Annotated in this window: 57 protein-coding genes, 6 pseudogenes and 1 riboswitch; of the genes and pseudogenes, 43 read left to right on the forward strand and 20 right to left on the reverse strand. The window is 37.1% G+C overall.

The features are described from left to right. Window positions 1-123 (forward strand): annotated as a pseudogene (locus BN999_RS20865) (AAA family ATPase); the annotation flags it as partial. Window positions 124-220: 97 nt separating this feature from the next. On the opposite strand, the pseudogene BN999_RS09565 reads toward BN999_RS20865, so the two are convergent. After that, window positions 221-715 (reverse strand): annotated as a pseudogene (locus tag BN999_RS09565) (threonine ammonia-lyase); the annotation flags it as partial. A 207-nt stretch (window positions 716-922) separates the two neighbouring features. Here BN999_RS09565 and BN999_RS09570 point away from each other — a divergent pair. Next, window positions 923-2974: a S9 family peptidase gene (locus tag BN999_RS09570; protein WP_096271162.1), complete on the forward strand. Its 2052-nt coding sequence runs from the start codon at window positions 923-925 to the stop codon at window positions 2972-2974. A gap of 658 nt (window positions 2975-3632) precedes the next feature. Here the strand turns inward: BN999_RS09570 and BN999_RS09575 are convergent. Further along, complete coding sequence (locus BN999_RS09575; RefSeq protein ID WP_255247433.1) at window positions 3633-4808, reverse strand: MFS transporter; 1176 nt, start codon at window positions 4806-4808, stop codon at window positions 3633-3635. Between the two features lie 280 nt (window positions 4809-5088). Continuing rightward, entirely contained in the window at window positions 5089-5793 is a 705-nt protein-coding gene (locus BN999_RS09580) for a CPBP family intramembrane glutamic endopeptidase (RefSeq protein ID WP_096271163.1), read from the reverse strand. A gap of 89 nt (window positions 5794-5882) precedes the next feature. On the opposite strand from BN999_RS09580, the gene BN999_RS09585 reads away from it, so the two are divergent. The 7 genes from BN999_RS09585 to BN999_RS09615 all read left to right on the forward strand — a co-directional run bounded on the left by BN999_RS09585 (window position 5883) and on the right by BN999_RS09615 (window position 10109). Next, window positions 5883-6611, forward strand: coding sequence for a MerR family transcriptional regulator (locus BN999_RS09585; protein WP_096271164.1), 729 nt, complete (start codon window positions 5883-5885; stop codon window positions 6609-6611). A 55-nt stretch (window positions 6612-6666) separates the two neighbouring features. Next, window positions 6667-7197: a helicase gene (locus BN999_RS09590; protein WP_096271165.1), complete on the forward strand. Its 531-nt coding sequence runs from the start codon at window positions 6667-6669 to the stop codon at window positions 7195-7197. A gap of 99 nt (window positions 7198-7296) precedes the next feature. Next, window positions 7297-7722, forward strand: a complete 426-nt coding sequence (locus BN999_RS09595; RefSeq protein WP_096271166.1) for a lipoprotein — start codon at window positions 7297-7299, stop codon at window positions 7720-7722. Window positions 7723-7755: 33 nt separating this feature from the next. After that, entirely contained in the window at window positions 7756-8241 is a 486-nt protein-coding gene (locus BN999_RS09600) for a GNAT family N-acetyltransferase (protein WP_096271167.1), read from the forward strand. Between the two features lie 49 nt (window positions 8242-8290). Then, window positions 8291-8728, forward strand: coding sequence for an SRPBCC domain-containing protein (locus tag BN999_RS09605; protein WP_096271168.1), 438 nt, complete (start codon window positions 8291-8293; stop codon window positions 8726-8728). Window positions 8729-8898: 170 nt separating this feature from the next. Next, a complete protein-coding gene (locus BN999_RS09610; RefSeq protein ID WP_096271169.1) occupies window positions 8899-9297 on the forward strand; it encodes a DUF4304 domain-containing protein in 399 nt (132 codons plus the stop codon). An 89-nt stretch (window positions 9298-9386) separates the two neighbouring features. Next, window positions 9387-10109: a cytochrome c biogenesis CcdA family protein gene (locus BN999_RS09615; protein WP_096271170.1), complete on the forward strand. Its 723-nt coding sequence runs from the start codon at window positions 9387-9389 to the stop codon at window positions 10107-10109. 522 nt (window positions 10110-10631) lie between these two features. Here the strand turns inward: BN999_RS09615 and BN999_RS09620 are convergent. After that, on the reverse strand, window positions 10632-10934 hold the full coding sequence (locus BN999_RS09620) for a hypothetical protein (RefSeq protein ID WP_096271171.1): 303 nt from the start codon (window positions 10932-10934) through the stop codon (window positions 10632-10634). A 494-nt stretch (window positions 10935-11428) separates the two neighbouring features. Between BN999_RS09620 and BN999_RS09625 the strand changes: the two genes are divergently transcribed. From BN999_RS09625 to BN999_RS09635, 3 genes are all read left to right on the forward strand, one after another. Next, the gene (locus tag BN999_RS09625) at window positions 11429-11632 is read left to right on the forward strand and encodes a hypothetical protein (protein ID WP_096271172.1); all 204 of its coding nucleotides are present in this window, start codon (window positions 11429-11431) and stop codon (window positions 11630-11632) included. An 86-nt stretch (window positions 11633-11718) separates the two neighbouring features. After that, complete coding sequence (locus tag BN999_RS09630) at window positions 11719-12288, forward strand: C39 family peptidase (RefSeq protein ID WP_255247447.1); 570 nt, start codon at window positions 11719-11721, stop codon at window positions 12286-12288. A gap of 61 nt (window positions 12289-12349) precedes the next feature. Further along, window positions 12350-13378 carry a hypothetical protein gene (locus tag BN999_RS09635; RefSeq protein ID WP_096271174.1) on the forward strand — a complete coding sequence of 343 codons (1029 nt, stop codon included), beginning with the start codon at window positions 12350-12352 and terminating at the stop codon, window positions 13376-13378. Between the two features lie 359 nt (window positions 13379-13737). On the opposite strand, the gene BN999_RS09640 is transcribed toward BN999_RS09635, so the two are convergent. Then, window positions 13738-14583, reverse strand: a complete 846-nt coding sequence (locus BN999_RS09640) for an AraC family transcriptional regulator (protein ID WP_096271175.1) — start codon at window positions 14581-14583, stop codon at window positions 13738-13740. Between the two features lie 435 nt (window positions 14584-15018). Between BN999_RS09640 and BN999_RS21305 the strand changes: the two are divergent. Together BN999_RS21305 and BN999_RS21210 are read left to right on the forward strand one after the other, a co-directional pair. Then, window positions 15019-15204 (forward strand): annotated as a pseudogene (locus BN999_RS21305) (IS110 family transposase); the annotation flags it as partial. Next, window positions 15205-15327 (forward strand): annotated as a pseudogene (locus tag BN999_RS21210) (IS110 family transposase); the annotation flags it as partial. Window positions 15328-15517: 190 nt separating this feature from the next. Here BN999_RS21210 and BN999_RS09650 read toward each other — a convergent pair. Further along, window positions 15518-15856, reverse strand: a complete 339-nt coding sequence (locus BN999_RS09650) for a hypothetical protein (RefSeq protein WP_096271176.1) — start codon at window positions 15854-15856, stop codon at window positions 15518-15520. Window positions 15857-15977: 121 nt separating this feature from the next. Then, on the reverse strand, window positions 15978-16175 hold the full coding sequence (locus tag BN999_RS09655; protein WP_096271177.1) for a hypothetical protein: 198 nt from the start codon (window positions 16173-16175) through the stop codon (window positions 15978-15980). A gap of 186 nt (window positions 16176-16361) precedes the next feature. Here BN999_RS09655 and BN999_RS09660 point away from each other — a divergent pair, with 186 nt between their 5' ends. Next, the gene (locus BN999_RS09660; RefSeq protein WP_096271178.1) at window positions 16362-17201 is read left to right on the forward strand and encodes a tyrosine-type recombinase/integrase; all 840 of its coding nucleotides are present in this window, start codon (window positions 16362-16364) and stop codon (window positions 17199-17201) included. Between the two features lie 381 nt (window positions 17202-17582). Here the strand turns inward: BN999_RS09660 and BN999_RS09665 are convergent, their stop codons facing one another. The 6 genes from BN999_RS09665 to ltrA form a co-directional block, all read right to left on the reverse strand. Continuing rightward, on the reverse strand, window positions 17583-18290 hold the full coding sequence (locus tag BN999_RS09665) for a Crp/Fnr family transcriptional regulator (protein ID WP_066189347.1): 708 nt from the start codon (window positions 18288-18290) through the stop codon (window positions 17583-17585). Between the two features lie 64 nt (window positions 18291-18354). Continuing rightward, window positions 18355-18588, reverse strand: a complete 234-nt coding sequence (locus tag BN999_RS09670) for a heavy-metal-associated domain-containing protein (RefSeq protein ID WP_066189344.1) — start codon at window positions 18586-18588, stop codon at window positions 18355-18357. 66 nt (window positions 18589-18654) lie between these two features. Next, the gene (locus BN999_RS09675; protein WP_066189342.1) at window positions 18655-18954 is read right to left on the reverse strand and encodes an iron-sulfur cluster repair di-iron protein, ric; all 300 of its coding nucleotides are present in this window, start codon (window positions 18952-18954) and stop codon (window positions 18655-18657) included. A 47-nt stretch (window positions 18955-19001) separates the two neighbouring features. After that, on the reverse strand, window positions 19002-19235 hold the full coding sequence (locus BN999_RS09680) for a heavy-metal-associated domain-containing protein (RefSeq protein ID WP_066189340.1): 234 nt from the start codon (window positions 19233-19235) through the stop codon (window positions 19002-19004). A 193-nt stretch (window positions 19236-19428) separates the two neighbouring features. Continuing rightward, window positions 19429-21282 carry a heavy metal translocating P-type ATPase gene (locus BN999_RS09685; RefSeq protein WP_096271179.1) on the reverse strand — a complete coding sequence of 618 codons (1854 nt, stop codon included), beginning with the start codon at window positions 21280-21282 and terminating at the stop codon, window positions 19429-19431. A gap of 333 nt (window positions 21283-21615) precedes the next feature. Beyond that, a complete protein-coding gene (gene ltrA, locus BN999_RS09690) occupies window positions 21616-22878 on the reverse strand; it encodes a group II intron reverse transcriptase/maturase (protein ID WP_094887488.1) in 1263 nt (420 codons plus the stop codon). Between the two features lie 881 nt (window positions 22879-23759). On the opposite strand from ltrA, the gene BN999_RS09695 reads away from it, so the two are divergent. The 6 genes from BN999_RS09695 (at window position 23760) to BN999_RS09715 (ending at window position 27825) form a co-directional block, all read left to right on the forward strand. Beyond that, the gene (locus BN999_RS09695) at window positions 23760-24983 is read left to right on the forward strand and encodes an IS110 family transposase (protein ID WP_096271180.1); all 1224 of its coding nucleotides are present in this window, start codon (window positions 23760-23762) and stop codon (window positions 24981-24983) included. 571 nt (window positions 24984-25554) lie between these two features. Beyond that, a complete protein-coding gene (locus tag BN999_RS09700) occupies window positions 25555-26091 on the forward strand; it encodes a GNAT family N-acetyltransferase (protein ID WP_096271181.1) in 537 nt (178 codons plus the stop codon). Next, complete coding sequence (locus tag BN999_RS09705) at window positions 26088-26507, forward strand: hypothetical protein (protein WP_096271182.1); 420 nt, start codon at window positions 26088-26090, stop codon at window positions 26505-26507. Before BN999_RS09700 ends, BN999_RS09705 begins: the two co-directional genes overlap by 4 nt. Before the next feature lie 12 nt (window positions 26508-26519). After that, complete coding sequence (locus BN999_RS20605) at window positions 26520-26675, forward strand: hypothetical protein (RefSeq protein ID WP_217988472.1); 156 nt, start codon at window positions 26520-26522, stop codon at window positions 26673-26675. Between the two features lie 115 nt (window positions 26676-26790). After that, a complete protein-coding gene (locus BN999_RS09710) occupies window positions 26791-27414 on the forward strand; it encodes a hypothetical protein (RefSeq protein WP_141249053.1) in 624 nt (207 codons plus the stop codon). A gap of 195 nt (window positions 27415-27609) precedes the next feature. Continuing rightward, complete coding sequence (locus tag BN999_RS09715; protein ID WP_096271184.1) at window positions 27610-27825, forward strand: hypothetical protein; 216 nt, start codon at window positions 27610-27612, stop codon at window positions 27823-27825. A 188-nt stretch (window positions 27826-28013) separates the two neighbouring features. On the opposite strand, the gene BN999_RS09720 is transcribed toward BN999_RS09715, so the two are convergent. After that, window positions 28014-28748, reverse strand: a complete 735-nt coding sequence (locus BN999_RS09720; RefSeq protein WP_096271185.1) for a hypothetical protein — start codon at window positions 28746-28748, stop codon at window positions 28014-28016. 13 nt (window positions 28749-28761) lie between these two features. Then, window positions 28762-28890: pseudogene (locus tag BN999_RS20870) on the reverse strand (chloramphenicol acetyltransferase); the annotation flags it as partial. Between the two features lie 159 nt (window positions 28891-29049). Here BN999_RS20870 and BN999_RS09730 point away from each other — a divergent pair. The 4 genes from BN999_RS09730 to BN999_RS09745 all read left to right on the forward strand — a co-directional run bounded on the left by BN999_RS09730 (window position 29050) and on the right by BN999_RS09745 (window position 32758). Further along, the gene (locus BN999_RS09730) at window positions 29050-29871 is read left to right on the forward strand and encodes a VLRF1 family aeRF1-type release factor (protein WP_306419001.1); all 822 of its coding nucleotides are present in this window, start codon (window positions 29050-29052) and stop codon (window positions 29869-29871) included. Window positions 29872-30067: 196 nt separating this feature from the next. Next, window positions 30068-31021 (forward strand): zinc-binding dehydrogenase, encoded by a 954-nt coding sequence (locus BN999_RS09735; RefSeq protein WP_096271187.1) that lies wholly within the window; start codon window positions 30068-30070, stop codon window positions 31019-31021. Between the two features lie 178 nt (window positions 31022-31199). Continuing rightward, window positions 31200-32036, forward strand: a complete 837-nt coding sequence (locus tag BN999_RS09740; RefSeq protein ID WP_255247434.1) for a CAP domain-containing protein — start codon at window positions 31200-31202, stop codon at window positions 32034-32036. A gap of 143 nt (window positions 32037-32179) precedes the next feature. After that, a complete protein-coding gene (locus BN999_RS09745) occupies window positions 32180-32758 on the forward strand; it encodes a PepSY domain-containing protein (RefSeq protein WP_096271188.1) in 579 nt (192 codons plus the stop codon). Between the two features lie 55 nt (window positions 32759-32813). Here the strand turns inward: BN999_RS09745 and BN999_RS09750 are convergent, their stop codons facing one another. Then, a complete protein-coding gene (locus BN999_RS09750; protein WP_096271189.1) occupies window positions 32814-33302 on the reverse strand; it encodes a pyridoxamine 5'-phosphate oxidase family protein in 489 nt (162 codons plus the stop codon). Window positions 33303-33375: 73 nt separating this feature from the next. Continuing rightward, window positions 33376-34395 carry a low-specificity L-threonine aldolase gene (gene ltaE / locus BN999_RS09755; RefSeq protein ID WP_096271190.1) on the reverse strand — a complete coding sequence of 340 codons (1020 nt, stop codon included), beginning with the start codon at window positions 34393-34395 and terminating at the stop codon, window positions 33376-33378. Between the two features lie 189 nt (window positions 34396-34584). Here ltaE and BN999_RS09760 point away from each other — a divergent pair, with 189 nt between their 5' ends. The 9 genes and pseudogenes from BN999_RS09760 to BN999_RS09800 form a co-directional block, all read left to right on the forward strand. Next, window positions 34585-35451, forward strand: coding sequence for a CPBP family glutamic-type intramembrane protease (locus BN999_RS09760; protein WP_096271191.1), 867 nt, complete (start codon window positions 34585-34587; stop codon window positions 35449-35451). A gap of 166 nt (window positions 35452-35617) precedes the next feature. Next, a complete protein-coding gene (locus tag BN999_RS09765; RefSeq protein WP_096271192.1) occupies window positions 35618-36190 on the forward strand; it encodes a bifunctional transcriptional activator/DNA repair enzyme AdaA in 573 nt (190 codons plus the stop codon). Further along, complete coding sequence (locus BN999_RS09770; RefSeq protein ID WP_096271193.1) at window positions 36187-37095, forward strand: DNA-3-methyladenine glycosylase family protein; 909 nt, start codon at window positions 36187-36189, stop codon at window positions 37093-37095. The genes BN999_RS09765 and BN999_RS09770 overlap by 4 nt, the downstream gene beginning before the upstream one ends. After that, window positions 37088-37582 (forward strand): methylated-DNA--[protein]-cysteine S-methyltransferase, encoded by a 495-nt coding sequence (locus tag BN999_RS09775; RefSeq protein ID WP_096271194.1) that lies wholly within the window; start codon window positions 37088-37090, stop codon window positions 37580-37582. Before BN999_RS09770 ends, BN999_RS09775 begins: the two co-directional genes overlap by 8 nt. A 228-nt stretch (window positions 37583-37810) precedes the next feature. Further along, window positions 37811-38827 carry a Wadjet anti-phage system protein JetD domain-containing protein gene (locus tag BN999_RS09780; RefSeq protein ID WP_096271195.1) on the forward strand — a complete coding sequence of 339 codons (1017 nt, stop codon included), beginning with the start codon at window positions 37811-37813 and terminating at the stop codon, window positions 38825-38827. Further along, window positions 38815-40332, forward strand: coding sequence for a replicative DNA helicase (locus BN999_RS09785; RefSeq protein ID WP_096271196.1), 1518 nt, complete (start codon window positions 38815-38817; stop codon window positions 40330-40332). The genes BN999_RS09780 and BN999_RS09785 overlap by 13 nt, the downstream gene beginning before the upstream one ends. Beyond that, the gene (locus BN999_RS09790) at window positions 40319-41059 is read left to right on the forward strand and encodes a DUF6063 family protein (RefSeq protein ID WP_096271335.1); all 741 of its coding nucleotides are present in this window, start codon (window positions 40319-40321) and stop codon (window positions 41057-41059) included. The genes BN999_RS09785 and BN999_RS09790 overlap by 14 nt, the downstream gene beginning before the upstream one ends. Then, the gene (locus tag BN999_RS09795) at window positions 41046-45458 is read left to right on the forward strand and encodes a hypothetical protein (RefSeq protein WP_096271197.1); all 4413 of its coding nucleotides are present in this window, start codon (window positions 41046-41048) and stop codon (window positions 45456-45458) included. The genes BN999_RS09790 and BN999_RS09795 overlap by 14 nt, the downstream gene beginning before the upstream one ends. A 369-nt stretch (window positions 45459-45827) precedes the next feature. Next, window positions 45828-45917: pseudogene (locus tag BN999_RS09800) on the forward strand (methylated-DNA--[protein]-cysteine S-methyltransferase); the annotation flags it as partial. Between the two features lie 181 nt (window positions 45918-46098). Here BN999_RS09800 and BN999_RS21000 read toward each other — a convergent pair. Next, window positions 46099-46206 carry a putative holin-like toxin gene (locus tag BN999_RS21000; protein ID WP_255247435.1) on the reverse strand — a complete coding sequence of 36 codons (108 nt, stop codon included), beginning with the start codon at window positions 46204-46206 and terminating at the stop codon, window positions 46099-46101. A gap of 238 nt (window positions 46207-46444) precedes the next feature. Continuing rightward, window positions 46445-47632, reverse strand: coding sequence for an MFS transporter (locus tag BN999_RS09805; protein ID WP_096271198.1), 1188 nt, complete (start codon window positions 47630-47632; stop codon window positions 46445-46447). Window positions 47633-47710: 78 nt separating this feature from the next. Next, a riboswitch (purine riboswitch) is annotated at window positions 47711-47810 on the reverse strand. A gap of 206 nt (window positions 47811-48016) precedes the next feature. On the opposite strand from BN999_RS09805, the gene truA reads away from it, so the two are divergent. After that, the gene (truA, locus tag BN999_RS09810) at window positions 48017-48754 is read left to right on the forward strand and encodes a tRNA pseudouridine(38-40) synthase TruA (protein WP_096271199.1); all 738 of its coding nucleotides are present in this window, start codon (window positions 48017-48019) and stop codon (window positions 48752-48754) included. 80 nt (window positions 48755-48834) lie between these two features. Here the strand turns inward: truA and BN999_RS09815 are convergent, their stop codons facing one another. Beyond that, window positions 48835-49395 carry a hypothetical protein gene (locus BN999_RS09815; protein WP_096271200.1) on the reverse strand — a complete coding sequence of 187 codons (561 nt, stop codon included), beginning with the start codon at window positions 49393-49395 and terminating at the stop codon, window positions 48835-48837. Window positions 49396-49581: 186 nt separating this feature from the next. Here BN999_RS09815 and BN999_RS09820 point away from each other — a divergent pair, with 186 nt between their 5' ends. The 8 genes from BN999_RS09820 (at window position 49582) to BN999_RS09855 (ending at window position 57481) form a co-directional block, all read left to right on the forward strand. Beyond that, a complete protein-coding gene (locus BN999_RS09820) occupies window positions 49582-51240 on the forward strand; it encodes a DUF2207 domain-containing protein (protein ID WP_176481936.1) in 1659 nt (552 codons plus the stop codon). Window positions 51241-51480: 240 nt separating this feature from the next. Continuing rightward, window positions 51481-52167 carry a 7-cyano-7-deazaguanine synthase QueC gene (queC, locus tag BN999_RS09825; RefSeq protein WP_255247448.1) on the forward strand — a complete coding sequence of 229 codons (687 nt, stop codon included), beginning with the start codon at window positions 51481-51483 and terminating at the stop codon, window positions 52165-52167. After that, a complete protein-coding gene (locus BN999_RS09830; protein WP_096271203.1) occupies window positions 52160-52735 on the forward strand; it encodes a VUT family protein in 576 nt (191 codons plus the stop codon). The genes queC and BN999_RS09830 overlap by 8 nt, the downstream gene beginning before the upstream one ends. A 38-nt stretch (window positions 52736-52773) precedes the next feature. Then, window positions 52774-53262: a preQ(1) synthase gene (gene queF / locus BN999_RS09835; protein WP_096271204.1), complete on the forward strand. Its 489-nt coding sequence runs from the start codon at window positions 52774-52776 to the stop codon at window positions 53260-53262. 775 nt (window positions 53263-54037) lie between these two features. Next, window positions 54038-55261, forward strand: coding sequence for a DEAD/DEAH box helicase (locus BN999_RS09840; RefSeq protein ID WP_255247436.1), 1224 nt, complete (start codon window positions 54038-54040; stop codon window positions 55259-55261). Window positions 55262-55412: 151 nt separating this feature from the next. Continuing rightward, the gene (locus BN999_RS09845) at window positions 55413-56024 is read left to right on the forward strand and encodes a branched-chain amino acid aminotransferase (RefSeq protein ID WP_176481937.1); all 612 of its coding nucleotides are present in this window, start codon (window positions 55413-55415) and stop codon (window positions 56022-56024) included. Between the two features lie 6 nt (window positions 56025-56030). Then, window positions 56031-56396: a nucleotide excision repair endonuclease gene (locus BN999_RS09850; RefSeq protein ID WP_096271205.1), complete on the forward strand. Its 366-nt coding sequence runs from the start codon at window positions 56031-56033 to the stop codon at window positions 56394-56396. A gap of 482 nt (window positions 56397-56878) precedes the next feature. Then, a complete protein-coding gene (locus BN999_RS09855; protein WP_096271206.1) occupies window positions 56879-57481 on the forward strand; it encodes a Na/Pi symporter in 603 nt (200 codons plus the stop codon). Window positions 57482-57671 lie beyond the last annotated feature (190 nt).

Below are 57671 nucleotides of genomic sequence, written 5' to 3' on the forward strand. Positions count from 1 at the left end.
TTCAGGCTTATACAAAGACTCTTCACCCAGATTGAAAGGATACTTGAAATTAATAATCTTGAAACCATTACAACAGAAGTTGTTGAAGCTGCACGAGACAGTTTAGTTATCGGAATCAAGTAATTATAAAAATCTATCTTTTACATGAAGATAGATTTTTATATTTCATCTCGTGCAAAATAGTATTTAAAATATGCGCAAAATACCGTTCAAAGTGACATAATTGCTCCAATATTTCTAATCCAATGGTACCTTGTCCTGCCATGACAAATGGATCATCATATGGGGGAATAAAGACACCGTCTTGTTCAGCTGCTAGCTCTTTTGCTCTTGGTAGTCTTTCTGCTGAAGTGGTACCACATTTTTCAATCCACCCACCATAAGCTTTTATCGCATTTAGCTTGCTTTCATTGGCATCAACGGGAACAACGATAGTTGCTGGGATACCTAATTTATTTGCAATATAAGCAACAGCCTGTCCATGATTTCCACTGGATGCAGCTGTGATAAAGGTCGCCTTCTCGATGGCGGCACGCTTCACTCGATTGGTTGCTCCACGAATTTTGAAGGAACCGGTCTTCTGTAAATGTTCTGCTTTAAAGTACATCTGATTTCCGCAAATGTCACTAAGCTGGGAAGAGTATAGGATTGGCGTTTCATGGATGATATCGGAAATATTCTCTCTCGCTTGAATTACATCATGAATAATGATCATGGATAAAACACGCCCCTTATGATTTCATCTATATCTAATTATATCCTCTGATACTAGATGATAGAAGTAATGATGTAGTAGTTTATTGTGAAAATTATGCAGATTATATTCTCTTCCTGTCTAAAATTGCCATTATTTTCAATTGAAAAGAAGGATTTACCGATTTGTATCACGAAATGATTACATAGAACGAAAGGAGTGGAACTAATGAAACCACCTATTGCAAAGCGCATTCCACATCCACATGAAATACATGGTGATGTGCGTAAGGATGACTATTATTGGCTAAGGGACCGTGAAAACCCGGAGGTCATTGAGTACTTAGAAGATGAAAATCGATATTACGAGGATGTCATGCGTCCACTAGAAGAGAAAACAGAAAACATTTATCAAAGCATGGTTGACCGTGTTCCAGATTCGGAAATGCAAGTGCCAGTACAGCATGGATCATACTTCTACTATTCTCGTATGGAAAAAGACAAACAATATCCGATTTATGCACGAAAGCAAGCAGAAAGTCGCGAACTCTTACCCGAAGTACAAGAAGAAGTAGTACTAGATCTGAATGAATTGGCCGTAGATGGTGATTACTTAAGTGTAACAGTAAGGCGTATGAGTACCGATCACAATCGTCTTGCCTATTTGGAAAATCGAGATGGCACAGACCGGTACACTGCTTATGTAAAAGACTTGACTACAGGAGAACTCTTACCCGACCAGATTCCCAATGTATATTTATATGGTAGCTTGGAATGGAGTCGTTGTGGCGAGTATATTTTTTATATTACGATTGATGAGAGTCAGCGACCATATCAGTTATGGCGCCATCGTTTAGGGACTGACGTAAGTAGTGATGAACTTATTTTAGAAGAAAAAGATACAACCTTTACGTTATTCGTGACGAAATCACAAAGTGGAAAGTTTATTTTGGTACATTCAAGATCGACTACGACAAGTGAAGTTCACTTAATCGATGCGGATTCACCATTAGCCCCTATACGGCTAGTAGATGAACGACGGGTGGGGATTGAATATGATGTGGAAGATTGGGGAGATGACCTTCTGATTTTAACCAATGAAGGGGCATTGAACTTTCAACTTCTACGTTGCCCACTAGATGATTTACAATCACGTGTGAACGTCATTGAGTACAGGGAAGTGCGCTATCTTCAGGGTATATACCCATTTCGTGATGCTCTTTTTATATTTGGTCGAGAAGAAGGATTGACGCAAATCTGGAAACTTCGTGATGGCGAGTTAGAGAAGATAAGTTGGAGTGAACCACTATACACAGTTTCTATCGCAGCTAATCAAAGCTATGACACATCAGAAGTACTAATTCAATATGAATCCTTACTCACTCCAAAAACAACATATGGACTGAATCTGGAGACTGGAGAAAAGCAAGTATTACAAGTTGCACCCGTCAGTGGAGAATATGAACGTTCTAATTATCGTCAAGAACATTTATGGGCGACAGCTGAGGATGGAACTAAGGTCCCAATGGCTGTTGTTTATCGAGCAGGGGCACTTGAAAAGGGACCAGCACCGTTAATTCTAACTGGCTATGGATCGTATGGAGCAAACAGTGATCCACATTTTGATCCATATCGACTTCCACTCTTGGATAAAGGAATTATTTTTGTCACTGCACAAGTTCGTGGTGGCTCGGAAATGGGACGTCATTGGTATGAAAAAGGTAAAATGCAGAATAAACGAAATACGTTTACAGATTTCATTGATGCTGCGAAGTATCTTATTGAACATGGTTATACAACACCAAGCCAAATGGCAGCACGTGGTGGAAGTGCAGGAGGCTTACTTGTGGGAGCAGTTGCCAATATGGCTGGAGAGCTTTTTAAGGTTATCGTTCCAGCAGTACCGTTTGTAGATGTAGTGACGACAATGTTGGATACCACGATTCCCCTCACCACCCTAGAATGGGATGAATGGGGTAATCCTCAAAAAAGCGAGGACTATTTTTATATGAAGTCTTATAGTCCATATGACAATGTAGAAGAAAAAGAATATCCACATATGTATGTGACAACAGGCCTGAATGATCCACGAGTTGCATATTGGGAACCAGCCAAGTGGGTCGCGCGCTTACGAGCAATGAAAACAGATCATAATATCCTAGTATTGAAAACGAATATGGGTGCAGGGCACTTCGGAGCATCGGGTCGCTTTAATCATTTGAAGGAAGCCGCTGCTTGCTATGCGTTTATCTTGGATAAGCTAGGTGTTACTACGGATTAAATGATGTAACCTCTAAAGGAGAATTCCTTTGGGGGTTTTTTATTTCGAAGTACTTGTAGTATGGTGAAAGATAAATGTGATTTTTCATTTAGAGAGGGGGAGCGGAATTAAAAGGAAGAATGGGAGGTTCTCGTGTATCAATTGGTCTGTGAAATTGGGTTGAAATGAAGAATAGGAGGTTCTCGTGTATCAATTGGTCTGTGAAATTGGGTTGAAATGAAGAATAGGAGGTTCTTGTGTATCAATTGGTCTAGTAATTAGGGTTGAAATGAAGAATAAGGGTTTCTTGTGCATCATTAGGTCTGTGAAATTGGGTTGAAATGAAGAATGAGAGGTTCTCGTATATCATTAGGTCTGGTAATTAGGTTTGAAATGAAGAATAAGAGTTTCTCGTGCATCATTAGGTCTGTGAAATGGGTTTGAAATGAAGAATAAGAGACCCCCATGCATCATTTGATTTATGAAATAGAATTGAAAAGAAGAATAAAAGTTCATCATTAACCTGTCCCCCTGATTATTCCCACTAGATTTCTTCCGAATGGAAGAAATCCTTTCTCATTAATATAATCGAATCCAATTTGTGTTAGGTGGCAAGATTATAGTTGAATTTTTTTAGTAAGGGTAGAACCAAGGAGAAGTTCTACCCATACATCAAAAATTAAGAATAGTGATAAGGTGCCTTTGAAACTGTAGTTGTTCTATTTTGAAGTCTAGCATAGCCAATCAAGGTAAGTGTAAGCATCCCGATAAGAAAAGCAATAAAGTAAGGAGAAACAACATCTCGAACCACACCAGTAATAAATGAACTAGCAATCATACCAACTGAATAAACAGCAGACATAACACCAAAAGCACGACCGTGCCCTTCACTTGAAATAGCATCAGTAATAGCAGTTGCCATTGCAGGCATCATAATTCCAAAGAAGAAACCTAAAAAGAATAATAGGAATGGTAAGGCTACTAGTCCACTAAATATGGCGAACAAACTGATACACATTCCAAATAAACCAAGAATAAGCCTTTTAATCGGATTGAATCGGTTAATGAAAAATAACGATAAGGAGAAAAACGTCCCGATGCCAAAGAAACTGAATAATAGGCCGGTAGTAGCCGTGGATAGCCCCTGTTCTACAGCAAGATAAGGAACTTCATAAATAATAACACCATGAATATACATCAAGGCAAATCCAGTTAAAAATACAATCTTTAGATGAGGATTTTGAATAACCTGCATAAAGTCCAGCGGTTTTGTGTGCTTCTGAACCACAATTGTATTCTCTTTTTCGTTCAAAAAGTATGTGGTATACATGCCAATCAATAGTAAAGAAGTTCCAATGACATAATATGTATTGGCATAACCGATGGCTGTTCCGAGGAGTCCCCCAACTATTGGTGCAACAATACTAGCAATCGTTCCGAGTATGCCATTGATGGCCATGTTCTTACCCTGCTGATGACTATTTTTCGCATAACCAGAAAGTAACGCTAATGCAGCCGGAATGAGAAAAGCTAGGGAAAATCCATTTAGAGCACGTAGCACTAGTAAACTAGTCGAACTCGTAGCGAGCGCATGAGCGATAAACAGGATTCCTGAAACAAAGATTGGTAGTGTTATAAAAACTTTCTTTCCAAATCGATCAACCAATGGCCCAGCAATTAAATTCCCTGTCAAGTTTGTGAAGGATGCCAAGCTAAGCATGATACCAATTAAAACACTTGATGCTCCTAACTTTGCTGCATAGGGTGCAAAAATAGGTGCTTGAATACTCATTACCAGACTCATGAAGAACATCACAAGAAAAATATGCATTTTGTCTATCGTTGTTTGTCTCATTTTTTCACCTCAAGAAAAATGTATGCACGAGGTTGGAATTTAAGACAAGCTAGATTAAAAAAATTAGAAATCTGGAAGTAAAATACAACTAGCGCTGAGATTGAAAGAATGCTATACTTATCAAGCGATGAGCTAAAGTTGTGTAAGACGAAGGACAATGCAATACATGTGCATGTGAACCACATGGTCCTGCGCCACAATTATATACGCAAAAACGTCTATCTTGGATAGACGTTTTTCTATTTAGATAAACAATCTGCCTTAAGGGAGCTCCTATACACTACCCTAAACTTGTTAACAGTACCATAACTCCATTAGTTAACCCGTGAATAATAACGGATGGCCAAATCGAATTAGTTCGTTCATATGCTAAAGCAAAGATGATTCCACTAAAGAAATTAACTGGCATGACATTGTACGTTGGGATATGAATAATAGTAAAGATGGAAGAGCTAAGTAATAAAGCTCCTATGAATCCTACGCGAGTGCGAAACCAACGATATAAAAACCCACGATAAAAAATTTCTTCGTATATGGGGGAGATAACAGCTGCAGAAATGAAGGCAATAAAAACAGTTAAGAAAGTTACGTTTTTCTGCATCGCTTCTGTTTTACTATTCTCCCAAGAATTCCCTATAAAGCTAGTAAGCACCACAATGACCACTGCGCCAATCAGTAACCCAATAGAAAATAAAATAATGGTCTTCCAATCCTTCATTGCAAATGTTCTTATTCCCACTTCAGACCAAGAAAGTTTTTTTGGACCGAGAGCAATAAAGTAAACACCTAGAATTAGCACAATTGCTATTGTCAGTCCCATTAATGTCCCAGCATATAGTTCATTATCAAGCCATTGGGAATACAATGGTTGAATTATAAATTTTATACAGCCTATTACTATTCCAAATTCTAGTAACAGTAATAAGATGAATTCTTTGATCCCCCAATGATCTTGCTCTTTCCATTTCATTTGATTCATTTTCATTCGTCATCCCTCTTCCACAATATGGTATAATCCAACTATATTAGATAACGTTACGTCACCTGCAAGTACTTTTTTTAGGAGGTAATGAAATGAAACGGTGGACAACCGGGGAAGTAGCGAAACAGCGAGATATTTCCATTCGCACTCTTCGTTATTATGATCAAATCAACCTACTTACACCAAGCTATCGAGATGATAAAGGAAAGCGATATTATTCAGAAGAAGATTTATTTACATTAGAAAAAATAATAATTCTAAAATCCCTTTCACTTCCATTGGAGAATATTCGCATTATCCTAGATAAACTATCCTATAAACAAATCCTAATTTCCCACTACAATTACCTACAAGAACAACACTCAAAACTAGAAACAAGTATCTTAAATACGGCTTCATTAATTAATATGATAGATTTGGAGGATACCTTATCCTGGGAAAGTGTCTCTAAGCTAGCTAAGCGGCCAAAAGATGAATCTAAAAAATGGCTTGATTATTTTCAAGAGGAAGAAAAAAATATCTTACTAAGCACCATCCCTAACATCAGCAACAATGATGAAACAACCCAGCAGTATATATCATTGTTGCGTAAAATAGAGTGGTGTATAAAACATAAAATTAGTCCTGAATCGGAAGAAGGCTCTCAAATTGGAACTAGTTTAATAGAAATAACTAATAGTCATTTTCAAGGAGATTCCGACTTAATGGAGAAATTCTGGGAAGTCAGGAAGTTACCAGCCGAGGAAACAGGACTATATCCGATTTCTGAAGAAGTTCTGGAGTTTGCAGAGCGGTGTATGGCATATGTAACAACCGAATAGCTTAGAAAATATTAGCTACTTAGGTAGTAAATCCCCAGTTATAGGAGTGGATAAAATGAGGATATTTCCAGATTGCCCTGTTGTTATTAGATACGTAGAATTGGGCGGGTTAACTAAAGGTGAGCTTATTCAAAAGCTTCAACAAAACTCTATCATGATGAATGAGTATGGAGAGAAGTTATTATCTGATGATAGATTTACAACTTCAGAAACCATCTACACACTGAAAACCGTTGAACTGACCATTAGAGATCTTGGTTTTCCTGAAGGAGCGACATTGTCCCGTATCTTTAAACGGTCCAGTGAACTTGGGTTAGAATTGTGCCCGCTTGAACTTGCACCTTACCTAAGACTTGAGTATCTGGACCAACCTGAAGGAAATCTTGGAAAACAATCACGACAACATCAAGCTCCAACTGGGTCGATAACCATCGCATCAGAGATAGTCAGTAAAGACGATGAATTTCCAAAGGGCTTTTACCTGAGGAATATTAATGGCGTGCTCTGGTTACGTGGATATATTGCGGATGACCAGCATGTTTGGAGTCCAAATGATCGCTTCATCTTTTGCCAAACCAAGGAATAGCTCCTTGTATCAAATCTGTACTATTGAAAGAAAAGGAATGATTGGAAGTACGCTGAATAGGTTGGTAATAATACTCAATTAATTTTAGGGGGAATTAATTTGAAGAGAATAATTACTCTGTTACTTTCAATCTTGCTCTTAGCAGCTTGTTCAGAAACGACGAATAATAATTACATTTTTACTGGAGAAAGTGAACATTGGGAAGCTGAATACGTATATGAAGGAATAGAAAAATGGGGAGAAAAAGATGGACAGAGAACGTATTCGAACAATGATAGCTATAAATTTGTATTAACATATAAAGGTTCATTAGAGGAGTTGTCTTCTATAAAAAAACTTGAGTACTCATTTGAAACTAGAAGCGGTAGTAGTGATAGCACTATGGAGTTTACCGAGCCACCGTCTACGGTAATGTTCTCGTCTTCAGGTGGTTCAACTGGTGCGAAGGTAAGTGAAAATGAAATTATAAAAGTTAATGTAAAATGGGATGACTTTGAAGAGACATTTGAACTTCAGACTAAGTAATAACAATTATAGAATATATACAGGGGGATCCATATGACTGCAAACATTCGTAAAGCGCGTTATGAAGATATTGAACAAATCCAAGATGTTGCAAAAACATCTTGGAACGCTACATATGATGGAATTATTCCTTTGGTTGTACAAGAAAATTTCTTGAAATCGGCTTACAATGATGAAAGGATGAAGCAACGAATAGACCATTCTTTTATTTTTGTAGCTGAATACAACGATAGAGTTGTTGGGTTCGCTAATTTTTCACCAGTTAGAGAGGATGGACAAGTTGAATTAGGTGCCATTTACCTTTATCCAGAGTACCAAGGTAAAGGGATTGGTTCCGCCCTATTACAACAAGGAATTAAGGATTTAGACGGAATAAAAGAGATTTATATTAATGTTGAAAAGAATAATAGGATAGGCAAGACGTTTTATGATGCAAAAGGCTTTAAAATAGTGAAAGAGTTCGATGATGATTTCGATGGACATATCTTAAAAACAGTCCGAATGGTTTTGAAATTATAGCTAAGCGGATGCTAAACTAAGCACATGGTTATTCTAGGAGGATAGTATCATGGCAGAAAAATTAATAGTAAAAGATGAAGTACTAATAGAAGCAACCCCTTCAAAAGTATGGGAGGTTCTTACAAACCCGAAATATGTAGCTCAATGGGATGAGCTTCCAGAGAATTACCCAAGTGAGCATATGGGAAAGGGAAGTAAAGTAGTTTGGGAGCTCCCTAACGGTGGACAGACTGTTACAACCATCATTAAAGCTGAAGAAATGAAGGAACTGAAGATTGCATTATACTCATCAAATTGGGATGAACAGGTTGATGAAGGAGATATTGCGTACCTGTATCAATTAGAAGAATCAAATGGAAATACGATATTAGCGATTCAAATTGGTGATTTTTCACTTCTGAAAAATGGACAAGACTATTATGATGCCTCGGTCGAATTTGCATCTGAATCGAAGAAAGTAATGAAAGAATTAGCGGAAAGTCTATAAGATATGAAATAGAAGGTGTTCTATGTTTGAACGCCTTTTTCTGTGGGGTAATTCTGAATTGTATTTTACAATCTTTATGCTAGTATCCGTAGGGAAAGTATCGTAACATCGAGGTAGCTAGGTTCACAATAGTGAGATACATTAGTTGGAAAAATTTAAGAGGTGTTAAGATGTCATCATCTGAAAGAGATAACATGATCATAGAATTAAAGAATATGGTTGTTCCAGAACTTAGGAATAAACGATTTAAAGGGTCTTTTCCCCATTTCCGAAGAATTAGCGAGGATAAAATCGATTTAATAACTTTTCAATTTGACAGGTATGGCGGAGGATTTGTTGTGGAGGTTGGGGTATGTCCCCCTGAAGGATTCACTCAGTCTTGGGGTGAGAAAGTACCACCATATAAAGTGACAGTACACGACATAGATGATAGGTTGAGATTGAAACAGAATGATGGGCAATGGTTTCGGTACGATGTTGATGTTGAAAATATATATGAACATGTAGCAAAAGATGTATTGAACCATCTCTATGAGGCTGAAGAATATTGGGATAAGAAGGGTAAATGAGAATGTCTCTATTGAACGGAAGGGTCAACAATCCGTTAGCTTTCCATTACTACATACGCTTTTAAGTTTTGGTCGAGGGAGGACTAACTATGCATACAGATATTTCTATTTTACTAGCTTTTGGTGCAGGGGTATTATCCTTTGTTTCACCTTGTGTATTTCCGCTTTATCCAGCATTTTTGTCATATATTACGGGAATGAGTGTATCAGAAATACAAGAAGGTAAATGGAAAGGGCAACGAAAAGCCATTTTTCATACCATTTCATTTTTGGTAGGGTTTTCCATTATCTATCTAGTGCTGGGATTAGGAACAGCTGGTAGTGCAACATTAATTGAGACTTGGTATTTCCAATATGGTGATTTGATTCGACAAATAGGAGCTATTTTAATCGTGTTCTTTGGTTTAGTTACAATTGGAGTATTCCAGCCAAAGTTTCTAATGCAGGATCATAAACTTAACATTCGAAATAAATCTTCTGGTTATATAGGAACAGGGGTTATCGGTTTAGCCTTTGCAGTTGGTTGGACACCTTGTATGGGGCCAATTTTAGCAGCAACATTAGCTCTTGTTGGTGCAAACCCGTCACAAGGGTTATGGTATATGTCTGCCTATATATTAGGATTCAGTATACCTTTCTTCTTATTAGCTATATTCATCACTAAATTCACGTGGTTAAAAAAATACAGTGGTAAGTTTATGAAAATTGGTGGCGGCATTATGATAGTAATGGGAGTTATTTTGTTCTTTGATAAATTCACACTCATCAATTCTTTATTAGCACCAATTTTTGGAGATTTTCAAGGGTTTTAGTAGTATTCTTTTTTTGTATGAATGAAGCAGAAATGTATAGGAATTTATTATTTACTATTTCAGTAGTTTACTTTGTAATGTTGAAACTGATAACTCTAAAAATAAACGGTTCCGTTATGGAGTCCAAAAATGAAAATATCATCACATTTAGCAAGTAAATTAGCAACACAATTCGCATGCTATTTTTTACTGTAATATTAATGTTTTTACACTTTTGGCATTATGTAGTAATTAGCTAGGTTTTAGCAAGATGACAACGGATATTGTCAATGCTACAAAACTCATACCAATTGACGCTCGAATTGCAGTGTTAAATGATATGATAAATCTAGTGCTAAAACTCCAATCGACTTAATAACAGTATCCAATAAAAATTGCCTAAGGAAGAGAATTTCCTTAAGCAATTTTGGTTATATATATTTTATTTTTCTTATACTAATGTACCCGTTAGTGCAATAAGAACCGAGTTTCTAGCTAAAAATAAATCTATTTAATTGTTATTCTGTATGATGTGCGGGTTTATTAAAAAAAAGCGTCGTATAGGAATGATATGCCTAGTTCCAGGTATAAGTAAGCAATGGCGACGAACAGGACAGTTCCAGCTATTGGTAGAAACCATTTTCTTTTCTTGACTTGGTGCCAGTAATTGACTGCCCACATTACTGTTAGGAAAACAACAGTAACGAATGCAACCATGTTTGAGGTGGGGTTTTGGTTTGGGCTAATATTAAACACAGAGAAAAACGCGATTAAACCAATAGCTCCCAATAGAATTAAATTGACAGTATGCACGACAATATAATAAATAGTACCCTTATTTTTCATTAAATATCCACCCCGATCATTTATAGTTTACAATCACATTTTATTATTCTCTTTCCCGTCCCACTAATCTTCGACTGCCATCCCTTAACAAAATAGTCATAGTTGAGTATAGCACCCGTTAATGCAATAGGAATTGAACTTCTATTAGCTAGTTTAGTTCAATATCTAATAGTTAAATATTAACACAACATTTCAATTATTTATCTCAAGTGCAAAGACCACCAGCATGATGAACTATCCCTCCCTATTGTTAATGGGTAAGTTTTTTTACTTATTTATTATCTAACTTCTGAATCCACGAGAAATCTTGGTCGTGAAAACTAGAAATCAATCCATAACAGTTTCATTTCAGTAGAAAAGATGCCAAACAGCTGGTATCAATTTTTGAATATTTCTATCGATTTTTTCCGACCAAAGAACCATATCCCGATTTTACCAATTACTGTAAAATTTAAAAAGTACAGGTACAAAGGATTAAATAAGGGAGGAAAACAATGAGGCTAGTAACATGTAGTTTTAAAGTCAGTCTATTAGTATTCACACTTTCTTTAATGGTATTTGCTATCCCCACTCTTTCAAGTGCGAATGAGGGAGAAAAAACAGGTGTAGAAGTAGATGCAGATGTTATGACACACACAGGAGCTTTGTTTAATGATCCAGGGCTTACGGTAGAACAAAAAGTCATTGGGAAGAGCTAGCAAAAGAAAAAGATGAATGGCTGGAGAAAACATTAAAGGAAACAGATAATGCGATTAATGCTGAAATTGAGGGAGAGCATTATAGTATTACTGTCACAAACTATAAACAAGAAAGAGATTATTGGTGTGGTCCTGCTTCAGCCAAGCAATCATTGAGTTTCCATAAAAGAAAAAGTGGCTCTAGCACCAGTTTGCCAACACAAACTAAATTATCTAGTCTTATAGGTACGGAAACCAATGGAGCAAGTGCCACAACAGGAATTGTGACGGCATTAAACAACTACAAAAACACATTTGGATTTAGTGCGAACCCTTATGTCGCAGCGGATCTTACCAATACGTCAAATCCTGAGTACGTTTTTAATACTAGGATTAAAGGAGTTTTGAAAAACAGAACGAATGCACCAATCGTTCTTGTTGAAACCAAATATTTACCTCGATATTCCGGTAAGGTTTTAAGACACTATTTCACAATTTCTGGATATTCGCATGAATATGCCACAGGGAAAAAGCTAATGAAAACAGTCGATCCAAACTATATGACCGCATACTTAGGAAGCTATTGGGATCCAATTGGTTCTAAAACTACAAATGGGGTATTTAGAGCCGTTTATCAAGCAGACGTAAGTGCGGGTAATATGGCGATGGCTTATTAAAAAATTATCGACTAGAGATGGAAACATCTCTAGTTCCACTTTAAGGATACGAGGTATAAACATGCAAAAGAAATGGTATGTACTTATATTACTTTGGGTGTTGTTTTTAGTTGGTTGCAGCTCTCACGAAACCAAAGAAATCATGCTTGAAATCCCATATGAGAATTATTTGCACCCCTCAATGAATGATGAGGTATTATATGTTACAGTTGGTCAAAGAATGAGTAGCGATGCAGTAGACACCCTGATTCGTTTTGAACCAGATACCGGCAAAGCGGAAGAACTATACTCATCCGAATTTCCTGATTCGTACATGCAAGATACTCAAGCGAACGATAGTTGGCTCATTTGGGTAGATCAAACGTCAGACGGAACAATATCGAAACTCTTAGGGATGAACTTGTCCAATCAGAGTGTCAAAGAGATAACAACAACAGATCCAAACTATCCAATCATTCTCTCCCCGAAGTTGTTTGAAGATTTTGTAGCATGGACGGAACTAGGAAATGAGCAACAATTCGAAGTTAAACTTCATAACCTAAAGAAAAACGAAACGGTCACAATTGCTACTTTACAAGAACCGTCTATCTATAATTCGTTCGTCTCTATTGGTGAAGATAAGCTACTTTGGGCTGACACCAAAGAGGGGAAAGGGTATTATATGCTGTACGACCTTAAAGAAAAAACAACAGAAACATATGAGGCACCAACCTCTCATCCAGGGTATCCGAAGTATACCAACGGTAAGATATTTGCTATAAACTTCGTGAATGACGGGAATTGGACCAATCAAGATTTTGGATATTTAGATATAAAGGAAAACCAATATTATTCGATAAACAAGAAAGAATATTACATCAACTATTTCGACACATATGATGACCGTCTAGCTATTTTAGATAGCGAAAACAACCTGACAGTCTACGATTACAAAAACGGGGAGTTAACCCCATTAGATATAACCATCACGGATGAACAGGAGTCCACTCCATTGTTTCTTTACTTTGTTCATGAAGGACATTTAATGCTGCAATACGATTCACTCGAAAATATAGGGGACTCAAAAATTGGAATCATCTATTCAAACTAGTGTACAAATAAAAAATGCCATCTGGCATTTTTTTTTTGTATTCTTCGCCTTAGATATAGATAGACCTTTATATGTAAAATGCTTTCCAACTAACCTGCCCGTAGCATAATAATTTCCATCTAAACACTAACGTAATATTCCAAAAATAAGATTAAGAATTTAACCACAAGAAAAAGGCGATACCAATCGGATCACCTTGTATCACTATTGCACCCGTTAGCTTAAGTACATTAATTCACAATCTTACTTGCTTATTTGAGTAATAGAATAATAATGCGGAAATGGAATAAAAAAAGGGACTCCAAATTTGCTGGATGCTCCCTTCTTGTACGTTTAATTTCCTTAATAACAATATGTAGTTATTTAGGAATTACAGGAACCCACAGTTCGTTTCTCGGTTTATGTTTAGGTGGATAATAACATTCGATACAAGGGATATCAGCAAGTTCATATCTAGAAGTTGGAACCCACTCTGTGTATAATCGCTTCCATGCATTCGTTATTCCTGGAAAAACAGCCCAAGTTCGGTGAGTAATAATTAACGTTTCCATTTCACTCGGCACCTCTTTATCATATCGGACACCCATAAAGTATGTAAATTCTTCATCCATAATGGCTGCCTCTTTTCCACAAACGCCTAAAAGACTTTCAAGTGTGCATTTTGGTTCTTCCCAAGACATATCAATCAATTGTTTCATAAATCCATCTTTTTTGGCACTGCTCCATAGTGTAGGAATTGTTTTAAAGGCTCTACTTGTTTTAACTACATTACCTTTTCCTATAACTTTTAAATCAAAATCAAGATTCTCAATCCGATACTCCATTTCGGTATCCCCTTTTATCGAAATTTGAAAAACGATTCTTGGAAAGGCTTTCAAATGCACCCCTTCATTACGAGCTTCCGATAGTTTGATTCCATGTATCTTTTGAAAAGCACGGGAAAAAGAATCAGCAGACTCATAGCCATATTTATTGGCTACGTCTATAATTCGAATGTCACTTTTTTGAATATCAAATGCAGCAAGCGTTAAGCGTCTCCGTCTGATATATTCAGATAGAGATATTCCCGAAATAGATGAAAACATCCTTGGAAAGTGATACTCGGAACAATGAGCTATTTGTGCAATTTTTTTATTATTTATATCGTCCTCTAGATTGTTTTCAATATAATCCAAAGCACTATTCATTCTATCTATCCAATCCATTTTTTCTCCCCTTCCTCTTATTTATTTTACAGGAAAAGGTATTTATTTGTCCGACATTTCATGCACAAATAAATCGGATTATTTCCGTACCATTGATTGGATTTTATTACTTTGGGAAATTTCCTTCTAATGCTAATCTGCCCAGTTAGCACAATAAGCGTTTGATCATGTTAAACTAAAGCACCCGTTCGTATTATAAGGTTAACCAGAAATTACTGGTTGACCATTTTTTATATGGTCTTATCATTTACATTGTAGCCGGGGTAGAACGGAAGCACCCGTGGGACTTGATCCCGTCAGCTAAACTGTTCGCCCCCTACTTGTAGAAACATGATTGAGGCTGGTTGGGACAAGGATCCCGTATAACAAGCGAAGCTGTGATACTACAAGAAGGATTAGGGGTACCGGCAAATACTTCTTAGGAGGAGATAGTTCATGAATCCAGTAGTAGGTCTAGATGTAGCGAAAGGAGAAAGTCAGATTCAAGGTTTCCTAGATAAGAAGAAGCCTTATAAAGCTAGTTTTAAAGTACCGCATACCTTGGAAGGTCTAGATAAATTGCGTCACTTTTTAATTGATATTGAGAATAATACTGGGGTACGACCTCCAGTCGTACTAGATTATGATAAAAAGCGAGATGAAGGAAAACCTTATAAAGTAGCCATAATTGCATGTGCAAACAAGTTATTACATTGGATTTACGCATTATTGAAAAGTAATACTACCTTCCAAGATATTGCTTAAATAAACAAATTAACCAAATACCCCAAAACCTTCCAATTCGAGATTACAGGAGGGTTATTTGGCATGCGCAAATTTAGTATATCATAAGCTATTTTAGATTTTTAGAGAAAAATATTGACAACTATTAGCTGGTTTACTTGAATAACCCAAGCGTTCTATACAATAAAACAGAGGAAGCATTTATAGAAATTTAATATTTGTAAATATCGATTAACGGACTATATCCTGGATTGAATGTAAATGGAATGAAGGTTCCCAAAACCCCTATTCCCTCAATTAGTGTTCTATGCCCTTCTTCATCTTCAAGGATAATGCCCATCTTATTTATCAAAATATAATCGTCTATAGTTCTGTGTACAACTATTCCCTCCGAATTTTCATATAAACAATTATCTCCAATACACTCTATATTATATTTATTCACTAACCACTTATTAAAAGTCTCGAGAGAAGGTCTTGATAATGATAAGGTTAGAAAAAGTAATATAATTAAAGCGAAGATGAAGATTTTAATTCGTTTTCTTTTCATAGATTACCTTTCCTCCTTCTTGACTTATTCCGCCCCATTAGCATAATAGGTGTTAGATTTTGCATAAACACTTTTTTCGTTAAAGCACCCTTTAATAACAAATCCCTTTTTGAAAAACCTTTTAATTCTCGTTATCTTGATCATTGTCTTTCTTCCATTTATATGGTATTTTTGACCAATTATAAAATAGAATAAGCAAGAACATCACAAAACAAATCCCTATATTATCAAACCACTTAACTTCTTTATCTACAATTAACTGCCAAGTAATAGATGCTAGAAAATATAGTATAGGAAATTTGATACTTTCCCTAAACATAGTGGTACCACTCCTTCATACATAACTACAAATAGTCCTTATTGCTTTAACCTTATCCTTTAGTTCATTAACATATTATTATTTTAACATTAACTTCCATTCGATTCACCCGAATATTTAAAAAACTTATTTTATTCAACCATCTGGAAATGATGTTGATAATAATATTTTTGGGAGTGAGCAATTATGTTATTATCGGATGCTGCAAAGACTTATGAGGCAGATAAGAAAATTGAGGGTTTTTCCGCACAAACATTAAATGCCTATAAGCTTCAAGCAAAGCTACTTATTAATTACTTTGGAAATATCAATATTAGTAATATAACAACCCTACAACTGAAGAATTATTTAGCTGAATCAAGTAATAATTTAAAGCCATCAAGTTTGTCACATCGTATTAGATTTATACGTTCCTTATTTCGATGGTCACACGAGGAAGGTATTATTGAGTTAAATCCTGCTAGTAAAATAAAGGAACCGAGAGTTGGTAAACGGATTCCAAAGTTCCTTACTGAAAGAGAAATAGAATATTTAAGGGATGCGTGCTTCTCTCCAATGGAAAAAGCCTTATTTGAATTTATGTTTTCAACTGGTTGTCGAATAGGAGAAATTGTTTCGTTGGATCGAAATAGTATTAATTGGGGAAATCAATCTGCTATTGTTCGCGGTAAAGGAGATAAGGAACGAGAAGTGTACTTTAATATACGTTGTGATATTTGGCTTAAGAAATATCTAGATAGCAGAGTTGATAACGATCCAGCAATATTTGTTACAGAACGCTCTCCACATAGAATGAGTATTGCTCAAATGAGGTATATAATTAAACGTATTTCCAAACGAGCAGGGATAAATAAAACAATTCACCCTCACCAGTTAAGGCATAGTTACGCAACACACCTATTAAATAATGGCGCACCATTAGAAGTTATTCAAAGCCTTTTAGGTCACGAAAAAAGTGAAACTACAAGGATTTATGCAGAACTAAGTGGTAGACTAAGACAAGAGTTTTATAGGAAGTATTTCTAGAGTAATGAAGAGCAGCGCAGATTGTATCAGCGTTGCTCTTTTAAACTATTGCACCCTTTACTTTAAGTACACTAATTCACAATCCAAATTATAATTTTAACATAAATTTCCAATTCCTTAGCTATTTATCAGAGGAATTCGCTAAGTTATTAGGGAGTTGTTCTGCTAAATAATGAAGTTGACACAAAATTATGTTATCTTGGTAAAATAAGTGCCAAATAAGGAGCCATTTTTCTTTCTTTTTTGTAGATAGACATTGTTAAACCAACAAAAATTAGCAATCCATTTTATATGCTAATTGGATTGCTAAAAGGTTTGTTATTTTATGTTTTGTACTATTAAACTTAACCCGTTAGATGATGGCACGCTACTCTCTTATATTTATTCAGTATGAAGTAACAATTGATCTAAATCCATTATTTTAATTTTCTTTTTCGGTAACTGTTTAATCAATCCAAGTTCTTCTAGAGTAGTAAATTTACGGCTGATTGTTTCTGGTGTGGTACCAAGATACGAGGCTAAATCCTTTTTGGACATTGGTAAGATAATCGTTGGACTATTGCCACTTCCCTTTTCAACATTCTCAGCTAAAAAGGATATAATGCGGGTTTCTACATTTTCAATCGCTACTTGTGTGGTTTGTTTTTCAGAATCCTTCAAACGCATCGTTACTTCTGACAGTATTTTTAATGAGATCTGCGGATATTCCACCAAATACTCTTGTAAATCCTCTCGTTTAATTAAACAAATGGATGTATTTTGTAGTGCTTCCGCATAGTTCTCATGAATACTTCCAGGTTGGAAAATGGCGACTTCACCTGTAAAATCACCGGGATTTAAAATGCGAACAAGTTGTTCTTTTCCAGAATCCGATAAGCGGTAAATCCGAGCCTTACCTGAATTGATAATATATAAGGTATCATCTTTCTCACCTGCACGGAATAACATTTCCCCTTTTTGTAGATGAAGTGTCTTGGCAGATTCCGCAATCAAATCCATTTGTGAGTCTTCCAGATGGTTGAAAATGGGAACAATACGAATACATTCTGCATGTCCATGTTGGTGATGACAACATTGGTTTTGTTCCAAAATAACCTCTCCTTTTTATAAAAAGCCTAAGAGGGCATCTTAGGCTTCCTTTCTATTCACTCGATTAAGCAGGTTTTACCTTTGATTTGACAACAGGATATCCTAAGTCTTCAATTGCCTCTTCGATATCGTTAATAACGACTGCTTCTGAATCAAAATCTACTTTTACTTTACTAGCATTGAACATTACCTTCAAGCTATCTTGATTCACACCGTTTATTCCTTTCACCGCATTTTCAATCTTTTGGAGACAAGATGGGCAAGATAAGGTTTCTAATTGAATCGTTGCTTTTTGCATAAATCATTTCTCCCTTCATTTTTTAACGACCGTAAACCAATTTATTCTTTTGTTTTTGGGTTACTTTTAAGCCTGATATGCTTTGTCTACTTCTGATAACATTTCGTAGGTGCCTGCATATGTTTCACATACATCTCCAGGAATGGCGTAGTTGTCTGTGATTTTTCGTAACTGAGCAAATTCAACATCCAAGTCTGGTTTGTTTGCACCAGCATCTTTTACCTTTTTACTGAGTTTTTCAAATAGTTCACGTACTTCAAAGGCTTCTGGATGGTTCTTACCATGGGCCCGTGTAATCGCAGTAGTGTATAAATCCAGTTTTTCAAAATGGTTTGTTATTACTTCGTTAAATGTTTGTTCAGACATTATTATTTCCCTCTTTCTATATATAATTTTTGTTATGTGTGTTTGTCTTAGGCAGATTTTACTTTTGATTTAACAACGGGATATCCTAAGTCTTCAATTGCCTTTTTGATATCGTTAACGGTGATCGTTTCTGAATCAAAATCTACTTTTACTTTACTGGCATTGAATAATACTTTTAAGCTATCTTGATTAACCCCATTTAATCCTTTCACCGCATTTTCAATCTTTTGCATACAAGATGGACAAGATAATGTTTCTAATTGAATAACTGCTTTTTGCATGAATTATTTCTCCTTTCATCTTATCTTTGACTTTTTTGTTTTCCCTCTTCTTCTTTACAATTTAAGTATAGCTGAGGTTCAACGAAATGAAATTGACGCAAATCAAGTTTTAAGAAAAAAGTAGGGGAGTATTTTGTTCTTCCTACCTGAATACTTCCCCTTTATCATTCGTCAAGACCGCTTTCTATTAAATTTATCCTCTCAAACGGTATCGAAGCAATCTCATACCATTCAAGATGACTACTAAGATACTTGCTTCGTGAACCAACATCCCGATTGACATATTCATCCATTCACTAAATAGTAGGCTAGCAAGTAAGACTAATACCACACCAACTGCTATGGTGATGTTCTGTTTCATGTTTCTTGAAGTTAATTTTGTTAAGCCTAATGCGTGTGGTAAACGACTAAAGTCAGAATTCATTAAAACGACATCCGATGTTTCAATTGCAACATCTGTTCCACTTCCCATTGCGATTCCGATATCTGCTAAGGCTAATGAAGGACTATCATTCACTCCGTCACCGACAAAGGCAATGAGTTGGCCTTTTGCTTGCATTTTTTCAATATATGCGGATTTTCCTTCTGGAAGCATATGACCGTGTGCTTCTGTTAATCCAAGTTCTCGAGCAACTAAATCTACGGTTCCTTGGTTGTCCCCTGAAAGAACGACTAGGTTTTTGACTCCAAGTTTTTTTAGGTTTTGAAGATCTTTTTTAACACCTGGACGGATTTGATCCCGAATACCCATCAGAACTTTTAATTCTCCGTCAACCGCAGTTAACACAAGAGAATTCCCATTTCTCTCAAAGCGTTCGACGTCTTTTTTAGCTTTTTCGCTTAATTTCACATTTTCTTTTTCCATTAAAGCTACGTTACCAACGGCTATACGATGAACACCTATTTTTGCTACAATTCCGCCACCTTTAACGACTTCGGTTTCTTCAACAGTATAGAAAGTTGTCTCGCCAATATCCTGTAAGACAGCTTTTGCTAGTGGGTGGTCCGATTCGCGCTCCACACTTGCTAAGTATCCTAGAATTTCTTCAGTGTTGTTGCCGTAAAATTCTTTTTCGGCAACTTCAGGGTTTCCTACTGTCAATGTTCCCGTTTTATCAAAAACGATAGTATCTACTCTGCTAAAGTCATTGATAACTTCACTACCTTTTAGGAGGACACCATTACGTGCACCGTTTCCGATACCGGCAACGTTGGATACAGGAACCCCGATAACTAATGCACCTGGACATCCTAAAACAAGAATCGTGATAGCTAGTTCAATATCTTTTGAGAATAGCCAAACAATAAAACCAAGGACTAAAACAGCTGGTGTATAATATTTAGAGAATCGATCAATAAACCGCTCTGCTTCTGATTTGGAATCCTGTGCTTCTTCCACTAATTCGATAATTCTACCAAATGTTGTATCTTCCCCTACACGGTCAGATCGAATTTGAATCGTTCCATTTTCTAAGATTGTTCCCGCAAATACTTCAGAATCGACCCTTTTGCTTACTGGAACAGACTCTCCGGTAATACTTGCTTCATTGATGTGACCTTCACCTGTTAACACGGTTCCATCTACGGGGACTTTTGCACCCGTTTTGACTAATAAAATGTCACCTTCATCTACATCATCGACATCAACTTCTTCAAATTCTCCATTTTCCATTTGCTTTAAAGCACTTTCTGGTGCCAGCTCTGTTAATTCTTTAATGGCAGAACGTGTTTTGTTCAAGGTACGTTGCTCCAAGTAAGAACCAAATAAGAATAAGAAAGTAACGATGGCTGATTCCTCATAATTTTGAATCAATACTGCCCCAATTACTGCAATGGTAACTAAAACATCAATACTGACAACTTTTACTTTTAATGCCTGAAAGGCTTGAATCGCAATTGGTGCTACACCAAGAATAGATGCAATGATGAGCGACCAATTGAAAATGGCCATGTTGTCTAAGGAAAATCGTCCGAAGAATGCAAGTGCAATCAAAATTGCACTGATCAGTGTAATGGAATTCTTTTTACTTAATATATATCTTTGCATGTTGATTCCCTCCAATTTCATTTTCATTTGTATTCCTTGTTGATGACTCTAGTATAGGATGTTTCTATGAAATAAAAATTGATTAGGATCAAGTTCTATTGTAAAAGTGAAAAATTATAAAAGAACAGCAACACAAATCCAACTGTTTTACTGAATAACTGAATAACTCTTATATATTTTCGAACATACAATCAAAAAAAATCATTATATTGTACATTCTTTATTCAGCAGGCTTTAGAAAAGCATTATAAACTGCAAATCGAGTAGGAGGGGGTGACTAACCCCCGACCTCTCACACCACCGTACGTACGGTTCCGTATACGGCGGTTTCATTTAGGTCCAACGCATGGTCTGATATCGCTTGGATAGACTCTTCAACCCTTGCTCTAACCAATATTGGTTGCCAAGGGCTCTAGACAAGATGGGGCTCTTGGCTATACGCCAATATGCCTTCCTTGAATTTGCCCATTCCCACGCTTTTCCTTTCTTAATTCCAAGTTTCATGAGATTCTTGTATTTTGTTTTGACTTTCTTCCATTCCTTCCAGCGTATCATTCGAAGTCTTCTTCTTATCCAGCCATCTAGAGCTTCAAATATGGTAGGTGTTTCTGCTAGCTGATAATAACCAAGCCAGCCTACTAAATATCGATTTAGCTTTTCGATTCTATCCCTCATATTCATAGATCTCTTTCTGGAGGTTAGTTCTCTGACACGGTGTTTAAACCGTTTGATACTCTCTTTAGAGACCCGAATCTTTGGGTTCACCTTATGGAAAGTGAAAGAAAATCCAAGGAATTTACGTTTCCATGGGCGGTCTACTGCACTTTTCTGTTCATTTACTTTTAACTTTAGTTTTCCTTCGATAAATTCAGTAATACTTTTCATCACTCGTAAACCAGCTCTCCTGGAACGGACATAGATATTACAGTCATCCGCATAACGGACGAAGCGAAGTCCTCTTTTCTCTAATTCCTTGTCTAGTTCATCTAAAACAATATTAGAAAGTAGTGGACTTAATGGTCCACCTTGAGGTGCTCCTTCCATGTTCGGCTGTACAATCCCACCGTCCATAATACCAGCTTGGAGATATCTGCGAATCAGTTTAAGCACTCTCGCGTCTTTGACTCGTTGGCTCAACGTTCGCATTAATCTGTCGTGATGTACTTTATCAAAGAATTTCTCTAAATCCATATCGATAACCCACCGATAGCCATCTTTGATATAGCTTCTTGCTTCTCTTACTGCGTCGTGGCCTCGTCTATTTGGACGAAAACCATAACTGTGCTCTGAGAAGGTTGGGTCATAAATGGTTGTAAGAACCTGTGCGATTGCTTGTTGGATGAATCGGTCTAACACGGTAGGAATTCCTAGCTTCCTCATTCCGCCGTTTGGTTTCGGGATTTCGACACGACGAACGGGTTGAGGATAGTAGGTACCTTCTTCGAGTTGTCCTCGAATGGAAGTCCAGTGTTCCATGATATGCGCTCGTAGGTTTTGTACAGGCATCTCATCCACACCATGACTTCCTTTATTTCGCTCAACACGTTTAAGTGCGAGTATTAGGTTTTCCCGTGATAGAATTCTTTCCAACATGATATCTTACTCCTACGTGAATTGTTCCTTCTTCTTGTGTGGCAATAACTTTCAGCCCTTCTAATGTCCCCCGCGGGATTCACCGTTTCCTCCACTAGGAAGGTTTACATGTTTCTGCTTCATCAAGTTTTGCGTACGCAAAGCGACAATTCTTCTTAAATGATTCAGCCCTTCCTAGATATCCTAGAAATATCTAGTACTACGGCTTCGGCTGACTTCTGATAGTTCAGCGAACACTTACATGTTCGGTTACGGCGTGTGCACCGCATTTCTATCAGACCTCCCAGGGTAAGCACACATTCTTCCTCTCCATGTCCCCACTTCATTTACTTTGTATACCCTTTGGCAGTAAGGGTTTTAGTTTGTAATGCAACCTCACCCAAGTATACCTAGCCTGATGAAGTTCGTGTTCCTAAGGGCGGAGATTTGCCGCCGACTTCCTTCAGATTCTGGGTCGCCCCAGACACCCTTGTCTTAAGCTAACCACTACTACTGCCTTCGTGGCTCGGGACTTCAACCCTAAAGAATGTGTGCATGCCTGGCACACACTAAAACGCTCAGAAAATATTCTGAGCGTTTTTATCTTAATATTTAATTTTTCTTCTTCAACTAAACTGCCCCGTTAGTCACTCATGTAGCGCAAGACCAACGCCACACCACAGAGAATGAAAATGTATTTAGTCTGGCTATACTGATTCTACGGCTGGATGAGGAAGGTCGATCAACTATGGTGCGTGAGAGCCCATCCGTTAGTCTGACTCCTTCGACCACGGTGCACCACTGACTGTCGCTCCCTTTCGGGAAGCACTCATGGTAGATTAATCCCTATTCTGGTTGTTGCACCAGCCTCCAATAATATATGCCGTAGAAAGGATGTTTTTTCAGTGGATGTAATCATTGAAAGAGCGTGTGGTATGGATGTCCATAAAGACAACATTACTGCATGTATCATTACCCCGGAAGGAAAGGAGATCAAAACATTCTCAACCAAAACAATCTACTTAATAGAATTGGTTGACTGGGTTAAGGAACATAGGTGTACACATGTTGCCATGGAAAGTACAAGTGTTTATTGGAAACCTATTGTCAACATACTTGAGGCAGAAGACATTGAGTTTCTAGTTGTAAATGCACAACACATCAAGTCTGTTCCCGGAAGAAAGACTGATGTTAAAGATGCAGAATGGATCGCAAAGCTTCTCCGCCATGGATTACTAAATGCAAGTTACATTCCGGACCGAGAGCAACGTGAGTTGCGTGAACTTGTTCGTTACCGTCGAAGCATAATCGAAGAGCGCGCCAGACAACATAATCGAATTCAGAAAGTGTTAGAAGGTGCCAACATCAAACTTGGTTCCGTTGTATCAGACATCATGGGTGTTTCAGCTCGGGATATGCTTAACGCTATCGCCAACGGCGAAGAAAATCCTGAAATTCTAGCAAACTTCGCTCGACGAACTATGAAAAAGAAAAAAGATGAACTAAAACTAGCGCTAAAAGGATATATCAGTGAACATCAACGACTTATGTTAAGAACAATCTTAAAGCATATTGATTTCTTAACGGAGCAAGTAGAAATGTTAGATCAAGAAGTAGCTAGTAGAGTAAGTGATTACCAAGATGATATTGATAGATTAGATTCCATTCCAGGTATCGCAACGCGCATGGCTGAACAAATGCTAGCTGAACTTGGAACAGATATTAAGAATCAATTTCCTAGTGCATCCCTAATGTGTTCCTGGGCTGGACTGGTTCCTGGAAACAACGAGAGTGCGGGAAAAAGAAAAAAGTCTAAGACTAAAAATGGAAACAAATATCTGAAATCAGCTTTAATTGAAGCAGCCCATTCAGTAAGAGGATCTAAAAACTATCTTGGTGAACTCTATCGACGAACAGCAGCACGAAAGGGTAAAAAACGTGCTGGCATTGTAGTCGCACATTCCATTCTACGTACTGCATATTATCTGTTAACCCGTGAAGAAATGTATGTAGACCTTGGTGTGGATTATTTCGATAAACAGAAAAAGCAATCCATTCTTCGACACTCTTTACGTAGATTAGAAAGTTTAGGTTATACAGTTACGTTAATTGAACAAGAAGCTTCTTAATCCATTCATTTTCCACAAATGGATCCCTGAATTAAAGCGCACTCCTCTTTTTTTAAAAATGAATGAGCTGCGTCTACTTTAGTATTGCCTTTTTACCGATTCTACAGAAGTTAATTTTCATGGTAGTTTAAGAACATTTCTTCACAATCTATTTATATCTTAGCATAGGGAGAACTATATTTAGAGTATTTATTTGAAAGTTTAAAACAAATAGTACAATAAAAGGTTCCGTCAAATACTATGACGAAACCAATGTTATTAATACGTCTATTTAGCTAAATTTTTACCCTTTAAGATGTGCTTTATTTAAAGTTATATTTTCGTTGCTAAATGTGATTTTGTACCTCATAACGGAACCGTTTACTATAAAAAACAGTAAGTTAAATGCGGGAAAATCTTACTGCTCTAACGGGTGCAATCCTTTAAGAAGGAGTAGCACCTTTTTTGTCGAATTTATATAAGTGGAATGGATGTTATTTCAGATAAAGATCCTAGAGTTACTGAAAATAGCAGGGGCTAATTGATGAGCTATGTCTAATTCAACATTTGGAACATGATAGGAGTGAACGAAATGAACATTACAACAGAAAGATTAGTAATACGAAAATTCACATATAACGATTGGCAACATGTCTATGAGTATACATCTGATTCCCGTGTTATGGAATATCTACCAGAGGATGTTTTCTCGGTTGAAGATGCAAAGAAATTTGTAATGGAAAACAGTCATGATGATGCTAAATACTTCCCTGTGTTGATAAAAGAAGACCAGAGATTGATTGGTCACATTGTGTTCCATAAGTATTTTGGTGATCATACCTATGAGATAGGTTGGGTGTTAAATCCTAATTATTATAATAAAGGGTATGCATCGGAAGCGGCATTATCTATTTTAAAATATGGTTTCGAGACTATGGGATTACATAGAATTATAGCTACGTGTCAACCTGAGAATATTGGATCCTATCGAGTGATGGAGAAGGTTGGTATGAGAAGAGAAGGTTTTTTCAAGAAGTGTATACCTCAAGGAAATAAATGGTGGGATGAGTATTATTATGCAATCTTAGAAGAGGAATGGAGTGAAAAATACGAGGGGGTAAAAGAGTGAGAGTAATCGTACTGTTATTATCTTTACTAGTTGTTTTGTTCGTTACCTCGGGGTGTGTAAATGCATTGAATGGACAAAAAATAACGGTGCAAAAACGGACGGGTGAAGAAAATATCTTTGAAGACTATAAAGAAGTCACCCAAAAACAGCAGGTGAAAAAGGCAATAGATATTGTTAAACAAGCTGATTGGGATAATGTAAAAGTAGAAATGGCAGGCTATGCAGACTACCAATTTCAATTTCCATTCAAGAATAGAAGTGGTAATGAAGACAAAATTGCGTCCTATTTACTATGGATTAGCCCACTTGGTGAAAATCTAGAGATCGTTAGGGATACCGGTAAATATGTAAAATTATCAAAGCAAGATTCAGCAGATTTGTTTGAGATTTTAACAGGGGAAGCGTTGGAGAAATGAGGAGGCCAAATGATGGATGAACAATATTTTGTTGGTTGGGGTACTCTGGCATTAATTAATGCTGGACTTGCACAAGGGAAGAATAGGACAGGATTAAACTGGTTTTTACTTTCACTTGTATTAGGGCCATTGGCAACACTAATTTTGTTATTTGTTGAGAAGCGATAACAAGCCAATATTTTCATAAGTTAGATAGAATACAAGCATTTAAGTATTGGAGGTATTTTAATTGGAGTCGTCCCAGTGGATAAAAGGAGGGCCTTTCCTAGAAGTTAGTTTCTTGGTGGAACTGAAAGAAAATAAAAAGCAAACAATTCAAGGCATTATAGATAGGTTATCGACACTTACGAATAGAGTTGAGATTGTTGACGAAAATGTTGATGAAATGATTGATAGTTTTGATCGAGGTTATCCTTTTGATATGGAAGCTCCTCAATCTATTATTCTACACTCCATAGAGTTAAGGGGATATGTCCATTTATCTAGGAAGCGTAAGGCTTTGTTATGTTTTGAAGTGGTTTCGCCGGATTCGCTATTGGTTGATATTTGTTTTTATGGAGCTAAGGATGATGTACCGGAATGGAATCAACTCGGTATAAAGAGTGAAGAATCTGCAGACTTTACTGATTTTTTAAAAGAGTTGTATCGTGTTTATAAATTTAAAGTTGGTACAATATCAATGCTGGGAAGTATCCTTGAATTATTTGGGTGTGAGGAACTCTATCCAAACAATTGTTATCGGTATGAAAATCTGTCCCCAGATTTTTTTCTAAGTGAGAGAATTCCTTTAATAAGTATTATTTGGAATGAAAAATACAAGAGATTGAGAGATATTCCTTATAAGTATCATCGGTTTGAGGAGGATGGAATCCTTATTGAATTGGGAAGTTTTGTTGAGTGGTATTGATTTGGAAAAAAGATAATTTGCTAAGACTAACAAATTATCTTCTTCAAGTATTACTGTATGAAACAAGCTTAGGGCCTATAGCTCCACCTAATACCATGCCTATGAATTGTTTAAAAAAGAATAGAGCTAATTAAGGTATAATGTATATCAAGCTACTTATTTATCGAAGCTTACGTGAAAATGGAGGAACAGATTGTGATAGATAACATAAAGGCATTACCAAGTAAGACATTATTATTTATTGGCCTGGCCTTACAATTAATCGCAATTCTATTTGTTGTGGTAATTGGATTTATTTTTAAGGTAACTATTACTAGTTGGATAGACTCTATTTTCTACCTTCTATATTTTATAGGACTTCTTTTTATCCTACTTGCTTATGATAAACGGCGTAAAAATAAAAAAGGATAATGTCCTTAACGGGTGCTTTAGTTCAATAAAAAAATATTGTCCAATTAACAAAGGAACTTGATTTTTCAAGTTCCTTTTCTTGTGAATTATAATGTGATTTCCTTGTGATTTAGGCTGAGAATTCCTTTGCGAATTATCAACAGATTTAGCTCGGCGCACCTCATAATGGAACCCGTTAATGTCCTACACTAGTTCTTTCTTTTCCTACCAGGGAAAAATAGAATGATCAAAATTAATCCAATTGCCAATGTTGAAAATGGAAAAAGAAAAGGGAAAACTAATGAAGGATAACCCTCCCAAGCATCAGTATAATATCCAATCCGATAAGGAACCACGAAACCAGCATTCAGTAGTTCCGTTTGTAACGCATCACGGTCTATAAAACTAAAGGATTGATTAGTTAGATTACCTTCTTCGTCTAAGATATATTGGGTATAGTTTAATTTCTCGTCAGGAGCCCAATCAACTATATCCCCGTTTGGCATCTCTTTTGGTAATTCTCTTGTTTTTTTCAAAAGTACAATGAACTGTTTTTCATCTTTTTTCCTATCTTCTAAGGTTAAGTAAGCAATCTCGCCATAGTAACGATTTAATCCTTTTTCCTCCACCCTAACTGGATAATCTTTCAAGGTATCTACTTTCTTACTATCTATTATGATTGATAAATCTGCGATACTAATTTTATACTTCCATGGGTCTATGTAGTGCTCCTCATCTTTTAACGTTTCTTCTACCTCTATAACCCAGTCTTTATAACGATAGGTCGAATTCGTTGGAGGGAATCCGTCGTTTACATTTTTTATCTTATAGTTGGCGCTCATTCGTTGATCATGAATAAGTTCCATGAACATTTTTGAGCCTAGGGGTAGGGACGTTATAAGTAAAATTGCTCCGATTGAAAAGATTAGTATTCTGTTAATCATGATTATTTCACCTCTCGTGTTTAGGGCGCTCGAATAAAAGATTTACTTCCGAAATAATATATGCATTCGTAATTCTAGCAATCGCATTACAAGTAGTTGTTTTTCCAACTGCACTTGCACCTTCTAAACAAATTACTGCCATAATTACCTCCTAAAACTACCAATATTACCTATATATTACCATGTTAAAGATGTTTAACAAATTTGGAATCTATCTGGTTCTAATGTTTATCTCCTTCTATTTCAGGTTATAGACTAATAGATTGATAGATTACAAAAGGAGAGGATACCATACATGGACATGAAAAGATTAATCGCAAAGTTAAAAAGTGTATATAGGGAAAAGCCTCACCGAGTGTTTAGTATGTATTTGAATACCGATCCATCTGGTCCAGAACAGCAGGTGGGTGATTGGAAGATTCATTTGAAAAATGGAATGAATAATTTTGAAAGTTACTTAAAAGCAGATGGAGATTCTGAAGAGAAAAAGAATTTTAAGATAGTTAAAGATAAAGTTGAACAATATGTTCAAGATAATGAGTTAAATTTATCCAAAAGTATTGTGATATTTGCTACTGCTGATGAAGAGGTTTGGTTTGCAGAACGTTTTCAGATGCCTGTGGAAACATACTTTTATTGGGAAGAAACAGCAAAAGTGGACCAACTCAGTCAAATGTATGAACAGTTTCCAAAAACGGGGATCATCTTAACCCAGAAAGAATCAATTAAAATAATTGATTCAGAACTAGGAAGTGTCTTAGATACTAAGCGGTTTATGTTAGACCTAATAACAGAAGATTGGAAGGAACTAACCAGTTCTCAGAATGAGCAGGAAGCAATCGAATTTAATGGTGAATTGAGACCAGATAAGCTAGAGCAACGCTTTGAGGCAAATCGTTCCCGTTTGTATAAGACCTTTGCATCCAAGCTAGATAAGTTAGCAAAGGACAAGCAGTGGGATTCTATTTATCTAGTTGGGGATAAAAAGGAAGCGCAGGATTTGATAGATAATATGAATAAACCTGTGACCGGTGTTGTTGATAAAAATATGTTGGATCATAATGAGAGGAGAGTTATTGAAATGGTCCAAGGGGACAGGTTTCTCGGTTCAATTAAGCAATAGGTATGGTAATTTATAGACAAATTCATCTAATTTGCCTATCTAATAGATGGTTCATTTAATAATGATGGTTGGATTATAAAAATAAAGGGTCTACAATTTAATTGTAACCCTTTTCAATCAAAGGATAGATAAACAAGACATACACCTAGATGCAATTAGCAGTGTAGTTGTTATGTAAACATAAGGAGGATTCATCATGAAAGGTTGGCAATTTGTTGAAACAAATGAACCATTACAATTAGTAGAAAAAGAAGATCCTAAGGTGGAAGCTGGAAAAGTTGTAATTGACACGAAGGTAGCAGGCCTTTGCCACTCTGATGTTGGTGTTTTAAAAGATCCAGGATGGAAAGCATTACTTGGAGAACTACCGGTAATTATGGGACATGAAGTTGCTGGTGTAATAAGTCAAGTTGGGGAAGGTGTAACAGAATATCAAGTTGGTGATAAAGTAGCTGTTTGCCCTACTGGTCCAAGCAAAACGGCGCCAGGGTATGCATATGACGGGGGCTTTGGTACAAAAGTTCTTGCACCTGCTGAAGACTTAGTTAAGATTCCTGATGGTGTTTCATTTGCTCAAGCAGCTGCAGGTACGGATGCTGGAATGACTTCTTATCATGCTGCTTTTACAAAAGGTGGAATTAAACCAGGGATGACAGTTGGTATGATCGGAATTGGCGGATTAGGTCAAATAGCTTTAGAAGCAGCTATTGCAATAGGGGCTACTGTTTATGCTGTAGATTTAAACCCGAAAGCACGTGAACTAGCTGAAAAACTTGGTGCAGCTGGAGTCTATGAAAATGTAAAAGACATAGCTCAATTCGAACCAGAAGTTATCGTTGACTATGCTGGATTTGATGTAACAACAAGGGAAGCATTGGAATCTGTGGCATTCCAAGGTAAAGTAGTTCTTGTTGGAATGGGTAAACTAGAAACAACGCTTAATGTTACTTCATTAATCACAAAACAAGCAACACTTGTTGGAAGTAATGGAGGAACGAAAAAGGATATTGAAGAAATATATGCATTGTTTGCTAGCGGTAAAGTAAATCCTACCATAACGGAAATTTCATTCGATGAAATTCCAGAAGGTCTTCAAATGTTAGCAGATCATAAAGTAACTGGTAGATTAGTAGCGAATATGGAAAAATAATAAATTAAGTTTAAAACCTAAGAATGGGATGTAACTTCCTGATCCTTAGGTTTTTTTATTTGAATTAAGTATTACAGATTTTTTACTATAAGCTAACAAAACCTGACATGACCCAAGTTAAATCTATCAATTATGCTATAATAGGACATAAATTTTATAATAAATGAGGTAATTCAAAATGAAAAAGTCAATAAGATTGGTAGCTGCTATTGCATCAGTAGCCGTTTTATCTTTTATCTTAATTTATACTTTTATTGGAAAAGACATGCTAGGTCAAGATGAAATACTAGTTTCCCAGCATAGTCTAAAAGATGTTCAACGAGATGAAGTAAAAGAAGGTACAAAGGGGATTAAGGTATTTCAAGAGTTAGCTGAACAAAAACGCCAAGAAGAAGAGCAATTGCGTTTGGAACAAGAGAAACTGGAACAGGAAAGAATAGCGAAAGAAAAGCTTGAACAAGAAAAATTGAAGAAAGAAGAGGAGGAAAAAAGTCGTATAGCAGAATCAACTCTTGAAGAAGAAAAACAAGAAACCGTAGTACAGAAGAAACAAGAAAATACTAGTCAACCAAAGCCAAAGACGGAAGAAAAAAAGGAAGCACCAAAGTCAAAACAGCCTTCAACAGGTTATCCAGGAATTAGTACTTATGAAAATGAAGTAGTTCGGTTAACCAATATTGAGAGGGTAAATAACGGTTTACCAGAATTAACAATGGATACTAAATTAAGTGAAGTTGCTTGGTATAAGTCACGGGATATGGTTGATGTTGGTTATTTTGACCACCAAAGCCCAACTTACGGTTCGCCATTTGATATGATGACACAATTTGGTGTAAGTTACACAGCAGCAGGCGAAAATATTGCCTATGGTTACCCTACACCAGAAGCGGTCGTAGAAGGTTGGATGAATAGTCCAGGGCACCGAGCCAATATATTAAATGAAATGTTTACCCATATTGGAGTTGGTCATGTTTCAGAAGGTCATTATGCAACACAGATGTTTATGCGGAAGTAAGAGGCCATGGGGTCAGGACCTCGGCCTAATTAAAACATTAGAATAACATATTAATTTTCTCATCAAATTCTAATCTTTTTCTCGGAGTTCTCTAATGATTAGAGGATATAGTAAAGATAACGAAATTGAGGGAGGAAATAAAAATGAACAAGAAATTAATTACGGGTATTGCAACTATCGGCTTACTATTGGGTGGTACTACTATCGCAGCAGCGAGTTTAAATGATAATGTAAATACTACTAAGAAAGATGACGCAAGTGTAAAAACCGAGGTAGTGAACAAGAAAGAGGAGTTAATCTCCCCTGAAAAAGCAATCGAGATTGCGCTAACTGAGCAAGATGGATATGTTGAAAGTGTTGAATTAGAAAGAGAACATGGTTATGTGTATTATGAAGTAGATATTGAAAACCCTGATTTAGATGTCTATGTGGATGCAACTACAGGTGAAGTATTACGTGTAGATTGGGATGATAAAGATGATCGTTATGACAATGATGACCGTTATGACAATATCAACAAGCAAAAAATTGAAAACATCATCTCGGTAGAAGTGGCGAAGGACATTGCTGTATCTGAAATCGGCGGAGAAGTGATGGAAGTAGAACTAGATGAAGATGACGGACGATATGAGTACGAATTAGAAATTAGAACAGACCGTGGTGAAGCAGATATTACGATTGATGCGGAGTCTGGAGAAATTGTAGAAATTGATATAGATTAATATAAAGCAAAAATATAGTGCTAATTCCATAGGAGTTGGCACTATATTTTTGCGGTTAATTATCCAATTCTAGCGTTTCATTTATATCAGTGGTTTTAGAGTTTTGCCCTGTCATGCGTTTATAATAGAAGACAATCTTTTTGATGAGATTCCCTTGTTCCCAATACTCGGCTGCTTCCACATTTACCTTTATCAAGATGATGTTTGGATCGTCATAAGAAGCTTGCATTATTTTTTCGTGAACTTTACTCCAGAATTCCTTTTTCTTGTTCACATCTTCTACGATTTCTGCTTTTCCACGTACAGAAACATAGGATTTACCAACATAGGCTACATTTACATCTTGATTATGTAATATTTCATCATATTTATTTGTCTCTTTTTTAGTGAAGAACCATAAGTCTCCATCAAATTCTACTTCTTGTGTTTTCATAGGGCGAGAAACGAGACCTTCTTCAGTAGCCGTAGTCAACATTGCAGTGTCTACATCTTTAATCAATTCTCTTAATGTTTCAATCTCTTCTTGTTTCATTTTATTTTCCAATTTTATCACCTCTCTCATGGTTATATACTAACCGCTATAACAAGATTTATTCTGGTGATAAAATCAGTGCAAATCATAAAATTTCCTGTACTGCGATTAATGCTTTATCAATATCTTCTCTAGAAACATCATAATGTGTAACAAATCGAATCGTATCTAATCCAAAGACACCTGCTAAAACACCTTTTGATTTTAGTGCCTCTACAAAGGTTTCCGGAGTATGTTTGGTTTCTTTTACGTTGACAATGATTATATTGGTTTCCACTTTGTTTTCTACTTTTAACCCATTCATATTCGCTAAACCATCAGCTAATAATTTGGCATGAGCATGATCCTCTGCTAAACGATTGATATTCTCTTCTAATGCTACTAAACCAGGTGCGGCAATCATTCCAACTTGTCTTAAACCTCCACCTAACATCTTACGCCATTTTCTCGCACGATTAATAAATTCTTCTGTTCCTGCAATGATAGAACCCACAGGTGCACCAAGTCCTTTTGATAGGCAAAATTGAACAGAATCAACATTTTTTGCATATTCTTTCACTGATATCCCAGAAGCTACTTGTGCATTAAATAATCTTGCGCCATCCAGATGGACTTGGAGATTATTTTCTTTAGCTAGCTGACTTATTTCTTGCATATGGCTTAAAGGTAGTACAGCTCCCCCTGCTAAGTTATGAGTGTTTTCTATGCAAATTAATGAGGTAGTCGGATAATGGATATTCTCTGCGCGAATCGTATTTTTTACATCCACTGTATTCATTGCTCCGTTTATACCTGGAACTGGACGTATTTGGACATTAGCTAATGCGGAAAATCCACCAACCTCATAGATGTAAATATGGGAACTTGCTTCCATAATAACTTCATCACCAGGTCTACAATGGGTCAAGGCAGCAATTTGGTTTCCTTGCGTACCACTTGTCACAAAAAGTGCTTTTTCTTTTCCAAGTAGTTCTGCGGCCTTTTCTTCTAATCGATTAACGGTAGGATCCTCACCATACACATCGTCTCCTACTTCAGCTTCATACGCTGCTCTGCGCATGGACTCTGTTGGTTTTGTTACAGTGTCACTTCTTAAATCAATCATACTGTTACCACCTTTCTAGTCGTTTCTTTATTATTACGAGAAATGGTATTTTCGTAGTTTAATAGTAGCATAATGTTACCTTCCTTCATCATTTTTTACTAAAAAATCATGACCTTTTTCATTTACCTCTTGAACATCACGTGGCGTGTTGTTTTACACTAAATAAAAGATGAAGTAGGAGGAGTTGTGATGATGAGGAGTAAAAAGCTTTATTTGTTTATTTTTATTATGATCGCACTTGGGGGAGGGTGGATTGGTGTTTGGCTCGATACGATTCTTACAGACCAGCCAGAAGGGGAGACGTTAGGAATGGGCTTGTGGCTCGTATCGCCATTTTTAACGATGCTTTTCATCCGATTGATTAGCCGCGATTGGAAGGACATGGGGATCAGGTTTCGTTTTAAGGGAAATTCAAGATGGTATCTATTTTCATTGATTATTTATCCTATTGTTACGATATTAACGGTTGGGCTAGCATTAATGATAGGAGAAGCAAGTCTATCTAGTGTTGAGATACATGCTATTTTATCTATTGTAGCAGTGTCTGTTGGGTGGAACTTAATTAAGAATATTTTCGAGGAATTCAGCTGGAGGGGATATTTAACACCGAAGCTAATCGAATTAAAATTCAATGATTGGTTTATTTATCTTATCTCTGGGCTTGTTTGGGCATTGTGGCATGCACCGTACTATTTTGTGTTTTTACCTGACATCTACTTTGAAACGTTCTCAAGAGTAGGCTTCCTTTTGTTAGCTTGTGTTCTTTCCGTTTGTTGGACAGTTATGTTTGTAGAAGTATACAGGCTGACAAAGTCCGTCTGGCCAGTTGTGTTAATGCATGCTGTTGAGGACGGGGTACCAACTACTTTAGTAACAATCAGTGGCGTTATTGTCTTAACTAAGACAGGGGATATTTGGTTGAATCCTACTACCGGGGTGGTTACAACCATTCTATTTACGGCAATTGGACTCTATTTAAGAACGATAAGGATTAAAAAAGAGCGTCTTACTAATGGGATGACTAATTATAAAGCAATAGAGCTTAAAGTGAAGTAATAAGGGGATAATTCTCCTTTAGTTTCTCGACCATAACAGCAAGAATGAGGACGAATCCATTATGTTATCTTGTTACAATGGATATAACAGATAAAAGGATTATCACTACCACAATAAATAAATTATAATAGCTTTAAGAAAAGCTTGAAGAAAGTGGGGACAGCCAATGACTGCTATCAATCTTTCATTTGATGAAATGTGGGATATATTTGTCACTTGTGACCATACATACGATGGTCTATTCTTTACGGCTGTCAAAACCACCAACATCTACTGTCGTCCTTCGTGCAAATCTAGAAAGCCAAAGAAGGTTAATGTGGAATTTTATTTTGACAGGAAGGAAGTTGAACGTGCTGGCTATCGTGCTTGTAAAAGGTGTCAGCCTGAACTAGCTTATTCTCCACATATTATACTGATTAAAGATACCATTACTTTTTTAGTTAATCATTCTAAACAAACATTACTATTAAAAGATATTGCAAATCACGTTGGGGTAAGTCCTTTTTATCTTGAACGTGTTTTTAAACAAGAAACCGGTGAAACACCAAGGACCTATTTAGAAAAAATACGTGTAGATAAGGCTGCACAACTTCTTAAAAACACGAACCGGACCAATCTGGAAATTTGCTATGAGGTTGGATTCCAAAGTCCTTCCAATTTTTATAAAGTATTTCGTCGTAGGAAAAATTGTTCTCCCAGTGAATATCGAAATCAAATTAGTAAGGAGTTAGTGGAATGAGATGGCTAGATGATGGAAGTACACTTGAGATTTTCCCGCCGAAGGAATTCGATTTTGGGGAATGCCTCGTTTTCTTAGGAAAATCGGAGGGGGAAGTATTACATTCGATAAAGGATGGCTATTTATATAAACTGATTAAAATAGATGACGAATTGATTTTACTCAAAATAGGGAGTAACAATTATTCCATTCAAGTAGAATTCCCAATTGGTACACCATCTGAAACGGCTCGAGAAGAGGTTGCAGATTATATTTGGGAGTGGTTTGATCTCGGTCAAAATTTGGAAGAATTTTATGAAGTGGCGCGTAACGATGCAATTCTAGCGCCAATAGCCAATACCTACTATGGATTGCGGATTATTTGTATTCCAGATTTATTTGAAGCGTTAACTTGGGCAATACTAGGCCAGCAAATTAACTTAACTTTTGCCTATAAGTTAAAGAAACGATTCGTAGAACAATATGGAGAGTCAATAACCTATGATGGTCAAATCTTTTGGTTATTCCCAACGCATGAGAAAATAGCTGAATTAGACATAGAAGATTTGAAGAAACTTCAGTTCAGTACTAGGAAGGCAGAATATATAATTGGAGTCGCAGGTGCAATCAGTGATGGTCGGTTATCTAAGGAGAAGTTGCTCCAACTGAAAGATTATAGACAAGTTCATCAATCATTAGTATCCATTAGAGGTGTGGGGGCATGGACGGCAGATTATGTCATGATGAAGTGTTTGCATTATCCATCTGCATTTCCAATCGCTGACGTTGGGCTACATAATGCCATTAAGCAGCAGCTGGGGCTTGAAAGTAAACCAACTATAGATGAAATCGAAACGATGGCAATAAACTGGAAAGGTTGGGAAGCCTATGCAACCTTTTATTTATGGAGGTCTTTGGATGAGTAAATTACATAAGTTGGATTATCAATCACCTATAGGAATTCTAGAAATAATCGGGACAGAGGAAGCTGTAGTGTCTATTCTATTCTCTGAGAATGACGAAATAGAGAATGTAAGGGGTGATGATACTCCAAAAGTGTTGGAACTTTGCTATCTTCAATTAGATGAATATTTTAAAGGAGAGCGGCGTGAATTTTCATTCCCATACCAAATGGAGGGGACAGATTTCCAAAAGTCGGTGTGGAATGCATTAAAGGAAATGCCCTATGGCGAAACGGGATCCTATAAGGATATTGCGGTTTCTATTGGAAATGAAAAAGCAATCCGAGCGGTAGGAAGTGCGAATGGGAAAAACAAGTTGAGTATCGTGATCCCGTGTCATCGGATTATTGGTACTAATGGGAAATTGACTGGATATGCTGGTGGCGTGTGGAGGAAGGAATGGTTGCTTGAGCATGAAAAGAGGTCCATGGGGACAGGTTCCTTGGCTTAAAAAGCCGAGGAACCTGTCCCCATGGACTTAATTCATAAATTGTCAATTTCTTCAGCAAGTAAAATAATCCAGCAATGATAACTTCGCGCTCCATTCAAATTCCCCTAACACTCAAGTAGTTCCTTCTTTAAAATCATTTCCAGAAAAGTAATAATAATCTACTGCGATTCCAACAATAATCTAGTACAATATACTTATAATTACTGTGAAAATTTAGGAGTGTAACGATTGAAATCTATTAAAAGACAATTAGCTGGGTTTTCCAGGAAAACAATTCGTTTGGATGAACTTGAAGATATTATGAAAGAAGTTTTACATACATATGAGGACTTTGCTGAGGCGGTTCTAGAGTTGGAGACTGTAGGTATTTTAAATATGGTTAAATCTAAAGGTAGGACATCTAGAGTACCGTCATTAGCATTTCAATACCGCATTAATAAAAGTCACTTAGCCGAAAGCCACCATAAACAACTACAGCAATATCGATTGAGCTTACACCCTCTCCTTAATCTAGATTATTACTATCATCACGATCCGTCTATTTGGGACAAGGATCGATACTATATAATGAAGTTAGATGACTATTTAAAAACAGAAGACCTTCCACCAGAGCCAGTGCCAGCACCTGAAAGAAGCTTTGAATTAGTAGGTGATGAGAAGTGGATTACGGAAAAAGGAGGAAAAGAACTATTAGAAAGAGTAGGTCTTTTTGATAGATTGAACATTATTCCTGTTTCTGAACCGCTAATGTTTGCGATTAATCCCAATAAGGTAATGGCTCCCACACAATATCATCTCATCGTCGAAAACAAAACAACGTATCAAGGGTTGCTTCCGACTCTTCCTGAAACTATATTTGCGACTCTTATATATGGGGCTGGTAAAGCTGTGATTAAATGTATTGAACAATTTCCTCTACAGTATCCGGTAGAGGCTAATCACCAATTATATTACTTTGGTGACTTGGATAAAGAAGGGATTTCGATTTGGTATTCCTTATTTAAGAAGCAATCTATTAGACTAGCTTTGCCTTTTTATCTGGCTTGTTTAGAGAAAGAAGAGGCAAGGGGGAAGGAATATCAGAAGGAAAATAAGGAAGCCCAGGACAGATTCTTATCCTATTTTGCCATAGAGCAACAACATCAAATTCGTTCCCTACTAAAGAACGGATTCTACCATCCACAAGAAACATTAAAAACTAGAGAGCTACAAGAGATTTGGAGGGAGTCGAATTGGAACAGCTAGATTTACAGGATATAACTAGTGGGTACCGGGAGAGAATGAGGAGACTTGCTCTATTTGATCCCTTATTTGATTTGGACCGTAAAAGGGAAATAGATCAAGGCAATGCTCCTATTGATATGAAGGGACTTGGCTTATTGACATTACTATTCTTTTTCGAGCAAAAATTAATGCGGCACTATAAGACGGGTGTCAATGAATTAGCCGCCTTTTTACAGCAACTAACAAATAGACAGTATAAGCTAGAGCCATCAGATTATGAACGGTTGGCGAGAGCCATTATTCAGACATTTCGGCCCACAACCGGAAGAAAGCGTAGCTACTCTTTCTATAACTGGGAATCCTCTTCAGATGAACATATTGACTACTCCATTTTAAAAGCGAACAACTTTGATATGAAAACTAATACACAATATTATACCCTCGATGAAGATGGGCTTGAGCTTGTGTTTGCTACCAAGGAATTTTATAGTGAATTTCAATTATCTATTAATCAATTAATGCTCCGTAAGCAATTGGATAAAGGAGAATTTAAAGGAGCACTCAGACAAATTAATGAAATGCATATTGACGTGGAGAATTTACAGGAACGCATGGTTAAACTCAAGCATGAAATCCAGCGTAGTATCGTTTCAGAAGAGACTTTTGAGAGGTACAAGCAGCTACTAGAAGATATCTATGGAAGATTGACACGAGAGGATGAAGAGTTTAAAGAGCTTCGTCTATTTGTCAAGGAGACAAGGGAAAGACTTTTTTCTAAGGATGTGCACAAGAAAGAAGTAAAAACCTATCAATTAGTTGTTCAGATTAATAGCGAGCTAGAATCGGTCCACTATGAGCACTCTCGATTACTAGAGCAGACATTAGCATTGAAAAATACAACCCTGGTTACAGCACAGGAATCTCTTTACTATACAGGAATCCAGGCATTTAACTTCGACCAAGATCTTGTATCACCTGTTGTATCTAACCCGTTACCACTGGTGTCCATGGCAGGGGTATTACATCCATTCCTGAAGGTAGAAGAAAATAAGGTGTGGTCGCCATTAACCCTATTTGCAGAACAGAATATAACAGAGGAACGCGAGACAAATAGACAGCAAGATTTTGTAGAAGTGGACCAAGGAGAGGAGGATGACCCATATCGGAAAGGGGTCATGCAACAATATAAGTTAATCATGCAATACTATCTGGATGCAGTTGAAACAAGCGGGGTCAATACATTATCAGGTTTTATGAATTACTTGGAAGAGATAGGGAAATCCGTACTGTATGAATACCGGTTGTTTTATGACTTTTGGATGATTCTGCATCAGCGTTCCCCTATAATTCGAGGTGAAATAGAGGGGGAAGAAGAAGGGAAAACCTTATTAAGTGAGGCATTTCGTTTACTTGGTGACCGGACCTTACTAATTAAAGAAGATAACGGAATAATTAATCGAATAAAGCGCTATTCCATACAAGAGATGAAGATTAGTTTGGAGGATGAAGATGATGCACTATCCTGAATCAAAGGTAATGAAGGCTTTTCAACTATATACGCAGCTTGCTCGTGATGGCATGGCAGATCTCGAGGCAGTCCAACAATACCGTGCTGACGATGATATCCGGGGGCTATTAGAGGCCTTTGGGAGAGAGGTAGATTGTGTCATTGTTACAACGAGTGAGCAAATGTTTCTAATTCCTGAGACGAGATTGTCTCCTTTTCATGTTAGTAATGATTGGATTAAGCGGAATTACTTGCGATCCGGAGCTACCAATGGTGATATCTATTTATTATATTTTGCTAGTATTATTTTATTTGGCACATTCTATGATTCCTACCACAGTCAAGCGCCGACGAGAAATTTTCTTCGTCTAGATGAATGGGTAACGTCTATTCAAGATCGGATAGAACAACTGAAATCTCACGACGTGGAAGAGTTGAAAGAACTTGAGAAAGAGTTTTCTTATAATTGGGGCTTAATTATTGAGAAGTGGGATGATATGGATGATGTGAAGGAAACGGCGAAGAAACAGGCTGGTAATACCATCAGTCGATTAAGCTTTATCGATACAGTGAAAAAATTCCTACTGGATCAGGACTTAATTCAAGAAATCGGTAATGATGAAATTACAATTACGGAAAAGGCAAAGACCATTGTTCAGCGCTTCTTTATGGAAATAGAGTATAACAAAGGAATATTTGAATTTATTTATGGTTTTGAAAGGGGGAAGGAGCATGCCATCGATTAGCAAAATTAGGCTAACAAACATTGTCTATGAGGAAGGGAATAAACGCTATAACGATGAATTGTTTTTATTTGAAAGTCATAATGGAGGCATACTTTTAGAAAATGGTGGCGGGAAAACCGTCCTCATCCAAACAGCCTTACAAGCTGTTCTCCCCCATGTGGATTTAGCTGATCGAAAAATTAAAAATACCCTATTATTAGAAAATGCTCCAGCACATATTGCTATTGAATGGATTACCCATGATAAACCAAGGCGCTATGTCGTGACAGCTGTCACGCTATTTCTGGCAAAGCACGGCTTAGATTCCATCCGTTATGTATATGAGTATGATGCAGGGGATCCGAATGGCATTGAAGGAATTCCATTTGTTAGAGAAGGCAAAGAGGGAAACCGTCCAGCAGAAAGAGGGGAAATGCAGGATTACTACAGTGGGATGAAAGAGAAGTCCTCCTTTTTTTCTCATACATTTGACACGATTAAGGAATACAAAGCATTCATCGAAAAGCAGTACCATATTATCTCCAGTGAATGGGAAAGTATTGTGAAAATTAATAGCACAGAGGGTGGCGTTGAAGCTTTCTTTGACGATTGCAAAAGTACGAATCAGCTATTTGACCGATTATTAATTCCTACTGTGGAGGATTCGATTGTCGGCCATAACAAAGCGATGTTTGCAGATATGTTTGAAAAGCAGAACCAGAGCTTTAAGAATTATAAAAAATTAAAACAAACTATCGAAGAGAATAAGCGGATACAAGAAAAATTAGAGAACTACGTGATGACCTTTGAAAAGCTCCATCATAAGCAGCAAGCATACCAGAAGGCGAAACAACAAGCAAAAGGAGTTTGGAACGTAACCCTTTCTCAAAAGCAGCAAATGACAGCTGAATTAGCCGAAAGCTCACGGATGCTGAAGGAATGGGAAGCTGACCATAGAATGCATAAGGTTAAAGCAGCTTCATATGAGATTGCTGTCGAAAAAGCTACATTAGAAGAAAAGGAAACAGCATACAATACCATGCTTGCTCATCAGTTAAATAAAGAAGAAGAACGAGATACCCATCAAAAGAATTACTATTCGCTAAAGCTTGCTAAGTATAAAGTAGAGATGAAGGAAGAACAAGATAAACTAGCATTTGCCGAGGAAAAACTTGCAGATTTAGAACAGGACGAAGAATTGTTCGACCTACAGGAGTCATTAGAGGAAGCAAATCAGTCCTTATTAGGAAGCTACCTAGAAGAAATTGAAAAAATAGATCGAGAAAAACAAGGGCTAACGTATCAGCTTAATCCTATCTTGAAACAAATCGAACAATATTCAATTAGTAAATCTGCATTAGATGACCAAATAAACGAAATGAAACAACGGCTTTCTGCAATCAACGAACGGATACGGGCTCGGACAGAAGATATGGAAAAGCTCCAACAGCAGATCCTTGCTAATCCACAACAAGAGCAAGTCACTATCGAATTAAAGAAGTGGCAGGAGCGTAGTAATCATCTTGATCAGGAAGTAGTGCGTTTGAATCAGGAAGTGAAGCAGCTTAACTTGCAGATTGGGGAAGCGGAAGAACAATGGGATAAACTATTGGAAGAGCATACAGAAATAGAGAGGAACAAGAATGACGTATCATTTAAACTGAGCGAATTAGATGCTGCCCAAGGGAATGTTATTACTCGCTTAGCAGGCTTACGTCAGCAATGGGCCAGTTTTGAGGATATTTATACAGCACAGCAAACCATTGAAACAAGAATACTTGAACAACTAGAAAAGCAGAAAAAAGAACGGAATACTCTCTTGTTCAAAGAACGCCTTGCTTATCGCTTTGTAGATGATTATGGTAATCAGGATGTGTTTTTTTCTGATACCTTTCTAGCAGAACAGCTAGCATCATGGAAAAATCAGTTTGGTTTTATTGTAACAGGTGTTGAATATCTGCAGAACCTAAATGATGAAGAACGAAAGAAGCGTAAGGATTTTCCCCTTTGGCCATTGACACTGGTCACAACGAATAAATCTAAGCAACAACTGCTGGAGAAACTGAACCACATATCAGATCGTTTGCAGTTTCCGATAAGTGTTTTGACGACAGAAGAGGCGCTTCAAGTGGACGAAAGCCCGGGGCATGACTGGGTTGCACCAAAGCATTGGAATCACAATCTAGAAACAGAGTACTTTACGAATTGGAAGGTCCAGTTAAGAAGTGATGCCCATGCCATAACAGGACTAAGGGAGCAGAAAGAAAAAGAGCTTACAGACTGGCAGGATGCATGGAAAGCATTTCAACAGTTCTTAAAAACGTATCCTTATGAATTTTATTCTAGTCTAAGCACCGAGCAATCCGAGTGGAAGAATCGCTTAGAGGATGTCGATCTACGAATTAAATCGATAAAAGCAATAATAACTGAATCACGTTCTATAGTGGATTCTAATAGAACAAAAATAAAAAATCATTCAGACGAAATGCAAGGTTTGCAAAACAAGATAAAGGAAGGGCTAACCTATCTTTCCTATGAGAAAGAGGTAGAAGAAAATAGTAAGAGAGAAGAAAACTTGTCTGCAACTTTGCAACAGTTAGAAAAGGATAAGTCTAAGAAAGAGATAGAATTAAAAGGATTTAATGATGAGAAGGATGGTTTACAGCAACGAATGTTGGATTTAAGCAACGAAATGAAAATCATCAAGCGTGAGGATGATTATCTAAGGGTAGCGTCACTTAATCCGATATATTCTGGAGATAGTAAACAAAGTATCAAGAATAAAATACATGATTTGAATCGAAAAATAGACAAAGTCACGGTTACTCAAGGGGAATGGATCGCAAAGCAGGAAGCTGCCAAGCAAGCACTGAAAAAGTTACAAACACAATTGGATGAGATTCGAAATCAACAAAGTGACTTAGATTATGAACAGGTATTTCCGAGTGATGGGGATCAATGGATGGAAACTCTATTGACTAAAATGAAAGAGTTGAATGAAGAATTGACTGCCCTGAATCAAGAAGTGCAACAAGCACTTTCTGAAAAGGAAAAACAAAAAGGAAAATATGAATTAAAACTAGAACAGTTTAAGAAAGATTATCTAAGCCAAGAGCTTATATCATTTGAGCATTCCCTTGATGAAATCTATCAATCATTACAGAAGGAAAATACAAAGCTCTTAGAAAGAAAAGACTATATTAATAAGCAGATAGACCGAATTAATACTCAGCTCGAAAGTATCTCCAAGGCTGAACGGGAGCTAGAAAGATATATCGAGAGCCATCACTTTAATTCTCCAGACCTTTCCGAAATTGGACTGACGGAAGAACAGCAGCTAGATTTTAATTATCAACGCAAAAAGTATGTGAAAGCTGTTATAGAGGAAATGAGAAATAGGAAAGAAGAGATGAATGAGGAAGCGACCCAGGTACAAGCAGAAAAAGAGTATGTCCGGGATTTTTGTAGGAAAGAGATTTCAGATGTTAAGCTTCAACAAATGGCGATAAACGGGGTGGAGCATAAGCATACGTACGAAGATGTGATCTCATTTAAGAATAATATGTTAACCAGTATTGAACGAATCACGAAATATGCCAATGAGCATATAAGAAAAAGTGATGAAGACCTGCAGTTGTTTATTAATCAAATTCATTCCCATCTCTATACGATTGTAGAGGAATTGAAGCAGATCCCTAATAAAACGAAGGTCAAAGTAATCGATGATTGGAAACCAATCTTTTCGTTCTCCATACCAGAGTGGGACGAAGATGTGGCTAAGACTAGAATCAGAGATTATATCGAATGGATTCTGCAGCAGCTAGAGTCAGAACGATATCTTAATGACCAAGGAATGCAGGATGAAGGAAAGGTTAGAAATGATGTAGAGATGTGGCTTCAGACGAAATCATTATTGCAAGTCGTCATGAATAATGAAGTCATGAAGGTTAATTGTAGAAAAGTGACCAATGATAATCATGTGACATCGAGATCCTACTCCTGGGAACAGAGTAATGTTTGGTCAGGAGGAGAAAAGTGGAGTAAGAATATGACACTTTTCTTAGGTATTCTAAATTATGTAGCGGAGAAGAAGCAGCATCTACAGGCAAATATGAAACGCCATCGAGCAGTTATATTAGATAACCCATTCGGGAAAGCATCTAGTGATCATGTATTAAATCCAGTATTTTTCGTTGCTGAGCAGCTTGGCTTCCAAATCATCGCTCTTACTGCACATGCAGAAGGGAAATTTTTACAGGATTACTTCCCAGTCATCTATAGCTGCCGTCTAAGGTCATCACAAGACTCCGGGAAGAAAGTGATGACAAAAGAGAAATGGCTCCATCATGCATATTTCCAAGACCATGAACCAGAAGGGCTTGAGAGGCTGGGTGAGGTGGAGCAGATGGAATTGTTCTGAAACCAGGCATTTGCTAGTCAAACTTTGTGAGAGAAAAGTGAAGGTAATTGAGGTCTTGCCCCAATTACCAGTATTCTAGTAGTGAATCTCAAGAATTCAACCCAAAGAATTTAGAGTGCCATCTACTGTAGCAAGATGGAATGTAGTTACATCCTACGCCTCATTGCTTTAGAGCGACTAAAGTCGTTAGAGGAACTCTTCCAATACTGCCCAATGGATTTCTAAGTGTATTTCTTCCTGTAAGGAAGAAATAGGCCGGTTTACCTTTTTAATCGAAATGGATTTGAGTAAGGTGGCAAAATTACTTATTAAATCTTTATTAAATTTTATGATATTGAGCTAGCAATAAAATTTCAGTCAATATTCCTGATTATTGGGACAAATGGGAAGTTGACTGGTTATGCTGGCGGGGTGTGGAGGAAGGAATGGTTGATTCGACATGAGAAGACATTTAAATAGGAAATGAATACATTTCCCAAGAGAGATTGACAGTATAAACATATCAAATTATACTAATAATAAGAAAAAGGCACTTAGTAGCGGTAACTACTAAGTACCACAACCACTTACCGCATAAAGAGCGGTTGACCTTTTGATGTTAAGTTAAAAAGAAGTAATCGCTACTGGTCAAAGAGGGCGGTTACTTCTTTTTATTTAGAAGGACGACGATTGTTACAATTAGTGTTAATTCGGCTATTAAGAAATAGCTAAATTGTACGAGTAAACTTATTGCTTCGTAGGTCGTCATCCTTACCACCTCCCTTCTTAAGGAAGATGGCCAACCGCCCACTATACTATGTAGTTGTTGATTATATAATATCACATGATGGGTTAAATTACATTAAAATTAGAATGTTTGTTCGTGAGTTGCTTTTCGTACACAAAATAAGAGATGAAACGGTCAAAAATCAAAAATGAGGTCAACGGGGACAGGTTCCTTGGCATTTGTGCCAAGGAACCTGTCCCCGTTGTACTCTCTTCTTTTATTATATAGCCGAGGTACCTGTCCCCACGGCACTTTCTGCTCTTTCTTTCGGTTTTCTAGTCAAAGAAAAGACCGCACAAATCAAGGAAAGGATCACAATAGCTCCTCCAAACCAAGACATATGAGATACAGTCCCAGTCTCATTTAACACGATTCCACCAAATGCAGAACCTAGAGAGATACCTATTTGTAATGATGAATTATTAAAGCTTTGTTGAATGTCAGATGTAGCAGGATCGGTTTCAATCAGGTAGCTTTGTTGTGGTGGAGAGAGTGCCCAGCTTAGCGCTCCCCAAACCATCATAACTGGTAGGAAAACAATAAGTGAAAAAGTAGTGAATGGTAATAAGAATAGCACTACTGCAAACGAACCGATTACAACGATGATGCTCTTTTTAGCTCCAATCGAATCGGATAAAATTCCCCCGAATGCTCCACCACTTACTGCTGCAATCCCAAATAATAGATAACAAATACTAATCCAGGTGGAATTCAGATGAAGTTCGGTTTCTAAAAAAGGCGTAAAGTATGCATAAATCGTATAATGTCCTGCTAGTAAAAACATCGTTGCTAGATGTGCACTACCTAATTTAAAACTAGCCACTGCCTTTAATTGTTGTGAAAGTGGGGTCGTGTTTTCTCCCGGAATTCGCTCGAAAAAGATGGAAATTAATACAAAGGAACCGATTGATAAAATAGCAATTCCAAGAAAAATAACGCGCCAGCCAAATGTATCGGAAATCATGATTCCAAGCGGAACTCCCATGACTAGTGACGAACTAATTCCCATATAAATTAGACCCACAGCCTTTGCTCGATGTGTTGGAGCAACAATTTTGGCAGCCAGGGTTAGCGATAATACAACGATAAGTGCTGTACTCATGGCACTCAATACCCTTGCAAACATCATAAAAGTAAAATTGGGACTGAAATAGGTCATGATATTACTGATGAAAAAGACAAACAAGGAGATGAGGTATAATTTTTTGCGTTCTATCTTGCTAGTTAGTACTAGTAAAACTGGACCAGCAACGGCATATATAAGTGCAAAAACAGTGATGAGTTGTCCAGCTGAGCTTAATGTTATATCTAAATCATTTGCGATTGTTGGAAGTATTCCACCAACAATTAATTCAACAAGTCCTGCTGCAATAGTGGCTAATGCGAGTATAAAAACTTTTAAATTCATATTCTATCTCGTCCTTTCTCGTGATGTTAGTAATAAAAGATGATTTTTTGTATACAAAAAAATCCTGATTACAAAAAATGAATCATCTTCATTTTCTGTAATCAGGATTTTACGGTTCCTGGTAGAGACCCTCAAGCCATATTCTTGAGGTTATACAGGTATATTTATTTATGGTACTAGAACAGTGTACTAGCCTTCAGCTATTTTTTCAAGTACTAATTTCTGAATGTGATATTACCATGGAGGAAAGGTCTCGCCCCAACATGAAGTTTCCCCTTATGTCTTAGACAGGGCATGCGAAAATGGAGTAAGATATAAGATAGCGTATAAACAAAGTAACTATCAGCACCAATAAATGTAATTAAACAAGGAGATAACAAAACCATGAACAACTATAAATTAACCATTCAATACGATGGTGGCCGTTACAAGGGTTGGCAGCGACTTGGTAATAGTGACAATACCATTCAAGGGAAGATTGAAAATGTTTTAACAGAGTTGGCAGGAGAAAAGATTGAAATCATTGGATCTGGAAGAACGGATGCAGGTGTCCATGCTCTTGCTCAGATCGCTAATTTTAAAATGCGCAAACAAGCAACAGAAGATGAAGTGATGCAGTACTTAAATAGATATCTTCCTCACGATATTAGTGTTGTGGATGTCGAGAGTGTGAATGATCGTTTCCATGCTCGCTATAATGCGAAAGATAAAACCTATTTGTATAAGATTTGGAACATGCCATATACACATCCCTTCATGCGAAAATACAGTATGCATGTAGAAGAAAAGCTTGATATTGAAAAGATGCGAAAAGCAACTACCTATTTTCTAGGTAAGCATGACTTTACTTCTTATTCCAATGCAAAGTCGAAGAAAAAGTCCATGGTACGCGAGATATATTCTATTAAGATAAAGGAAAATAACGGCTTTATTGAGATTAAACTGCAAGGCGATGGCTTCCTTTATAACATGGTAAGAAAAATTGTTGGAACATTAATTGAAGTTGGATTAGGGGAAAAGGATCCTACTACTATACCGAGTATTCTTGAATCGAAAGAAAGAATTCAGACAGGTCGTATGGCGGATGCTGAGGGGTTGTATTTGGAGAAGGTTGGGTTTTAATTGACCGGTTATGTTGTTATATAAAAAGAAGTAACCGCACAACCTTGTCACAGGGGAGGGTACTTCTTTTTATTTATGTATCACTTCATTTGTTGATTTGTCTCACAATATTGGCACCTAACAAATTGCCCCTCAAACCCTGATATAGGAGCTCCACATGATTTGCACTCTTGGGAGACCTTAACTGGTTGTTTTCCAAATACACCTTTAACCGTGTTCAAGGTATCCTTTATAGAACTTGCAATAAATTCTGTACCAGGTATTGTTCTATCGTCAAATCCACCTATTACGGCATCTTGTCCTGACACAAGTTGATTAATAGCCTTTATCCAATCTTTTACTACTTTCTTTGATTCAAACCCAAAGAATTCTTGACCATTAGTGAAGTATACTTCAAGCTGTGGCGTTCCGTTAGCTCGTTTTCCTAAAATGGTTTGTGCTTTGCCATTAAATACTTTAATTTCATCAACTGGAAATCTAGATGTATTCTTTACTTTTCCAAATATACTTTTACTAATCAAAATTAAGTGTAAATTGGTTAAGATAAGTTCATCCGAATAACTAGCCATGATACCACCGCGAGCAATTCTATTATGTTTTATAATCACTACCTCATCTGAGCGTAAGTTATATTGGTTCATCCACACACCTCCTATTAATTTAAATATTTAAAATATTATAGCATGAATGGTAAAGCCTTAGCTAGCTGCTGGAACATCTGTACCACTTGAAACCTAATCCCTATATCAATCGTATAAGTTATTACATAACAAGGGGGCCATAAAATGAAAAAGTTATCTATAGCTATAGTTGCCGTGCTGGCATTTATGTTATTTCCAGTCAGTGCCCTAGCTGTTGAATTTGATATTGAAAAAACGGATATTCATGCATACCTACAGATGGACGGTAATGTTCAGGTAGAGGAGATACACACGTATGCCTTTGACGGTGAATTCAATGGGCTTACCCGCACATTGATTGCCAAAAAAGGTACACAGATTCAGGATGTGAAAGCCTCGGAAAATGGTACTGCATTAGATGTGGAACAGGAAGACAATTTATATAAAATTTATCGCGGTGGTGCTGATGAAACAGTGACCATTCATTTGACGTATACCATTAAAGACGGGGTAGAAGTATATTCGGATATGGGACAATTTTACTGGCCGTTTTTTGACCAAAATAATGAATCAGCTTATCATAACCTCGATATCTACATTCATCCCCCCAAACCAACCGGGGATGTTGAATTCATTGGCTATGATAGTGCCTGGGATACGGGAAAGGCTGACAAAGATGGTGTTGTCCATTTTGCGATGGGGCATGTATCCTCCGGTCAAAAAGGTGATGTCCGAGTAGCTTATGATGCATCGCTATTCTCCGCAGCTCCATCTGCAGGGGATACGTCCATTCGGGATGATATAGTACGGGATAAGGAAAAGAAAGAAGCAGAAATTGCGGCGTTTAAAAAGGATCAAGATATGTTTAATCGTATTGCGCCTTATATTGTCTTTGGATTTGCGCTTTATTTGCTTTTCCTAGTGATGAGTCGTATTCAATATAAACGCAAAATTAAAGCGGAGATTGAGCGTCGGTTTGTCGATGCCTTTTTCGTGCCAAAAACAGGCTTAAGTATGCCTGCTACGATTCACTACATGAATAATGGGGTGCTTGACACACATGCATTGACGGCGGCCTTACTTGACTTGGTTCGCAAAGACTATGTAATGAAAAAAGAGGATGAGACATTTGTCGTCGTTAACAGGCAGACAGACCATATGCACGAACAAATGCTGATTGCCTGGTTATTCGACATGGTTGGCAAAAATGGAACATTCCGTCTGTCAGATCTTGCAACGTACACGAAAAATAAAAACAACCATGAGAGCTATTGGAATAATTTCATGCAGTGGCAACAAAGTGTCAAACAGGAAGTAGATGCGAAAGAGCTCTATGAAAAACGGAATAATAAACGAATGGCAATTGGCCTTTCCAGTCTTATTATCCTTCCTTTCACCATTCTGTTTGGCGTGTATGAATTATATGGCTGGATGATTGCAGCCATTGTACTAGTGTTCTGCGTGATTGTATTAGCAATCGGTGGCAAACGAAGAACTGCCGAAGGTGCTTATATCAAAGAACAATGGGATAGATTTGAGATTAAGTTTGCCGATTTAACACCAACGGAATGGAATGAATGGCTTGACGATGATCAGAAACACGCATTTATATATGGACTGGGCCGAAACAATCAAGCCATACAAAAGAAGAACAAAATCCTTTTGGAGCATGCGCCACAATATGATCAGTTGAATCATGACTCGGGGATGAATATGTTTTTGTTCCTAGTGATTGCATCATCAGCACATACGTATTTTGGTCAGGCTGAAGCTTCGGCTGCACCCAACATCTCAACCGGAAGCGGTGGGACACCTGGGGTGGGTGGCGGCATTGGTGGAGGTGGTGGCGGTTCTGGTGCGTTTTAATCATCAGGCCATAGATCGAATTCTCCAAAGTTATAGGGTTGGATATAAATCCATAAAACAAAAAAGACTCGCTGATTAGCGTGTCCCTAATAATGGAGCTTTAATAAGTACAAGGGAATTGGTACCTCCCCTTGTACTTATTTTTTTGCACAATCTAGTTTAGTGTATTTCTAACTGAACTTACTTCCCTATCCCTAAGTCAAAAAGTATTATATACTGTAACCCAGAGGGTTCGAAACCATCCCCTCTTTAAACAAAACTAGGGAGGAATTTTATATGGAAAAAGCAGTAGTTGTATTTAGTGGCGGGCAAGATTCGACGACATGTCTCCTATGGGCATTGGAGAGATTTGATAACGTTGAAACCGTCACTTTTTCGTATGGTCAAAGGAATGTGTCAGAACTTAAATCAGCGAAGAAAATCGCTGAGGATTTGGGAGTAAAACATACCGTTCTCGATATGAATTTACTTAACCAGTTGACTGATAATGCGATGACCAGAAAGGATATGGAAATTGATGGGGCAGGTGTTGTGCCCAATACATTTGTACCGGGAAGAAATCATATTTTCCTTTCCTTTGCAGCTATTTTCGCAAAAGGTATCGGTGCAAGACATATCATCACCGGGGTAAGTGAAACGGATTTTAGTGGCTATCCGGATTGCCGGGATAATTTTATCAAATCACTAAATCTGACGTTAAACCTTGCCATGGATCATAGTTTCGAAATACATACGCCATTAATGTGGAAAAATAAAGCCCAGACATGGGAAATGGCAGAGAAACTAGGAAAACTAGAATATATCAGAAAGCATACAACGACCTGTTATAACGGAATTATTGGGGACGGGTGTGGGGAATGTCCTTCTTGTAAATTAAGAAAGCAAGGGCTTGACGCTTACTTGGCAGGAGGTCGTGCACATGTATAGGATTCTCATATATTTATTATCTATTGTTCTAGCAAATGTGATTACAGCTAAATTTGCTCCACTAAATCTTGGGTTATTTATTATTCCGTATGGGACATTGCTTATTGGATTGACACTCGTTATGCGCGATATGGTGCAGAATAAGTATGGTCGAGCCAAAACATATATGTGGATTGCTGCAGCACTTGCATTGTCTGCGGTTACGAGTCATCTCCTGGGAGATGCATTATGGGTGGTATGCGCCTCGACCCTAAGCTTCATCATATCGGAGACCACAGACACAGAAATATATACACGTTTCAAGCTTCCTTTTGTTAGGCGTGTTATGGTTTCTGGTATTGTCTCTGGATTCCTGGATTCTGCTGTATTTGTCATTATTGGAATAGGGCCATTAGGTCTCGGATACGTTCCATGGGATTTGGTTCCTTACGCAATAGCCGGGCAGTGGGTGGCAAAAGTGCTGATGCAATTAATTGTTGCTGGAGGAATAAGACATTTCGTTATGAAATTGGGAATCTATGAACCGAATATATCGGATTTTAAACCTACAAAGACACAAGCCGTATAGGTAGTACGATAAATAAGAAGAGTTGGAGGAGAATAAAAATGAAAGCAAGCGATACAAAAGACCTTACCTTATTGGGAAATCAGAATACGAAATATGAGTATGATTACGATCCGAGTGTGTTAGAGACATTCGAGAATCAACACCAGGAAAATAATTACTTCGTGAAATTCAATATTCCGGAGTTTACGAGTCTCTGTCCAATGACCGGGCAACCAGACTTTGCAACCATCTATATCTCTTACATTCCTGATAAGAGAATGGTAGAAAGTAAGTCACTTAAGTTATATATGTTTAGCTTTAGAAATCATGGGGCATATCATGAGGATTGCGTCAACATCATCATGAAAGATTTAATCAAATTGATGGATCCAAGGTATATCGAAGTGTGGGCAAAATTCACACCACGCGGAGGTATATCGATTGATCCTTACTGTAATTATGGAAAGCCGGGGACTAGTTTTGAGGAGATGGCTAATACAAGGTTGATGCAGCATGATCTTTATCCGGAGAAGGTGGATAATAGGTAATTGTATCAAAGGAACGGTTCTTGTGCTTTACAATAAGCATGAGAGCCGTCCCGATGCTTCTTCTTTCAGAAAAAGCATCCCTTTTTTCTTACATACTCTTTGTCGGACTTGAAGTATATCCATTTTGTAGTTTGTATGTTTGACGGTATATTCATATTAATTTATACTAATAATTAGAAAAGGCATTCAGATAGCGCCAACTATCGAATGCCACAACCACTCACCGCTAAGAGCGGTTGACCAGTTAGTTGTAATTCAAAAAGAAGTAATCGCCAAACCTAGTCGCAGGGGGCGGTTACTTCTTTTTATTTAGAAGGATAGCGATGATTGTTATTATAAGTGTTAATCCTGCTATAAAAGAATAGCTGAATTAAACAAGTAAGTTTATTGCCTCGTAAGTCGTCATCATTACCACCTCCCTTCATAAGGAAGATGGCCAACCGCCCACTATACTATGTAGTTGATGGTTATATTTTAGCCATACATTTCTTTTTATTCATACAAAAATAGGAATGTTTGTTCGTTTTTGTCATTGAAAGGTCCATTAGGACAGATTCCTAGGACCAAACCGAGGGAATTTATCCCTATTTACCCTTCGGTGAATAAAAGTGACGGTTCTTGGACTTCAAAATTTGCTTAGAATTAAGCATGGAAACCATTCCAATACTTCATTAATAATCCAATTCACTCTGTAAATACTAACCAATATGCTATAGTATACAAGCCTTTAATAAAACAAACTGGCATTAATATACGAAAAGAGACGTGATTAGCCTTGCCAAATTTTTTACAACTTGGAATTCGAAAAGAGATTAACCATACATTAAAGTCATTAGGAATAGTAGCTCCTACTCCCATCCAAAAACGGACAATTCCCTCCGTACTTGAAGGGAAGGATGTTATTGCAAAAGCACAAACGGGAACAGGAAAGACGTTGGCTTTTGTTCTTCCAATTTTGGAAAAGATTGATGTGCATAAGTCAGATGTTCAAGCACTTATATTAACCCCGACAAGAGAATTAGCACAGCAAATTTCAAAAGAAATAAAGAGAATGGTTGAAAATGTAGAAGGCATCAATACGTTAGCTGTATACGGTGGCCAGGATGTGGCGCATCAGTTAAAAAAGTTAAAAGGTGCCACACATATAGTCGTTGCAACACCAGGTCGGTTATTAGATCATATTCGTCGTGGATCAATCGATCTTTCTACGGTCCAGATGCTAGTGTTAGATGAAGCTGACGAAATGTTACATATGGGTTTTCTTCCAGAGGTAGACGACATCATTTATGAAACACTTTCTTCTAGACAAACCATGCTGTTCTCAGCAACAATGCCTAACGAAATTCGCTCTTTAGCAAAGAAATATATGGTAGAGCCAGAATTCATTGAAGTGAAAGCAAAACGTGTTACGGTTGATGAGATTAAACAAGTAGTCATTGAAACAACGGATAGAAGAAAGCAAGCAACTTTACTACATTTAATCGGGGAACATCGTCCTTTTTTAGCAATTATATTTTGTCGTACAAAAGTTCGTGCTAAAAAACTACATGATGCACTGATTGCGAATGGGTATGAATCAGATGAATTGCATGGTGATTTAACACAGTCCAAACGTGAGAAAGCAATGAAACGATTTCGTGATGCGAAGACTCAATTTTTAGTTGCTACTGACGTTGCTGCACGGGGCCTTGATGTAGAAGGGGTAACACATGTCTATAATTATGATATTCCACAGGATGTTGATAGCTATGTTCACCGGATTGGACGAACAGGGCGTGCAGGTGGAGACGGGGTTGCTATTACTTTAGTAGCTCCTAAGGATATGGAGTTCCTGCGAATGATTGAAAAGGGGATCCAACAAAAATTTGAAATACAAGTGATTGAAGGGGTAAGCATCCCTGATCGGGAGGATTATGAAAGAGTAAGCCGAAAACAATCAAAAGAAGGAAAGTTCTCTGAAGGTCGTAGAAAAACAGGTGGGAATACGGCAACCCACTAATCATCGACCGAAAGGCAATTCAGGTACTACATCCAGAGGTAGAAAACGTACTCGCTAGCGAGTGAATAACATGAAATGGCGTGTTTGACCCAAAGTGCACGAAAGCAGTACGGGCACCGGGGACAGGCACCATATTCAGGAGGACACACCAATGTTACATAAACGAATGAAACAATACATTTCATCAGAATCAATGAGTGAAAAGCACAAGGTTGAAATATATCAAGAGGAAAAAGAGTTGATCACGAAATATGAATTAATCTCAAATGACATTACATTAATAGAAAAAGATCCTAAGACACGTTTCCTAGATGCTTACATAGAAAGATGCGATAAAGAAACTGAGGAAACGCTAGCTGAAGAATCATTCGTTTTCTTAGAACAACCCATTGATTACCTTCAAAAACACAAAAATGAATTTCTATACTTAGAATCGAATTGGTTGGAACTAATCGGCGTCGATGCGATTTCGTTAGAAGTGAGTGATGTATTTGGTACATATGACGTTATGGTAGGATTGCAGATGCAGAAAAAGTTTGAGAGATCTCTTAGAGAAAACTTAAGTAAAGAATTAGTTGGAGAAGAAGCAAGATTTGAATTGATTTTTAATCCAAAGGATGGCATGTGGGACTTAAATTTTGCCTTGAATTATGTGGAAGGGTTTAGTGAGGAGATGTCATTAGAGGAAGCTTATCGGTTAATTTATCGATTTATATTTAAACTAGTGGAGAGAATAGAAGTAGGAAGCAAGGACGTGAATTAACGTTTTATCGCATTGCCTACTCCAGATATTACGATTACAGAACGGAAGCAAAATCTGAAGGAAAATGAACCAGAAATCAAACCTATTTATGGTTTTATTGATTTCCATCTAATACCAAGAGATAAAGGTGGCATTTTCTTATTTTACAATATAAATGATGAGCTTCTTTTTGTTGGAAAAGCACGGAAACTACGCCAAAGAATTAAAAAACATTTTGAGGGTACTGTTTCACCTATTAAAATGCATAGAGACGAGGTATATAGAATTGATATATGTTTAGTTGAAGATCCGATGGAACGGGAGATTTATGAAACATATATCATTAATCAGCTCAAGTCGAATTACAATGTTGACAAAGTGTTTTATAAATAAGTCTGTTTTCGTAAATATCCTTTTTTTAGAACTGTAGATTTCAGATTTAACAGATGATTTATAGGGACAGTCCAGGTGCTACATTGTGAAGGAGCAGACAGGTTTTTAGTAATTACAGGTAAATGGGCAGTAGAACTTAATAGTTCTACTGCCTTTCTTTATATAAAAGTCTAACTCTTCAGATGGGTACAGTAATCATGAATGAACTGAGCATGTTCGTGTAGAACCCTTAGCCAAAATCTGTATTCATAAGAAACACTGCTTATATAATCCTTCTAATGGACCTCAACTCTTTTTTGTCGTCATATTAATGTATTCGTTTTGACGAACTAATAGTATTGGAAATTACTCCTTTGGCAAGGGGATATGTAACCTAATTAGCCTCTAGTTTCTCACACATTTTCCGTAAACTAACTATAATCCCCCAAGCATGTCCTTTTCCTTTGCATATTGTAGTGATATAAGGGAAAGGAGGCGAGGACTTGTTAGAAGCAGCGATTATCTCACTTTCTATTTGTCTATGTATTTATCACATGGAAGCATTAAGAGGGTTGCTAGAAAAAATCGTCGCTAGTATTTCCCATAGTAAATCTGCTGTTTCTATCATCATCATCGGGCTAGTTGCAGGGAAAGCTCCAACGGTTAGTGAATCCTTTGGGGACCTATTGGATATCACCATTACAACAAGTATTAACATGGAATTCCTCACATTAGATGTTGAAATTCTAAGTATACAAATGGCATCCATTGGAGCCATTCTATTTGGGACAAAAAAGGAAACCATCAGCCAAACGGGGATGGCGATGTTTGGTTTAGCTATAGGAATAGGCGCCGTATTTGGGCACTTAACATTAGCATCTTTAATAGGAGATATGGAATGGATGGCTATGGCTAGCGAATTTATAGGTGCGCATCCAGTATACGCGGTATTCCTTGGAGTATTATTACGATCTTGGAAAATTGCAATTGGAGTTGCTGCCATATTATTGATCCTTTGGCATATCGAGTTGGATACCGCTTTCGTGTTTTTCCTAGGTGCTTATATTCGAATGCTTATCGAGTCTTGGTATGTAGAGCGAAAATAAGATACCTGTAGAATGGTATTGGTAAGGATCTCTAGAGCCATCTTCTATATGGTGAGGATGGTTCACGGGAGTTAGGAGATTCTTTATACTATATTAATAGCTGAAAGGGTCTGTGTGTGCTAAATAACTAGATATTAAAAAATGTACTTCTACTTATTACTACAGTTAAGAGTTGAATTGATTTAATGTT

This window comes from Paucisalibacillus globulus (genome assembly GCF_900184735.1).
Lineage (GTDB): Bacteria > Bacillota > Bacilli > Bacillales > Amphibacillaceae > Ornithinibacillus > Ornithinibacillus globulus_B.

Excerpts from the sequence above, each read along its gene's own strand:
- BN999_RS09570 (WP_096271162.1), top strand. The coding sequence starts at position 923 with ATGAAACCACCTATTGCAAAGCGCATTCCACATCCACATGAAATACAT.
- BN999_RS09575 (WP_255247433.1), bottom strand. The coding sequence starts at position 4,808 with ATGAGACAAACAACGATAGACAAAATGCATATTTTTCTTGTGATGTTC.
- BN999_RS09580 (WP_096271163.1), bottom strand. The coding sequence starts at position 5,793 with ATGAAAATGAATCAAATGAAATGGAAAGAGCAAGATCATTGGGGGATC.
- BN999_RS09585 (WP_096271164.1), top strand. The coding sequence starts at position 5,883 with ATGAAACGGTGGACAACCGGGGAAGTAGCGAAACAGCGAGATATTTCC.
- BN999_RS09590 (WP_096271165.1), top strand. The coding sequence starts at position 6,667 with ATGAGGATATTTCCAGATTGCCCTGTTGTTATTAGATACGTAGAATTG.
- BN999_RS09600 (WP_096271167.1), top strand. The coding sequence starts at position 7,756 with ATGACTGCAAACATTCGTAAAGCGCGTTATGAAGATATTGAACAAATC.
- BN999_RS09605 (WP_096271168.1), top strand. The coding sequence starts at position 8,291 with ATGGCAGAAAAATTAATAGTAAAAGATGAAGTACTAATAGAAGCAACC.
- BN999_RS09610 (WP_096271169.1), top strand. The coding sequence starts at position 8,899 with ATGTCATCATCTGAAAGAGATAACATGATCATAGAATTAAAGAATATG.
- BN999_RS09615 (WP_096271170.1), top strand. The coding sequence starts at position 9,387 with ATGCATACAGATATTTCTATTTTACTAGCTTTTGGTGCAGGGGTATTA.
- BN999_RS09620 (WP_096271171.1), bottom strand. The coding sequence starts at position 10,934 with ATGAAAAATAAGGGTACTATTTATTATATTGTCGTGCATACTGTCAAT.
- BN999_RS09625 (WP_096271172.1), top strand. The coding sequence starts at position 11,429 with ATGAGGCTAGTAACATGTAGTTTTAAAGTCAGTCTATTAGTATTCACA.
- BN999_RS09635 (WP_096271174.1), top strand. The coding sequence starts at position 12,350 with ATGCAAAAGAAATGGTATGTACTTATATTACTTTGGGTGTTGTTTTTA.
- BN999_RS09640 (WP_096271175.1), bottom strand. The coding sequence starts at position 14,583 with ATGGATTGGATAGATAGAATGAATAGTGCTTTGGATTATATTGAAAAC.
- BN999_RS09650 (WP_096271176.1), bottom strand. The coding sequence starts at position 15,856 with ATGAAAAGAAAACGAATTAAAATCTTCATCTTCGCTTTAATTATATTA.
- BN999_RS09655 (WP_096271177.1), bottom strand. The coding sequence starts at position 16,175 with ATGTTTAGGGAAAGTATCAAATTTCCTATACTATATTTTCTAGCATCT.
- BN999_RS09660 (WP_096271178.1), top strand. The coding sequence starts at position 16,362 with ATGTTATTATCGGATGCTGCAAAGACTTATGAGGCAGATAAGAAAATT.
- BN999_RS09670 (WP_066189344.1), bottom strand. The coding sequence starts at position 18,588 with ATGCAAAAAGCAACGATTCAATTAGAAACCTTATCTTGCCCATCTTGT.
- BN999_RS09675 (WP_066189342.1), bottom strand. The coding sequence starts at position 18,954 with ATGTCTGAACAAACATTTAACGAAGTAATAACAAACCATTTTGAAAAA.
- BN999_RS09680 (WP_066189340.1), bottom strand. The coding sequence starts at position 19,235 with ATGCAAAAAGCAGTTATTCAATTAGAAACATTATCTTGTCCATCTTGT.
- BN999_RS09685 (WP_096271179.1), bottom strand. The coding sequence starts at position 21,282 with ATGCAAAGATATATATTAAGTAAAAAGAATTCCATTACACTGATCAGT.
- BN999_RS09700 (WP_096271181.1), top strand. The coding sequence starts at position 25,555 with ATGAACATTACAACAGAAAGATTAGTAATACGAAAATTCACATATAAC.
- BN999_RS20605 (WP_217988472.1), top strand. The coding sequence starts at position 26,520 with ATGGATGAACAATATTTTGTTGGTTGGGGTACTCTGGCATTAATTAAT.
- BN999_RS09720 (WP_096271185.1), bottom strand. The coding sequence starts at position 28,748 with ATGATTAACAGAATACTAATCTTTTCAATCGGAGCAATTTTACTTATA.
- BN999_RS09730 (WP_306419001.1), top strand. The coding sequence starts at position 29,050 with ATGAAAAGATTAATCGCAAAGTTAAAAAGTGTATATAGGGAAAAGCCT.
- BN999_RS09735 (WP_096271187.1), top strand. The coding sequence starts at position 30,068 with ATGAAAGGTTGGCAATTTGTTGAAACAAATGAACCATTACAATTAGTA.
- BN999_RS09740 (WP_255247434.1), top strand. The coding sequence starts at position 31,200 with ATGAAAAAGTCAATAAGATTGGTAGCTGCTATTGCATCAGTAGCCGTT.
- BN999_RS09745 (WP_096271188.1), top strand. The coding sequence starts at position 32,180 with ATGAACAAGAAATTAATTACGGGTATTGCAACTATCGGCTTACTATTG.
- ltaE (WP_096271190.1), bottom strand. The coding sequence starts at position 34,395 with ATGATTGATTTAAGAAGTGACACTGTAACAAAACCAACAGAGTCCATG.
- BN999_RS09760 (WP_096271191.1), top strand. The coding sequence starts at position 34,585 with ATGATGAGGAGTAAAAAGCTTTATTTGTTTATTTTTATTATGATCGCA.
- BN999_RS09765 (WP_096271192.1), top strand. The coding sequence starts at position 35,618 with ATGACTGCTATCAATCTTTCATTTGATGAAATGTGGGATATATTTGTC.
- BN999_RS09770 (WP_096271193.1), top strand. The coding sequence starts at position 36,187 with ATGAGATGGCTAGATGATGGAAGTACACTTGAGATTTTCCCGCCGAAG.
- BN999_RS09775 (WP_096271194.1), top strand. The coding sequence starts at position 37,088 with ATGAGTAAATTACATAAGTTGGATTATCAATCACCTATAGGAATTCTA.
- BN999_RS09790 (WP_096271335.1), top strand. The coding sequence starts at position 40,319 with ATGCACTATCCTGAATCAAAGGTAATGAAGGCTTTTCAACTATATACG.
- BN999_RS09795 (WP_096271197.1), top strand. The coding sequence starts at position 41,046 with ATGCCATCGATTAGCAAAATTAGGCTAACAAACATTGTCTATGAGGAA.
- BN999_RS21000 (WP_255247435.1), bottom strand. The coding sequence starts at position 46,206 with ATGACGACCTACGAAGCAATAAGTTTACTCGTACAATTTAGCTATTTC.
- BN999_RS09805 (WP_096271198.1), bottom strand. The coding sequence starts at position 47,632 with ATGAATTTAAAAGTTTTTATACTCGCATTAGCCACTATTGCAGCAGGA.
- truA (WP_096271199.1), top strand. The coding sequence starts at position 48,017 with ATGAACAACTATAAATTAACCATTCAATACGATGGTGGCCGTTACAAG.
- BN999_RS09815 (WP_096271200.1), bottom strand. The coding sequence starts at position 49,395 with ATGAACCAATATAACTTACGCTCAGATGAGGTAGTGATTATAAAACAT.
- BN999_RS09820 (WP_176481936.1), top strand. The coding sequence starts at position 49,582 with ATGTTATTTCCAGTCAGTGCCCTAGCTGTTGAATTTGATATTGAAAAA.
- BN999_RS09830 (WP_096271203.1), top strand. The coding sequence starts at position 52,160 with ATGTATAGGATTCTCATATATTTATTATCTATTGTTCTAGCAAATGTG.
- queF (WP_096271204.1), top strand. The coding sequence starts at position 52,774 with ATGAAAGCAAGCGATACAAAAGACCTTACCTTATTGGGAAATCAGAAT.
- BN999_RS09845 (WP_176481937.1), top strand. The coding sequence starts at position 55,413 with ATGTTACATAAACGAATGAAACAATACATTTCATCAGAATCAATGAGT.